51 protein-coding genes, 1 tRNA gene and 3 pseudogenes are annotated in these 54895 nt (G+C 60.8%); 32 read left to right on the plus strand and 23 right to left on the minus strand.

The genetic code is table 11. The annotated features are described in order from the left end of the window. From M9890_04885 to M9890_04920, 8 genes are all read left to right on the plus strand, one after another. Positions 1 to 728, plus strand: a 728-nt coding sequence (locus M9890_04885; protein MCO5176298.1) for a type I glyceraldehyde-3-phosphate dehydrogenase, incomplete at its 5' end; no start/stop codon positions are given. An 88-nt stretch (positions 729 to 816) separates the two neighbouring features. Then, on the plus strand, positions 817 to 1989 hold the full coding sequence (locus M9890_04890; GenBank protein ID MCO5176299.1) for a phosphoglycerate kinase: 1173 nt from the start codon (positions 817 to 819) through the stop codon (positions 1987 to 1989). A gap of 2 nt (positions 1990 to 1991) precedes the next feature. Beyond that, on the plus strand, positions 1992 to 2750 hold the full coding sequence (gene tpiA / locus M9890_04895; protein MCO5176300.1) for a triose-phosphate isomerase: 759 nt from the start codon (positions 1992 to 1994) through the stop codon (positions 2748 to 2750). Positions 2751 to 2795: 45 nt separating this feature from the next. Continuing rightward, entirely contained in the window at positions 2796 to 3017 is a 222-nt protein-coding gene (gene secG, locus M9890_04900; protein MCO5176301.1) for a preprotein translocase subunit SecG, read from the plus strand. Between the two features lie 89 nt (positions 3018 to 3106). Further along, entirely contained in the window at positions 3107 to 3316 is a 210-nt protein-coding gene (gene tatA, locus M9890_04905) for a twin-arginine translocase TatA/TatE family subunit (GenBank protein MCO5176302.1), read from the plus strand. 153 nt (positions 3317 to 3469) lie between these two features. Continuing rightward, positions 3470 to 4198: a signal peptidase I gene (lepB, locus tag M9890_04910; GenBank protein MCO5176303.1), complete on the plus strand. Its 729-nt coding sequence runs from the start codon at positions 3470 to 3472 to the stop codon at positions 4196 to 4198. Between the two features lie 71 nt (positions 4199 to 4269). Beyond that, on the plus strand, positions 4270 to 4806 hold the full coding sequence (locus M9890_04915; GenBank protein MCO5176304.1) for a bifunctional nuclease family protein: 537 nt from the start codon (positions 4270 to 4272) through the stop codon (positions 4804 to 4806). A gap of 45 nt (positions 4807 to 4851) precedes the next feature. Then, positions 4852 to 5505: a sigma-70 family RNA polymerase sigma factor gene (locus M9890_04920; protein MCO5176305.1), complete on the plus strand. Its 654-nt coding sequence runs from the start codon at positions 4852 to 4854 to the stop codon at positions 5503 to 5505. A 210-nt stretch (positions 5506 to 5715) separates the two neighbouring features. Here M9890_04920 and M9890_04925 read toward each other — a convergent pair whose 3' ends face one another. Next, positions 5716 to 6714 carry a DUF1992 domain-containing protein gene (locus M9890_04925; protein ID MCO5176306.1) on the minus strand — a complete coding sequence of 333 codons (999 nt, stop codon included), beginning with the start codon at positions 6712 to 6714 and terminating at the stop codon, positions 5716 to 5718. Positions 6715 to 6796: 82 nt separating this feature from the next. Between M9890_04925 and M9890_04930 the strand changes: the two genes are divergently transcribed. Then, positions 6797 to 8524: an NADH-quinone oxidoreductase subunit F gene (locus M9890_04930; GenBank protein ID MCO5176307.1), complete on the plus strand. Its 1728-nt coding sequence runs from the start codon at positions 6797 to 6799 to the stop codon at positions 8522 to 8524. On the opposite strand, the gene M9890_04935 is transcribed toward M9890_04930, so the two are convergent. Both M9890_04935 and M9890_04940 read right to left on the minus strand, forming a co-directional pair. Continuing rightward, the gene (locus tag M9890_04935) at positions 8521 to 9447 is read right to left on the minus strand and encodes a DMT family transporter (GenBank protein MCO5176308.1); all 927 of its coding nucleotides are present in this window, start codon (positions 9445 to 9447) and stop codon (positions 8521 to 8523) included. The two genes, M9890_04930 and M9890_04935, sit on opposite strands and share 4 nt — an antisense overlap. After that, complete coding sequence (locus M9890_04940) at positions 9422 to 10360, minus strand: ornithine cyclodeaminase (protein MCO5176309.1); 939 nt, start codon at positions 10358 to 10360, stop codon at positions 9422 to 9424. Before M9890_04940 ends, M9890_04935 begins: the two co-directional genes overlap by 26 nt. Before the next feature lie 242 nt (positions 10361 to 10602). Between M9890_04940 and recQ the strand changes: the two genes are divergently transcribed. After that, positions 10603 to 12744: a DNA helicase RecQ gene (recQ, locus tag M9890_04945; GenBank protein MCO5176310.1), complete on the plus strand. Its 2142-nt coding sequence runs from the start codon at positions 10603 to 10605 to the stop codon at positions 12742 to 12744. Between the two features lie 54 nt (positions 12745 to 12798). Here the strand turns inward: recQ and M9890_04950 are convergent. After that, a tRNA-Asn gene (locus M9890_04950) sits at positions 12799 to 12870 on the minus strand. Between the two features lie 153 nt (positions 12871 to 13023). On the opposite strand from M9890_04950, the gene M9890_04955 reads away from it, so the two are divergent. The 6 genes from M9890_04955 to M9890_04980 all read left to right on the plus strand — a co-directional run bounded on the left by M9890_04955 (position 13024) and on the right by M9890_04980 (position 19452). Beyond that, positions 13024 to 14004 (plus strand): ROK family protein, encoded by a 981-nt coding sequence (locus tag M9890_04955; GenBank protein MCO5176311.1) that lies wholly within the window; start codon positions 13024 to 13026, stop codon positions 14002 to 14004. A gap of 244 nt (positions 14005 to 14248) precedes the next feature. Beyond that, positions 14249 to 15889, plus strand: coding sequence for a hypothetical protein (locus tag M9890_04960; GenBank protein MCO5176312.1), 1641 nt, complete (start codon positions 14249 to 14251; stop codon positions 15887 to 15889). A 112-nt stretch (positions 15890 to 16001) separates the two neighbouring features. Then, positions 16002 to 16802, plus strand: a complete 801-nt coding sequence (locus M9890_04965; protein MCO5176313.1) for a HEAT repeat domain-containing protein — start codon at positions 16002 to 16004, stop codon at positions 16800 to 16802. A 30-nt stretch (positions 16803 to 16832) separates the two neighbouring features. After that, complete coding sequence (locus tag M9890_04970) at positions 16833 to 18425, plus strand: UDP-N-acetylmuramoyl-L-alanyl-D-glutamate--2,6-diaminopimelate ligase (GenBank protein ID MCO5176314.1); 1593 nt, start codon at positions 16833 to 16835, stop codon at positions 18423 to 18425. Next, positions 18422 to 19261, plus strand: a complete 840-nt coding sequence (locus tag M9890_04975; GenBank protein ID MCO5176315.1) for a hypothetical protein — start codon at positions 18422 to 18424, stop codon at positions 19259 to 19261. The genes M9890_04970 and M9890_04975 overlap by 4 nt, the downstream gene beginning before the upstream one ends. 38 nt (positions 19262 to 19299) lie before the next feature. Continuing rightward, positions 19300 to 19452, plus strand: coding sequence for a hypothetical protein (locus tag M9890_04980; protein ID MCO5176316.1), 153 nt, complete (start codon positions 19300 to 19302; stop codon positions 19450 to 19452). A 56-nt stretch (positions 19453 to 19508) separates the two neighbouring features. On the opposite strand, the gene aspS is transcribed toward M9890_04980, so the two are convergent. From aspS to lepA, 3 genes are read right to left on the minus strand one after another with little or no spacing between them, the layout of a single operon-like run. After that, positions 19509 to 21323 carry an aspartate--tRNA ligase gene (gene aspS, locus M9890_04985; protein ID MCO5176317.1) on the minus strand — a complete coding sequence of 605 codons (1815 nt, stop codon included), beginning with the start codon at positions 21321 to 21323 and terminating at the stop codon, positions 19509 to 19511. Beyond that, positions 21320 to 22300, minus strand: a complete 981-nt coding sequence (locus tag M9890_04990) for a hypothetical protein (GenBank protein ID MCO5176318.1) — start codon at positions 22298 to 22300, stop codon at positions 21320 to 21322. The genes aspS and M9890_04990 overlap by 4 nt, the downstream gene beginning before the upstream one ends. Then, positions 22297 to 24123, minus strand: coding sequence for a translation elongation factor 4 (lepA, locus tag M9890_04995; GenBank protein ID MCO5176319.1), 1827 nt, complete (start codon positions 24121 to 24123; stop codon positions 22297 to 22299). The genes M9890_04990 and lepA overlap by 4 nt, the downstream gene beginning before the upstream one ends. Before the next feature lie 216 nt (positions 24124 to 24339). On the opposite strand from lepA, the gene rpsT reads away from it, so the two are divergent. Then, positions 24340 to 24612, plus strand: a complete 273-nt coding sequence (gene rpsT, locus M9890_05000) for a 30S ribosomal protein S20 (GenBank protein MCO5176320.1) — start codon at positions 24340 to 24342, stop codon at positions 24610 to 24612. Here the strand turns inward: rpsT and M9890_05005 are convergent. Then, positions 24609 to 25658 carry a hypothetical protein gene (locus M9890_05005; protein ID MCO5176321.1) on the minus strand — a complete coding sequence of 350 codons (1050 nt, stop codon included), beginning with the start codon at positions 25656 to 25658 and terminating at the stop codon, positions 24609 to 24611. The genes rpsT and M9890_05005 overlap by 4 nt on opposite strands. A 293-nt stretch (positions 25659 to 25951) precedes the next feature. Between M9890_05005 and M9890_05010 the strand changes: the two genes are divergently transcribed. Further along, the gene (locus M9890_05010; protein ID MCO5176322.1) at positions 25952 to 26911 is read left to right on the plus strand and encodes a D-glycerate dehydrogenase; all 960 of its coding nucleotides are present in this window, start codon (positions 25952 to 25954) and stop codon (positions 26909 to 26911) included. Beyond that, the gene (gene fabF, locus M9890_05015; GenBank protein ID MCO5176323.1) at positions 26904 to 28160 is read left to right on the plus strand and encodes a beta-ketoacyl-ACP synthase II; all 1257 of its coding nucleotides are present in this window, start codon (positions 26904 to 26906) and stop codon (positions 28158 to 28160) included. Before M9890_05010 ends, fabF begins: the two co-directional genes overlap by 8 nt. 67 nt (positions 28161 to 28227) lie before the next feature. On the opposite strand, the pseudogene rpoD reads toward fabF, so the two are convergent. Together rpoD and M9890_05025 are read right to left on the minus strand one after the other, a co-directional pair. After that, positions 28228 to 29127: pseudogene (gene rpoD / locus M9890_05020) on the minus strand (RNA polymerase sigma factor RpoD). A gap of 198 nt (positions 29128 to 29325) precedes the next feature. Next, positions 29326 to 29424 (minus strand): annotated as a pseudogene (locus M9890_05025) (hypothetical protein). Positions 29425 to 29697: 273 nt separating this feature from the next. Here M9890_05025 and ruvC point away from each other — a divergent pair. From ruvC to larB, 3 genes are read left to right on the plus strand one after another with little or no spacing between them, the layout of a single operon-like run. Next, entirely contained in the window at positions 29698 to 30195 is a 498-nt protein-coding gene (ruvC, locus tag M9890_05030; protein MCO5176324.1) for a crossover junction endodeoxyribonuclease RuvC, read from the plus strand. Further along, positions 30192 to 30986, plus strand: coding sequence for a TlyA family RNA methyltransferase (locus tag M9890_05035; GenBank protein MCO5176325.1), 795 nt, complete (start codon positions 30192 to 30194; stop codon positions 30984 to 30986). Before ruvC ends, M9890_05035 begins: the two co-directional genes overlap by 4 nt. Then, positions 30983 to 31726: a nickel pincer cofactor biosynthesis protein LarB gene (gene larB / locus M9890_05040; GenBank protein ID MCO5176326.1), complete on the plus strand. Its 744-nt coding sequence runs from the start codon at positions 30983 to 30985 to the stop codon at positions 31724 to 31726. Before M9890_05035 ends, larB begins: the two co-directional genes overlap by 4 nt. Before the next feature lie 202 nt (positions 31727 to 31928). Here the strand turns inward: larB and meaB are convergent. The 5 genes and pseudogenes from meaB to pth form a co-directional block, all read right to left on the minus strand. Then, positions 31929 to 32791 (minus strand): annotated as a pseudogene (meaB, locus tag M9890_05045) (methylmalonyl Co-A mutase-associated GTPase MeaB). 101 nt (positions 32792 to 32892) lie between these two features. Further along, positions 32893 to 33321, minus strand: coding sequence for a cobalamin B12-binding domain-containing protein (locus M9890_05050; GenBank protein ID MCO5176327.1), 429 nt, complete (start codon positions 33319 to 33321; stop codon positions 32893 to 32895). Between the two features lie 10 nt (positions 33322 to 33331). Then, on the minus strand, positions 33332 to 34981 hold the full coding sequence (locus tag M9890_05055) for a methylmalonyl-CoA mutase family protein (GenBank protein ID MCO5176328.1): 1650 nt from the start codon (positions 34979 to 34981) through the stop codon (positions 33332 to 33334). A gap of 168 nt (positions 34982 to 35149) precedes the next feature. Beyond that, positions 35150 to 36007: a 3-hydroxybutyryl-CoA dehydrogenase gene (locus M9890_05060; GenBank protein MCO5176329.1), complete on the minus strand. Its 858-nt coding sequence runs from the start codon at positions 36005 to 36007 to the stop codon at positions 35150 to 35152. 79 nt (positions 36008 to 36086) lie between these two features. Next, a complete protein-coding gene (pth, locus tag M9890_05065) occupies positions 36087 to 36698 on the minus strand; it encodes an aminoacyl-tRNA hydrolase (GenBank protein ID MCO5176330.1) in 612 nt (203 codons plus the stop codon). Positions 36699 to 36863: 165 nt separating this feature from the next. On the opposite strand from pth, the gene tatA (M9890_05070) reads away from it, so the two are divergent. Beyond that, the gene (tatA, locus tag M9890_05070; protein ID MCO5176331.1) at positions 36864 to 37259 is read left to right on the plus strand and encodes a twin-arginine translocase TatA/TatE family subunit; all 396 of its coding nucleotides are present in this window, start codon (positions 36864 to 36866) and stop codon (positions 37257 to 37259) included. Here the strand turns inward: tatA (M9890_05070) and M9890_05075 are convergent. Beyond that, entirely contained in the window at positions 37256 to 37867 is a 612-nt protein-coding gene (locus tag M9890_05075) for a class I SAM-dependent methyltransferase (GenBank protein ID MCO5176332.1), read from the minus strand. The genes tatA (M9890_05070) and M9890_05075 overlap by 4 nt on opposite strands. A 38-nt stretch (positions 37868 to 37905) precedes the next feature. Here M9890_05075 and tgt point away from each other — a divergent pair, with 38 nt between their 5' ends. From tgt to alr, 7 genes are read left to right on the plus strand one after another with little or no spacing between them, the layout of a single operon-like run. Continuing rightward, complete coding sequence (tgt, locus tag M9890_05080) at positions 37906 to 39102, plus strand: tRNA guanosine(34) transglycosylase Tgt (protein MCO5176333.1); 1197 nt, start codon at positions 37906 to 37908, stop codon at positions 39100 to 39102. 3 nt (positions 39103 to 39105) lie between these two features. Next, entirely contained in the window at positions 39106 to 40476 is a 1371-nt protein-coding gene (locus M9890_05085) for a hypothetical protein (protein ID MCO5176334.1), read from the plus strand. A 42-nt stretch (positions 40477 to 40518) separates the two neighbouring features. Next, positions 40519 to 41811 carry a UDP-glucose/GDP-mannose dehydrogenase family protein gene (locus tag M9890_05090; GenBank protein ID MCO5176335.1) on the plus strand — a complete coding sequence of 431 codons (1293 nt, stop codon included), beginning with the start codon at positions 40519 to 40521 and terminating at the stop codon, positions 41809 to 41811. Next, a complete protein-coding gene (gene acpS / locus M9890_05095) occupies positions 41792 to 42226 on the plus strand; it encodes a holo-ACP synthase (protein MCO5176336.1) in 435 nt (144 codons plus the stop codon). Before M9890_05090 ends, acpS begins: the two co-directional genes overlap by 20 nt. Continuing rightward, positions 42223 to 43761, plus strand: coding sequence for an NAD(P)H-hydrate dehydratase (locus M9890_05100; GenBank protein MCO5176337.1), 1539 nt, complete (start codon positions 42223 to 42225; stop codon positions 43759 to 43761). The genes acpS and M9890_05100 overlap by 4 nt, the downstream gene beginning before the upstream one ends. A gap of 22 nt (positions 43762 to 43783) precedes the next feature. Then, the gene (locus M9890_05105) at positions 43784 to 44278 is read left to right on the plus strand and encodes a CBS domain-containing protein (GenBank protein MCO5176338.1); all 495 of its coding nucleotides are present in this window, start codon (positions 43784 to 43786) and stop codon (positions 44276 to 44278) included. Then, the gene (alr, locus tag M9890_05110) at positions 44271 to 45494 is read left to right on the plus strand and encodes an alanine racemase (GenBank protein MCO5176339.1); all 1224 of its coding nucleotides are present in this window, start codon (positions 44271 to 44273) and stop codon (positions 45492 to 45494) included. Before M9890_05105 ends, alr begins: the two co-directional genes overlap by 8 nt. 47 nt (positions 45495 to 45541) lie before the next feature. On the opposite strand, the gene M9890_05115 is transcribed toward alr, so the two are convergent. Beyond that, positions 45542 to 46069: an excisionase family DNA-binding protein gene (locus M9890_05115; GenBank protein ID MCO5176340.1), complete on the minus strand. Its 528-nt coding sequence runs from the start codon at positions 46067 to 46069 to the stop codon at positions 45542 to 45544. Between the two features lie 238 nt (positions 46070 to 46307). On the opposite strand from M9890_05115, the gene M9890_05120 reads away from it, so the two are divergent. After that, complete coding sequence (locus M9890_05120) at positions 46308 to 48059, plus strand: ABC transporter ATP-binding protein/permease (GenBank protein ID MCO5176341.1); 1752 nt, start codon at positions 46308 to 46310, stop codon at positions 48057 to 48059. A gap of 18 nt (positions 48060 to 48077) precedes the next feature. Continuing rightward, positions 48078 to 49898, plus strand: coding sequence for an ABC transporter ATP-binding protein/permease (locus tag M9890_05125; GenBank protein MCO5176342.1), 1821 nt, complete (start codon positions 48078 to 48080; stop codon positions 49896 to 49898). 10 nt (positions 49899 to 49908) lie between these two features. Here the strand turns inward: M9890_05125 and M9890_05130 are convergent, their stop codons facing one another. From M9890_05130 to M9890_05155, 6 genes are all read right to left on the minus strand, one after another. Next, positions 49909 to 50391: a GNAT family N-acetyltransferase gene (locus M9890_05130; protein MCO5176343.1), complete on the minus strand. Its 483-nt coding sequence runs from the start codon at positions 50389 to 50391 to the stop codon at positions 49909 to 49911. Between the two features lie 16 nt (positions 50392 to 50407). Further along, complete coding sequence (locus M9890_05135) at positions 50408 to 51196, minus strand: MBL fold metallo-hydrolase (GenBank protein MCO5176344.1); 789 nt, start codon at positions 51194 to 51196, stop codon at positions 50408 to 50410. After that, the gene (locus M9890_05140) at positions 51193 to 51897 is read right to left on the minus strand and encodes a YggS family pyridoxal phosphate-dependent enzyme (protein ID MCO5176345.1); all 705 of its coding nucleotides are present in this window, start codon (positions 51895 to 51897) and stop codon (positions 51193 to 51195) included. Before M9890_05140 ends, M9890_05135 begins: the two co-directional genes overlap by 4 nt. Further along, the gene (gene pgeF, locus M9890_05145; GenBank protein MCO5176346.1) at positions 51894 to 52706 is read right to left on the minus strand and encodes a peptidoglycan editing factor PgeF; all 813 of its coding nucleotides are present in this window, start codon (positions 52704 to 52706) and stop codon (positions 51894 to 51896) included. The genes M9890_05140 and pgeF overlap by 4 nt, the downstream gene beginning before the upstream one ends. Next, positions 52703 to 54292: a fused MFS/spermidine synthase gene (locus M9890_05150; GenBank protein ID MCO5176347.1), complete on the minus strand. Its 1590-nt coding sequence runs from the start codon at positions 54290 to 54292 to the stop codon at positions 52703 to 52705. Before M9890_05150 ends, pgeF begins: the two co-directional genes overlap by 4 nt. 3 nt (positions 54293 to 54295) lie before the next feature. Then, the coding region (locus M9890_05155; GenBank protein ID MCO5176348.1) for a thiamine pyrophosphate-dependent enzyme at positions 54296 to 54895 on the minus strand (600 nt) is incomplete at its 5' end.

The following is a 54895-nucleotide window of genomic DNA, read 5'->3' on the forward strand; positions in this document are numbered from 1 at the left end:
TTGAGTCGACGGGCTTCTTCACCGATGCCACCAAGGCTCAGGGCCATCGCGACGCCGGGGCAAAGAAGGTCATCATCACCGCACCAGCCAACAATGAGGACATCACGATCGTCCTCGGCGTGAACGAAGACCAGTACGATCCGGATTCGCACCACATCATTTCCAACGCATCGTGCACGACGAACTGCCTCGCGCCGGTCGCGAAGGTGATTCACGAGCGCTTCGGCATCGCCCACGCGCTGATGACCACCGTGCATGCCTACACGAACGACCAGAACATCCTCGACGCGCCGCACAAGGACTTGCGTCGTGCTCGCAGCGCTGCGCTCAGCATCATCCCAACCACAACCGGCGCTGCGCGCGCCGTTGCGCTCGTCATGCCGGAGCTCAAGGGCAAGTTCGACGGCTTCTCGCTGCGCGTCCCGACGCCGACGGTTTCAATCGTCGATCTCACAGTCGAGCTGGAGAACGATGCCACTGCAGAGTCGCTGAACGCTGCGTTCCAGGAGGAAGCCGACGGCGCACTGGAGGGCATTCTCAGCTTTAGCGATGAGCCGCTCGTGTCAGCCGACTATCGCGGCGACAGCCACTCCTCGATCGTTGACGGCCTTTCAACAATGGTCACCGGAAAGCGGCTGGCCAAGGTCGTTGCCTGGTACGACAACGAGTGGGGCTATTCCTGCCGCGTCGCCGATTTGACTGACATGATCGCGTCGCAGGGCTTCTAGATTCGCTATCGCTGTCCATCTCATTGGCGGGCGGGCGGCAAGTGCCGCCCGCTCACTTCATCTCGTCAGAAGTGAAAGGAGCGACGGCGTGGCGTTTCGCACACTCGATGCGCTCGATGTTTCCGGCAAACGGGTACTGGTTCGCGTCGATTTCAATGTGCCGCTCGACGGACCAACAATCACCGACGACACACGCATTCAGGCTGCGTTGCCAACGATCAGGGCTCTGCTCGATCACAATGCAGCGGTCATTCTCGTCTCGCACCTCGGACGACCAAAAGGAAAGGTCGCCCCTGAGTTTTCGCTCGCACCCATTGCAAAGCGTCTGAGCGAGCTGTTGGGCATGGATGTCTCGTTCGCCTCCGACGTCGTCGGACCGTCCGCGCAGGAGATCTCACGAACGATTCGGCCAGGTGAAGTCGCGCTGTTGGAGAACGTGCGCTTTGAGCCGGGCGAGGAGCGCAACGACGACGATCTGGCGACGGCGCTCGCCGGACTGGCCGATGCCTACGTCAACGACGCGTTCGGCGCAGCGCATAGAGCCCATGCATCGACCGAAGGGGTTGCGCACAAGCTGCCGCACGCCGCCGGACTATTGATGGAACGCGAGCTGTCGTCGCTGTCACGTGCGCTAGATGATCCGGGTCGACCGCTAGTTGTTATTCTTGGCGGTGCGAAGATCTCGGACAAGATCGGCGTGATCCGCAAGTATCTCGAAACCGCAGACGCGATCCTCGTCGGGGGCGGCATCGCCAACACACTGGCCGCAGCGCAGGGCCGCCAGATGGGCACCTCGCTCGTAGAAACCGGCAGCCTGGATGTCGCCCGCCAGATCCTCAGCGACGCTGAGACAGCCACGTGCGATCTGGTGATTCCGAGCGACTTCGTTGTTGCAGCCAGCCCCAAAGACACAGCCCATGCCACGACAGTGACCGAGGTTCCATCGGATCAGGCAGCGCTCGATATTGGACCCGCCAGCATCGCGGCGTTCAGCGAATGGATCGCCCGGGCGAAGACCATTGTCTGGAACGGCCCGATGGGGTTGTTTGAAGTATCCCCGTTTGACGCCGGTACGCGCGCCGTTGCTGCCGCAGTCGCGGCGTCGGACGGTTACTCGATTGTCGGCGGCGGCGACTCGGTTGCGGCTGTCCAGCAGGCGGGACTGGCCGACAAGATGGATCACGTTTCGACCGGTGGCGGCGCGTCACTGGAGTTCCTTGAAGGGAAGACGCTTCCCGGCGTCGCAGCACTGGAGGAGTGACCGTGTCACGCAAGCCGATCGTTGCCGGCAACTGGAAGATGAACACGACGCTTGATGAAGCGCGAGCACTGGCTGAGGGTATTGCGTCCAACGCCGGCAGTATCAGCGGCGTCGAGTTAGCTGTGTTTCCGCCATTCCCGTGGCTCGTCCCTGTTCGCGACGCGCTCCAGGACAGCGGCGTCGCGCTGGGCGCACAGAACTGCTACATCAAAGAATCCGGCGCATTCACCGGCGAGGTGTCGCCGTGGGCGCTTGCAGGCGTCTGCCAGATGATCCTGGCGGGGCACAGCGAACGTCGCCACGTCTTTGGCGAGTCCGACGGGCTTGTCGGGCAAAAGGTCGACGCAACGTTGGCGGCCGGACTGACGAGCGTTCTGTGTGTCGGTGAGTTGTTGGACGAGCGACAAGCGGGCGACGCTGAGGCTGTAGTTGAGCGTCAGCTCGCAGCCGGTCTGGCCAACGTGAGCACCGACTTGCTGCCGCGGCTCGTCGTGGCCTACGAGCCGGTCTGGGCGATCGGTACCGGCGTCGCGGCGACACCCGCCGACGCGCAGGAGATGTGCGCAACGATCCGGCGCTGGATGGCGAGCAAGTTTGGCGACGAAGGCGCAGCGGTGCGCGTGCTGTACGGCGGCTCGGTCTCGCCCGACAACGCGACCGAGCTGTTCAGCCAGACGGATGTCGATGGTGGTCTTGTCGGAGGTGCAAGCCTCAAGGCAGAATCATTCATCGCAATCGCTGTCGCAGCCGTGGGTGTGTAGTATCCTTTCACGGTTGTTTGACTCGTCGTTCGAAAGGTTCGTCGGTTGGATTTCGCACTCGATCTTGCGATCATCGTCGTATCGATCATGCTGATGGCTGTGATCCTGATGCAATCAAAGGGATCAGGGTTCAGCGGCGCGTTCGGTGGCGATACATCGTCGATCTATCGAACACGGCGCGGCTTTGAGCGCACGTTGTACAACTTCACGATCGGCGTCGGTGTCATCTTCGTCGTACTGTCGATTATCGCCGCAGTCGCTCGATAGCACCGAAACTGTCTTGGTTGACGTATACAAGGCTGCGGTATACTCGCCGCGCAAGCGCGATATCAGCGGTCGAATAGGAGGCTCCACCAATGCCGTCTCTGGGGTGGCAGGAACTCGTCATCATCCTGGTAATTGTCGTCATCATTTTCGGAGTGGGCAAGCTCCCCGAGATTGGCGGCGCTCTGGGTAAGGGCATCAAAGAGTTCAAGACCAATGTCGAAGAGGGCGATGAAGTCGATGTGGTAGAGACCAAGGAAGTCACCACAACGACCAAGACGCCGGCGAAGGAAGAGCTCTAGGCTCATCTTTCACATCATCACGGATCGTGAGCAATGCCCGGGTCTTTTGCCCCGGGCATTTGCGTGCGCGGCTGAGCGCCGATCTCGTGGCCTTCCGGCCCGGCGGTATACTCGGTGCGGGCCGCTGAATGGCATCTTGAAGGACGATACAGCATGCATGACGGCTCTCAGGCAGACAAGCGGCCTGGAGACGAAATCCACACCATAACCCCACCTTCGACCGACGCGCAGTCTACGCAGGATCTTCCCGCCGTGCAGCCGCAACGCACTCAGCAGCGCGGGGTGCTCTGGGACGTCGTCGAAACATTGATCCTTGCACTCGTGATCTTCGTCGCTGTTCGGATGGTCGTCCTGAATTTTCGAGTCGATGGCGAATCGATGCATCCAAATCTTGATGACCGCCAGATGCTCCTCGTCATTCGACCGGTGTACTGGCATTTTGATCTGAACGCCGTGCTCAACGTTCTGCCATTTATCGATCGGGAAGGCGAGAACGTCGTGTTCCCATTTCACCCACCACAGCGAGGCGACATCATCGTCCTGCACCCACCTGTTGACGGCGGGAAGCCGTACATCAAACGCATCATCGGCCTGCCGGGCGAACGAATTGCGATCCATGATGGTGCCGTGTACATCAACGGCAATCGGCTGGACGAGTCGTACTTGAATGGTGTTGAGACAGCCTGGGCCGGGACACTCAGCCAGAACGAGCTGACGATTCCGGATGGCCAGTATTACGTTCTCGGCGATAATCGGGCAAACTCATCTGATTCCCGGGCGTTTGGGCCAATTGGAATCGATCAGATTATCGGACGGGCGTGGATATCGTACTGGCCGAAAAGTGATATAGGTATTCTGTCCACACCGTCGTATCCCCAATAGGGGATGGTGTCTTTCATCCGGGGCGTGTCCTACCTCGGTGCGAGACTTCCACTGTGAAGGGGCATCGAATCATGATAGAGACTGTCGTCGACAGCATCCGTGTGAGCCTTGTTACGCAGGCACGGGTAGTCATCCTCAAAGAGGTAGAGGGTGACCGGCATCTTCCGATCTGGATCGGCGCGTTCGAGGCCGAAGCCATTGCAATGGAGCTGCAGGGCATCTCGTCGCCACGTCCGCTGCCGTACGATCTGTTGCGCTCGGTCATCGGTGAACTGGGTGGGGATATCAATCGCATTGTCATCACCGAGATCAATAATGATGTCTACTACGCACGCATCATCATTCAGCAAAACGGTATGGGCGTCGAGATCGACTCGCGGCCATCGGATGCGATCGCACTGGCTGTCCGCGCGAAGGTGCCAATCTTCGTCGACGATTCGGTGATGGCGCGCGCTGGGGTCCAGCTTGATGACAACGCCGATGATGAGTCTACGGCTGAAGGCGAAGGCACCGGCGAGCCGACGGTGAGCGAAGAGAAGCTGTCGGCATTCCGCGACTTCATTGACACGCTCGATCTCGATGACTTTGGCCAGAAGCGTGACAATTAGACCTGAACCGGGCAGTTGACAGGTAGTTGGTTGGAATATTGCGCAATGACCACGTGTTCATCATCTCAAGTCGACATGTGCGCTGACGGCGTGATCTGCACTCGCAATGATGACGCCTCACGCCGTGATCGGCTGGAGCAACAAGCGCTTGAGCATATCGACGCGCTGTATCGAACGGCGTTGCGGATGACGCGAAATGCGGCAGATGCTGAAGACCTCGTTCAGGAGACGTATTTGCGAGCGTTCCGCTCGTTGCACCAGTTCGCCGAAGGTACGAACTTGCGAGCCTGGCTGTTTCGCATCATGACGAACACGTACATCAATGAGTATCGCAAGCGGCAGCGCCGACCATCGAAAGCATCGCTCGACGATCTTGAAGAGTTCTATCTCTACGACCACCTGATCGATTCGGGGGTCCAGCCGGGCGTTGAGCGACCGGAAGACATTGTGCTGAGCCAACTGTCGGTCGACAGCGTGGTCAGCGCGATTGAGGATCTCCCAGAAGAATTTCGCCAGGTCGTGCTACTGGCTGATGTCGAAGGCTTCAGCTATCGAGATATCGCCTCAATCGTCGACATACCAATAGGAACCGTCATGTCCCGACTCTATCGCGCCCGTCGCCGACTCCAGCGTACGCTGTATGACGCGGCAATCGAGACCGGAATCATCGAAAGAGCGGCGCTCGATGGGAACGTGTAAGCAGACGATCGAACACCTGTACCAGTATCTGGATCGCGAGCTGTCAGCCGAGGAACGTCGTGAGGTGCAACGGCATCTCGATGAGTGCCCGCCGTGTCGCGACCATTTCAGGTTCGAAGAAAATGTGCTGAGCATCATCGGGCATCGTTGTCGCCAGACGAGCGCACCGACTGAATTGCGAGACCGCGTGCGGAAGATGTGTCGCGAGGGCTAGACAGGCATGTCAGGCGGCAGAGCATCTTCCCTGAATCGGCCCAGCTCGAATGAGATGCCTGGGCAGCGGATGTTATGCAGGTCGATCTTGGCATTGATCGCAGTCGCCAGCTTTCGGTAATTCTCCCCTGCGCGTACCGACAACGCGTGCCGCGTTCCATACTGACGAATAAGATCGCGCCACTCTGCGACTGCTTCAAGTACATGCGGTCGCTCGTAGTAGATCTGTTTGCGGAGCTCAAGCCACTCCGGGAGGAACCCGGCATTGTGCAGGATGTGGTTGCCCATCCAGTCGTCGCCAGTGTAGTCATCGTCCTGAGCGGCGAGACGTTTGCCGGAAGACCGCAGGTTCTCAAAATCACCGCGATCAATGGCCTCGCGAATCTTCTCCTCGGCTATCCGCTCAAACATTCGTCGCTCCTCTGGCACGGCACCGCTGTTGTGAGGCAAATCGGCAATGTTATACTCGCCGTAGTGCGCGTGAAGCATCTCACGCGCCCATTGCAGCGACAACGTACGTCCAACGACACCCCAAAGCGGAAGGGCGCAGACTTGGCTCAAGAGGTTCTCGTCAGCGAGTCGGATCTGGACGACATTCGCACGCTGCTTCGAGCGAAGTACCAACCACGAGATTTCGAAGAAGCACAGGAGATGATTCTCGGTGCTTGCCAGGACGTACAGCATCTCATTGGCTGGGTGTCGCCGGAAGCGGCCCGCGTTGTTGGCGAACATCTCGGCGTTACCGAGAATCGCATCTTCGGACTCCTGACTTTCTATGCTGATTTTCGGACGCAACCACCCGGCAATCACTTCATGCTTCTCTGTCATGGCACAGCCTGTTACGTTGCCGGCAGCCAGAAGCTGATTGATGAGTTGCAGTCGCGCTACGGTATTAGCGGCGACGAAACGACTGCAGACGGTGAGTTGACCGTTCAGATTGTGAACGGCTGCCTGGGTGTCTGCGAGCTTGCACCGGCCGTGCAGGTCGATCACCACGACTATTTCGGCCACCTGAACGTGAACAGTTTCAACGAGGCGATTGCCGAGGTCATTCGGCGAGGGCCGGCTGGGGGTCACCATGAAGCTCACTGATCAGCAGGGATTCGAGCAATACGCCGCTCAGCTCGCAGCTGATTGGGCAAAGCTTCACGACGGCAGCCAGTGGGTTGTTCGCGTTCCCATCGGTGAGTGGTCGAAATCCAAGGGTGCGCTCGCGACGTTCGATCATCTGCGTCTGCTCCTGGAAGAGTCCGGTCTGCCATACACGCTGAAGCGCGTTGGATCCGGCGGTTGGAACTGGGCTGATCCGTCCGTGGTCGTCGAAGGACCAAACCATCCGTCGATCCTCTATGCCAACGTCACCGCAGAGCGCGTCCCGGAGCTGGTCGAATCACTGAAGGCCGGCACGCCGAACGAGACAATGGCCGTCGGTACATTTGGATCTGCGCCGGTTGGCTCGATCCGTCCGTTGGCTGAGCATCCGTTCTTTTCCGATCAGAAGCGCTACCTGACGGCTGACTGGGGCGTCATCGACCCGGAGTCGATCGAGGACTATATCGCCAGGGGCGGCTACTCGGCGTTAAAGAAGGCGCTCTTCGAGATGACCCCGGAAGAAGTCATCGAAGAGATGAAGACCGCCGAAGTCCGCGGGCGTGGCGGCGCTGGGTTCCCGGCCGGCATCAAGTGGGAGAGTGCTCGGCGCTCGCGCGGCGAGCCGAAGTTTGTTGCCGTCAACTCCCACGAAGGCGAGCCGAACGTCTACAAGGACCGCCAGCTCATTGAGAGCAATCCGCACCTCGTGCTGGAAGGCATTCTCATCGCCTGCTACGCCGTCGGCTCCAACCGCGGCTACAACTACGTCGGCGGTGAGCACGTGCTCGCGCTGGAGCGTTTTCGCAAGGCAGTCGAGCAGGCCGAAGAGTGGGGACTCATCGGCGACAACGTCCTCAACTCCGGTTTCAACGTCGAAGTCCGCGCCCGCGCTGGTGGCGGCGCGTACATCTGCGGCGAAGGTTCGGCCCTGATGTACTCGGTCATGGGTGAGCGCGGCCAGCCGCGCACCAAGCCACCGCGCAGTGTCGACGAGGGCCTGTGGCGGCGACCGACGATGCTCAACAACACTGAGTCAATCGCTAACGCTCCGCTCGTCATCAAGAACGGCGGCGACTGGTATGCCAGCCTCGGCACTGAGAAGAGCAAGGGCACAAAGCTCTTTACGTTCCAGGGGCCGCTGAAGCGCCTCGGCGTCGTCGAGATGGAGATGGGCGTCAACCTCAAGCACCTCATCTTCGACGTCTATGGCGGCATGAAGGACGGCTACACGTTCAAGGGCGTTCAGACCGGCGGTGTCTCGGCGGGTGCTCTGCGAGAAGATCAGCTGGATCATCCAGTTGATTTCGATTCGCTCACCTCGCTGGGCGCGATGCTCGGTTCGGGCGGCTTCGTCGTCTTCGACCAGAGCGTCTGCGTCGTTTCCTTCGCGCGCTACCTGATGGCGTTCAATCGGTACGAGTCGTGCAGCAAGTGCACGCCATGCCGCTTGGGTAATCCGGCGCTGACAGAGATCATCGATCGCATTCGCAACGGCAGCGGGCGTCCGTCCGATCTCAAGTTGATCGAGCAGACGAGCAAGCACGTGATCGAGCTATCGCTCTGCGGGCTTGGCCAGGTCGCACCGATGCCGGTACTCGGCATGATGCGTGCGTTCCCGGAAGAGTGGCGACAGCACATCGAAGACGGTGTTTGCGCTGCGGGAGACTGCCCGATGCACGCCCGAGAGCTCGTTGCGGCTGCCGCCGACGACTAGCGGCGAGACCGGCCCAGACTACCAAGAACGACACCGGCGGCGATCGCAAGACCGCCGCCGATTTGTATCCACGCCAGCCGCTCGCCAAGCACCATGTAGGCGAGCAGCACCGCTATTGCCGGCTCCGTGGTCGCAATCAAGCTGGCTCGGCTCGGGCCAAGGTGTGAGAGCCCCCACGTGTAAAGCACCATCGGCGCAACCGTCGTGCCGATCCCATTCACGACTGCGATGACAGCGATGCTCGTCAGCGACGGCAGGCTACCGCCATCGACGATGAGCTTGACTGGCCAGAGCGCGAGTGCACCGATGGCGATCGTCAGTGTGACCACTGCAAGCGATGTCATGTGGTCGAGAGCATGGCGCGCCAGCAGGCTGTACGAAGCGTAGGTCATCGCTGAGAGCAGGCCGAGCGCGATGCCAAGCCAGCTCGCGTTGCCATCCATGCTGCCAGCTACCCCGAGAACGCCGACAAAAGCAAGCACAAGCGCAATTCGATGCGTCGTGGGCACGGGTATGCGGTACATGAGCCACGACCCGATGGCGACCAGCGCTGGCGCAACATACAGCAACACCGTCGCAACAGCGACGCCCGCCTCGCGATAGGCGAACATCAGCAAGACATAAAACATTGCCGTGCTGACCAGACCCATTGTCACCACTGCCAGGGCAAGTCGTGGATTTCGCAGTGCAGCAAGATCGCGCTTAGCGGCAGTATGCCGCGAGAATGCCGCCAGCAGCACGACCGCTGCGGCCGACGCTCGCAGTGTGACGAGCGTCACCGGCTCGATGTCAACGTGCCGACCGATCAGGTCGTAGGTGACACCGAGCGCGCCCCAGCAAGCTGCCGCGGCAACAACTGCCGCGACAGCGAGAACAGTGGAGCGGGGTATAGCGGCGTCAGCCGAGGTCGATCGTTTGGCCAATGCCCTGCGCTGCAGCAGCCTCCAGTGCGGCACCGCACACGATCATGTCCTGTATGGCGTTACCGACCGACTTGAAGAAGGTGATCTGGTCATCGGTTTCGCGACCGGCGATCTCGCCAGTAGCCACCTGGCCCAGCTCAATGCTGATGGAATCGCGCGTCACGACGCCGCGATCTATCGATTGAATGAGGTCTCCAGCTTCGTGGAGCGCCGCTTCGACGGCGTCGACGACGATGCGTGCACGCGCGATCGTTGCGTCGGGGATTTCCTGCATCTCCGGCGTGTAAGCGCCGATGCCATTGATGTGCGTTCCGGGCGCGAGCCACGTATCCTCAAACACTGGGCTTGTCGCCGTGGTGGCAGTGCAAATGATGTCGGCACCTGACACAGCAGCCTGTGCGTCATCGGCGACGACGACCTTCGGCATGCCCTCCGGGATCCAGGCCGAGAGCCGCTCGGCAAACGACTCGCGCGATGCAGCAAAGAGATCGTAGACCCGAATCTCCTCGATGTTCCGCACGCTGCAGACTGCGGCGGCCTGGGTGACTCCCTGTGCCCCTGCGCCGATCACCGCCAGCGTCTTCGCATCCGGGCGAGCCAGCAGGTCGGTTGCCGCGCCCGATACAGCGCCGGTGCGCAACGCAGTTACGGCTGCGCCTTCGAGTAACCCGATCGGCACGCCAGTCTCTGGATCGACGACGACGACGATCGCGTTGATCGTGGGCAGCCCACGTTCCCGATTTCCGCCGAACACTGACACGACCTTCACACCAGTCGCCGACGGCGCGTCGTCACCCGCCGGAACGAATGCGGGCATGAAGAGGACGACGCCACTGCCGTCCGGCATGTTCACCGGTGTCCGAAGCGGACTGATTGTCTCACCGCGGCTGTAGGCGGAGAACACCTGCTTCATCAGTTCGACTGCATCTCGCATCGGGACGAGACGCCTGAATTCATCCGCCGTCAACGCTCGCACAATCATCTCCCTTTACGCCTGCTCGATACCTGGTAGTCGCAGTCTAGCATGCCCCGGTTGGGCGACCTGACCTCACTGATGGCGTATCCTTGAGGGTAATGACGACACAACGACCAGCCGGCACAACACAGGGACAGCACCCTGCACCCTCCCGTCCCGGGCGCTACGGCGATCCAGTCATGTCGACGCTCCAGTCTGTCTGGGGCTACGACGAGTTTCGCCCGCTGCAGGAAGACATCGTCCGCACGATCCTGGACGGCCGCGACGCGTTCGTGCTGCTACCGACTGGCGGTGGCAAATCCCTCTGCTATCAGCTACCGGCACTCTTGCTTGACGGTCTGACGATCGTCATATCGCCGCTCATCGCGCTGATGAAGGATCAGGTTGATGCGCTCACAGAGCTGAACGTGCCAGCGACCTACATCAATAGCTCGCTTGATTCAGCAGAGATTCGCGACCGCATGCGCCAGATCGCGAGCGGCGAAATCAAGCTGCTCTACGTCGCCCCGGAGCGCTTTTCGACGCCCGGATTCACGCAGCGTATTCAGCAGCGCGGAGTGTCGCTCGTGGCGATTGACGAGGCGCACTGCGTGTCAGAGTGGGGCCACGACTTCCGACCGGAGTACCGCGACCTGTTGCGGTTGCGCGATGCGTTTCCTGGCGCGGTGTTCGCAGCGTTCACGGCGACGGCGACACGGCAGGTCCAGAACGACATTCGCCAGCAACTCGGCCTCGCGGACGCGGAGCAGTTTCAGGGTAGCTTCAATCGCCCGAACCTGTACTACGAGGTCCGCCCCAAGCGCAAGACTTACGATCAGATCCTGGCCTACATCCGCAGCAAGCCCGGCGCAAGCGGCATCATCTACTGCCTGTCGCGCGCCGGTGTCGAATCGACTGCTGAACGCCTGCAACGTGACGGCATATCTACTGCCGCGTACCACGGCGGGATGGATTCCGAACAGCGTCGCACGGCGCAGGAAGCGTTCGTGCGCGACAACGTGCAGGTCGTCGTGGCGACCATCGCGTTCGGCATGGGGATCGACAAGCCGGACGTCCGCTTCGTCATCCACCAGGACCTGCCGCGCAATCTCGAAAGCTACTATCAGGAAAGTGGGCGAGCCGGGCGTGACGGCGAACCGAGCGACTGCATCCTCTTTTACAGCTACGGTGATGTCACCCGGCAAATGGTGTTTGTCGACGAGAAGCCAACCCGACGCCTCCGCGAGATTGCGCAGAGCCAGCTCCAGCAAATGTCGGGGTGGGCCGAAAGTAGCAAGTGTCGGCGCGCAGCCTTGTTGGAGTATTTCGAGGAATCGTTCGACGGCCAGGCACCTCCGTGCTGCGATATCTGCGGAAATCCTCCGGATGTCGAAGACATGACCATTCCAGCGCAGATGCTGATGTCGTGCGTGAAGCGAACCGGTGAGCGCTTCGGTCTGGGCTACGTTGTCGATGTCCTACGCGGTTCGCGGGATCAGCGAATTCTCCGTGCGGGCCATGACAGGTTGTCCACCTGGGGCATTGGTAAGGATCGGCCGAAGTCCGACTGGCAGTTTCTGGGGCGATCGCTCATTCGCGACGGCTACCTCCATCAGGACTCTGCGAACTTCAATATCATCTCGATCACGCCACGCGGCGCAGAGGTCCTGTTTCGGGGCGCGCGCGTGAGCTACGCGATGCCGCCGAAGACACAGTCCGGTGGTGCGGACGCGGTTGATGTCGCGTACCCGCAGCTGTTTGAACAGCTCCGGCGACTCCGCAAGCAACTCGCAGATGAGCGTGGTGTCCCGCCCTACGTTGTGTTCCCGGATTCGACACTGCGGCAGATGTCCTCGCGGCTGCCAATGACGCCGAACGCCCTGCTGCGCATTGTCGGAGTTGGTGAACGCAAAGCCGCAGCCTATGGTCCGGCATTTCTCGATGCCATTTCGACATTCGTCAATTCGACCGGCGCAACGCCACAACAAGCGCCAGCGAGCCCGCCTTCGGTCGCGCGGCGGTCGTCATTGACCGGCACCGCGAAGACGACACTGGATCTGTTCAACCGGGGGTTGTCGATCGAGGACGTCGCCAAGGAACGCGGCCTCGCTGTCTCGACTGTCGAAGCGCATCTCGTTGAGGCAATTGAGAGTGGCGCGAACGTTGACGTCGGCCACGTCGTCACGCCGACGATGATTGCACAGGTCGAGGCGGCGATCCGCAAGGTCGGTGACGAGCTCCTGCGTCCGATCATGGACGAGGTAGGTGAAGATGCCGGCTATTCCTGGGGGCAGTTGCGACTGATCCGCGCCTGGATGCGACGGCGAAACGCGCAACAGTAGTCCCGTCAATGCGACGTGCATCAGCGGGAGTGGACGTAGACCTGTTGCTGGAGGCTCCCCGACTTGGACTCGAACCAAGAACCTTACGGTTAACAGCCGTCTGCTCTACCATTGAGCTATCGGGGAATAGTGGCCCTGTTGAGCCGTCGGAATGCTAACACGCAGCCGATGTTGCTGCAACCAGTTCCATAGATTGTGAACTCCTGTACAATGCCAGTATCGCCGTTGATCATGCCTGAGCAGGCGGGTAGGTAACGGGCGATCCCTGGAGGTAACAAGATGCGTCAGTCTCGTGGCCAGAGCCACGCGGACGATCGGCTGCCCGTCATTGGCGTCGAGATCGGTGGGCGCGGATTGCGCGTCGTCCTCGCCGATGCGAGCGACGACATCCGCGATACGGAACGCGCGATAGATTCGGCGATGACCGCGCACGCGACGGTTGATACTGCCTGCACGCTCATCGACCAGATCCTCTCACGTCGCAATCTGACCTACGCCGATATCTCCGGGATCGGGATCGCGTTTGGTGGGCCGGTTGATGTCCGTCGTGGCATCACGCTGCGCTCACATCGCATCGAAGGTTTCGAACAGTTTCCACTGGTCGGCGTGATGGAAGAGCACTTCGGCGTGCCCGTCGTGCTGGAGAACGACGCCCGCGCTGCGGCATTCGGTGAGTACACGCACGGTGCCGGGCGCGGCGCACGCGACATGGTCTACGTGCATCTCGGTCGCGGCGTCGGCGGCGCGGTGATCATTCGTGGCACCTTGCTCCACGGTTCGGCGATGACGGCCGGCGAGATTGGTCATATGGTCGTCACGACCGACGGCCCGCGCTGCTCATGCGGCAAACCGGGACACCTCGAAGCGTATGCATCCGAACCTGCGATCATCTCGCGTATCACGTCGCGAGTGAATCAGGCTGACCCGGAGGAACGCGCTACCTGGCTATCCAGCCCTGGGGTGACGCTGCAGCGCGTCTTCGAGCGCTACGACGAAGATGATATCGCTCGTGAGGTGATTGACGAGACGATTCAGGTGATCGGCCTGGCGGGAGCGAATCTCGTCACGGCGCTGAACCCGGACGCGTTTGTGATAGGCGGGTATGTCGCGCTTGCCGGGCCGCGGCTGACGGCCGGGATCAGAGCGAAGATCAGGCAGTATGCCGTCGACCCTGCCGCCCAACGGGTGCTGGTTGCGCCGGGACAGCTCGGAGCGGATGCCGGCGTTGTCGGTGCGGTCGTCCTTGCGCACCAAAGCTAACCGCAGCGTTACGTCGCGCTGGTGTAGAATTGTTGGCTGCAATACGCGCAGGAACTCGTGGGGGTGACATGCTAACACTGAGCGAACCGGACCTGACTTATCTACTGACACTGTTGCGATCTCGCGACGAGCCATTTACGACTGAAGAGCTGATCGCAGCGCTCCGCGAGCGCGCCAACGCGTAATGCCCTGCCAGTACGCACGGGGCAGCACCATCTGACCAGCAGGAGAGGGACAACAGACGATGCAGGCAGAGCAGACGCTGGAAGCACCGGCCTACAGCGGCACCGACGAGCAGAAAGCGCTCGCCGCCGAGATTTTCCAGATCTTTCGAATTCAGGGGCGATTCTTCAGCGATACTGCTCCGATCCGTCTGTCACTGACACAGCTCACCCAGTTCATGGAGCAAGCCAAGCCGAAAGAGTCGAAGTGGTCGGCACGCATCGATGATGCACTGTCTGCCAACTCGGATGTCTTTGCGCGCGAAGGCGATGGCGATGACGTCGCCTTCGTGACGACGCGCGTCGGGAATCTCCCTCACGGCACGCCGGGCAAGCGAGGGCAGGTATTGACCACCAGGTTCGCGACGCCCGAGCCGCGACGCGCGGCACCTGCTCGCAAGTCGGCAGTTGCTCCCGCATCGTCGCTCCTGGGAGTGGTTGAGTCGGAGACCCTTGATGCGCCCACCGAGGAAACCGACGCACCGGCAGCGGCTGCCACGCCAGTCGCGCAGAGTGCTCTTGAGGTCGAACCAGCGAGTGCATCCGACGACGATCTCGCTACGGCGATCCGTCACGCGCTCGATGGCGAACTCAGCGTTGCGCGCTGGGGCGACAAGTGGATCGCTGAGGATCGCGTGCATCGCTTCTCGCGCGGCGACTTCCGCCGGATCGAGGATCTGATCCGCGAGCATCCGAATGGAACCGTCACCGACGCTGAGATTGCCGACGATATCGTCGGTGTGCGCTCCAACTCCGACAACTACGCACAGACGCTCTTTGCCATCAACTACCGTCTGTCGCACGAGCAGCGCGAGTTTGAGTTCCTCGGATCTGCCGAGCATGGAATCTGGGCGCTGGCGAATCCGGCAGCGATCGGTACGTCCAAGCGCAAGGCAAGTGAGCTTGGGCAGGACTATCGCGTGCTGCTGGAGTTCGGCACTGCTGCCGAACCGGCTGAAGAGGGACTCGTCGAGCATATCCTGAGCTTCTACGAGTACACCTACGGAGTTCTGCCGTACGACTCGAACCTGCGCACGATCATGCCGTCGCCAGGATTCAAGGATCAGCGCGCTGCGCGGATCACCTTCGAGTCGCCCCAGACCTCGGACATCGTTCAGGCTGAGCTGCGCTTTCCAACTGGCAATCGCGGCGGATTCATCGCCGGCCTCGAGAACTTCTTCGCCGAAAACCTCATCCCGGGTGCGGTGCTGACGATCGAGAAGACCGACACGCCACTGCACTTCCTGCTGGAGTACTTCCAGGTTTCCGGCGAGGACCGCAAGCTCCTGCACCTTGACGACAAGAAGAACGTTTTCGCCTATCGCCCAACAACGTTCTACTGCGCGACGCAGGACGAGTTTGTTCTCAGTGACAATCGCTTCCCACGGCTGGTCGATCTCGCGCCGCTTGACGAGCGCACCAAGCGCCATCCTGAGCAGGTCGTCGTGGCTGCATTCGAGCGTGCGGGCGAGAACCTGGAATCGGCCGAGAATCCCAGGTTCTTCGCCATGTTCAGCGATCTGTTGACAGTCGCGAACATCGAGCGACCAATGCCGGCCGATCTGCTACGCAATATCCTGACGAGTGGTGAATACGCGATGTTCAGCGCTGATGAAACGACCGAGGATGCATACTTCTACACCCCCGTCTCCGGAGCCGAATAACACCGACGGCACCATCGACGGGGTCGAGCAGGTTCGCCGACGCCGTCATCGCTGATCCGTCCGGCAGCCACTCACCGGCGGCACTCTCCGACCTGGAGCGACCGGCGCCGCTGTGTTCCACGATCGATGGCTCGACCTGCCGGCTGAGGCTCGTCTGATGCTGGCGCGGACGATGGTCGACGACGCAGCAACCGCCATTGAGCATCAGTACAGCCGAGCTCTGCTCGCTGTCCTGGATGATCCCGATCCGGACGTGCGGCTAGCAGTTCTCGAAGGTCTGTCCGAGACAACTGCGCCGGAATTACTTGACTATTTACTTGAGCACATAGAGACCGAAGACGATGCCCGCGTTCGTCAGCTCATGGCGCTGGAGCTCGGACGGCTGGCCTTTGAGTCGGTTGATGACGACCGGCTTGATGTCATCCGCGATGTGCTCTTTCGCGTATTCGAAAACGACGTGGCTCTGGACGTCCGGCGTCGGGCGCTGGAGTCGCTTGGGTACCTCGAAGGCGAAGACATCCAGGAAGCGATCGAGGACGGCTATGCCGATTTTTCGATCGAGATGCGCTCAAGCGCGCTGCATGCAATGGGGTTGCAAGCAACGCAGCGCTGGGTCGATATCTGCCTCGAAGAGTTACGCTCTGACGAGGCTGAGCTGAGATTTGAAGCGTTGTTTGCGCTTGGCTCAATCGGTGATCTCCGCACGGCGTCAGACGTCATCGATGCCATTGAGGACGAAGACGCTGAAGTAGCATTAGCCGCGATACACGCGCTGGGCGAAATCGGCGGGCAAATGGCGATCAACCGCTTGCGCCAACTTGTGGACGTTGAGAACCCGGCGATCGCAGAAGCTGCGGAAGACGCGCTCCAGGAAGCTCAGCTGACGGCGAACCCGCTGCGCCCATTGCTGTAACCTCTTCGCCGTCTCGGGCTTCCAGGATACGTGACTCGTCCGCATCAGGGGAGAGACGACATTAGCACGCGCTACGCACGAGCCATCACTGAGATCGTCGCCGATGTTCCCAATGCCATCATTCACGGCGATACAGAAACGGTCATCCAGTCAGTTGAATTCGACAGTCGCCTCGTAGAATCCGGGGGACTCTTTGTCGCACTGCGCGGCGGCTATACCGACGGACACGTGTACCTCGATCAGGCCCGCAAGCGAGGCGCAGTGGCTGCGCTGGTCGAGCGCGGCGAGGCTGACAAGATTCGATCCGAGTGGCCGACAATCATTGAGGTCGACGATACTCGCGCCGCTCTTGCGATCGTCGCGGCTGAGTTCTATTACCATCCGTCGCAGGACCTGTGCATCGTCGGCGTCACCGGCACCGACGGCAAGACGACGACAAGCCATCTCATTGAGGCGATGCTGCGGCACGTCGGGCGACGGACCGGGCTGATCGGTACCGTCGAGGTTCGCATTGCCGGCGAAGTCGATCTGCATGAATCGCGACAGACGACGCCCGAATCGCTGGTGATCCAGCGGATTCTGGCAACGATGCGGGATCGCTCGGTTGATACAGCCATCCTCGAAGCAACTTCACACGGCCTGGTGATGCATCGTCTGGACTCGTGTGCCTTCGACATCGGCGTCGTCACCAACATCACGCATGAGCATCTTGACTTTCACGGGTCGGTCGAAGCGTATCGGGAAGCGAAGGCGATGCTGCTCGATAACGTCGCGCGCGACAAAGCTCGTGGGCGACGTGGCGCGCTCGTACTGAACCGCGACGACGAGGGCGCGCGATCCGTCGCTGCCCACGGGCGCGGCTGCGACATTCTCTGGTACTCAATGGACCCTGAATCGGACGCCGAATTTCGTGCTTCGGCGATCGAGTTCCAGACTGCCGGGCAGCGATTCACCCTGCATACGCCAATGGGCGACGCCTGCATCTCGTTGGCCCTGCCGGGCCGCTACAACGTCGCCAACGCGCTGGCAGCAGCAGCGGTCGGGCATGCGCTCAGCCTGTCGCTTTCGCAGATTGCGGAAGGACTTGAATCGCTGGACGCAGTGCCGGGGCGCATGCAATCAGTCGACGAGGGTCAGCCGTACTCGGTCATCGTCGACTACGCGCATACGCCGGACGCCATCAAGTCTGTCCTCACAGTCCTGCGCGACGTCACACCGGGACGATTAATGGTGCTGTTCGGTTCAGCCGGAGAGCGCGACATCGACAAGCGGGCGATTCAGGGACAGGTTGCGATTGAGTATTCGGACTTCGCGGTCTTCGCCAGCGAGGATCCGCGATTCGAGGACCCGATGGTAATCATCGACGCCATTGCCGATGGCGCCATGCAGGCGGGCGGACGGCGCGGTGTAGACTTCGACTGCATCGAAGACCGCCGCACCGCTATTGCAACGATTCTCCAGAATGCACGCGCCGGAGATGTGGTCGTCCTGGCCGGAAAAGGACACGAGAAGAGCATGATCTACGGCTCCGAGAAGCGTCCGTGGGACGAGGCGGCCGTCGCCGCCGAGGTACTCCGCAAGCTGGGCTATTCGGCTTCAAACCAGAATGTCTCCTCACAATGAAGCGACGCTCTGCACTCTGGCTGATCGCGTTGTCTGTCTGGATGATCGTTGCCGGATGCGGCACGGTTGATCCGGAGCTGGCTTCGCCTGAGCCCGACACGCCATCACGCGCTGCAGCAAGCCCGTCCGGGCGAATTCTCTTTGTCTCAGACAACCACGTGAGCGTTTGGGACGGATCCACGCGCACGCTGATTGATGATGTCAACGGCGCTTCGCCGACCTGGGCTCCGGCGGGGGATCGGTTTGCCTACGTTGAGATGCACGATGGCTATTCGGACATTGTCGTCGCTAGCGCCGACGGCACGACGCTGAAGCGCATCACAACGAACGAACCGGATGCGCCGCTCTTCAGCCTGGAATACGCTTGCGAAGCCTATTGGGCTCTGGATGCAACATGGTCGCCAGTCGGTGAGCAGCTCATCTGGGTGAGCGATCGCGGAACAGGTTCTTCAGACTGTGAGTCGCGATTTTCCGACCCATTGACACTGTGGTATTCGGAGAACCTCGACGGCGACCAGTCGATCTTCAGCTATTACCTGCCGGCAGCCGCGAGCGTCGATGCCCCACAGGAGAACCCGACGTTCTCTCATGACGGCAAGACTGTCGCGTTCACTGCGCGCATCGGTATCGAATCGCCACGCAACACGGAAATCTGGACTCTGAACCTCGATACTGCTGACGTCGACGAGCTGGTAATTGCACCAGATGGCGTGTTCGATCCTGACTGGTCACCAACGTCGAACAATATTGCGTACGTCCAGCGAACCGGAACGGCCAGCGATGTCTGGATCGCACCACCAACGGCGCACCAAAGCGTATCAACTCACGCATCGTAGGCAGCGCCGTCTCGCCTGCATGGTCGCCGGACGGTGAGATGATCGTTTTCTTTCGCGAGCGCGACAGCACATTCGAAGCCTGGTACGTGGAAGTGACCGAAGAGGGTGGCAAGCTCGTGGCGTCCGAACCGCAGAGGCTGTTTACCGCATCGAACATCGACGCTGCCTCAGGAATGTCCTGGATACAGTAATTCTGATTGCAAAACGGGGCTGCGCCAATTGGCGCAGCCCCCTTCGCGTTGCGCTGCTACTTCGCAGGTGACTCGTTCTTTGGCCAGACGACAGCAATATGGAGATCATCGAGCTGTGCCTGATCGACGTCACCCGGTGCGTCGAACATCAAGTCGCGTGCCGACTGATTCTTCGGGAACGCCATGACCTCACGGAGTGTCGGCTCGGCAGCCAGAATCATGGCAATGCGATCGATGCCCGGAGCGATGCCACCGTGCGGTGGTGCGCCGTATTCAAACGCCCGCAGCAAGTGGCCGAAGCGCTCTTCGATCTGCGCATCTTCGTAGCCCATCAGCGCAAAGACCTGGCGCTGCAGTTCGCGCTGGTGAATACGAATTGAGCCGCCGCCGACTTCAAAGCCGTTGAGGACGATGTCGTACGCTTTGGCTCTGACTGCGCCCGGGTCACTCTCCAATAGCGGAATGTCCTCATCGAGCGGTGCGGTGAACGGGTGGTGCATGGCATCCCACCGCTGGCCGTCTTCGTCCCAACCCATGAGTGGGAAGTCGATGACCCAGCAGAACGCGGCGACTGTCGGATCGGTCAGCCCGAGCTCCTCACCAAATCGCTCACGCAGACGACCGAGCACGTTGGCCGCCACCTCAGCTCGATCGGCAACGAAGAGGATCAAGTCGCCGGCGCCGGCACCTGTTGCCGCTGCAATCGCATCCAGCTCTTCTGTCGAGAGGAACTTGGCAATTGGCGAGCGGACCGAACGGTCGCCATCAGCACCGGCTTCAAAAGCGAGCCAGGCGAGTCCCTTCGCTCCGAACTTCCGCGAGAACTCTGTCAGCTCATCGACCTGCTTACGCGTGACATCGGCCTTGCCCGGCACGGCGATGGCGCGCACCACACCACCGGACTCGACCGCGCCACGGAAGACGCCAAACTCGGACGCCGCTACAACGTCAGAGACGTCGGCAATCTCCAGACCGTAGCGCAGGTCCGGCTTGTCCGTGCCGAAGCGGCGCATCGCATCGTCGTAGGTCAGGCGCGGGAACGTCGATTCCTGCAAATTCATCTCAGTCAACCCAACGAGGTCGATGAACAGCCCCTCAGTGAGTTGCATGATCTGCTCCATGTCGACAAACGACATCTCCAGATCGAGCTGCGTGAACTCCGGTTGCCGATCGGCGCGCTGATCCTCGTCGCGGAAGCAGCGAGCGATCTGGTAATACCGATCCATGCCCGAGACCATCAGCAACTGCTTCATTTGTTGCGGCGACTGCGGCAGAGCATAGAACTGGCCAGTATACAGGCGGCTCGGCACGAGGTAATCCCGCGCGCCTTCCGGCGTGCTCTTGATCAGGATCGGCGTCTCGATCTCGACGAAGTCGCGATCATCCAGGTACTCACGGATCTTCTTGATGATCCGGTGTCGCAGGATGAGATTGTGCTGCATCTTCGGTCGGCGAAGGTCGAGGTAGCGGTACTCGAGTCGCAGCGATTCATCGACATCCGAATGATCATTGATCTCAAATGGCGTCGTCTTCGCCGCATTGAGAATCACGAGCTCGGAAACGACGACCTCGATGTCACCCGTGGCCATGTTCGGATTGCGCGTGCCCTCCGGCCGCAATTGCACCGTGCCTGTCACAGCAAGCACGAACTCGGATCGCACCTGCTCAGCGATGCGGTGCGCGTTGGGCGAGTCTTCCGGGTTGCAGACAACCTGGGTCAGCCCGTAGCGATCCCGAATGTCGAGGAAGATCAATCCGCCATGATCTCGGCGGCGATTGACCCAGCCTTTGACGGTCACAGTCCTGCCTGCGTCTTCGGCACGCAGCTCGCCACAGGTGCAATACGGTCGCAATTTGTCGATCGTCGTCATGCCTTCGTAGACCCTCCCCCAGTGGTTGATTGATGCTCCAGCTGTTTCACACGATTCCAGATAGTGAGGACCTCGTCGGGCGATGTCGCCCGTTCGTCGCCGAATACATGCGGATGGCGTCGCACGAGCTTTTCGCTCAGCGCCAGCACCGCGTCCTCAAAGGTGAAAAACCCGTGCTCTTCCGCGATCTGCGCCACCATCAGGACGTTCCCCAGGATGTCGCCAAGCTCTTCGGCGGCATTCGGCGCGTCACTGTTTGTCAGCGCCTGACGAAGCTCCTCGACTTCCTCACTGATGTAGTCGAGTGTCGTAGCTTCAGTCTGCTCACGATCCCACGGGCAACCATCCGGTCGGCGCAGGCGCGCGTAGATCTGGCGCAGGCCCGAGATTGATGTCGCGGCCTCTTCGTGCCGCGTACTGGGCACAAGAACGTAGTCGTCGCCGTTTGGCGTTGGCGGCTCGGCCAGGCCAAGTCGCGCTGTCAGGACAGCCGTTGAACCGGCGATTACGCCGTCGCCGCACCAGTTGGTGACGATGGTCGTCGCGCCGCTATCCAGCGCCAACAATCCAGCATCAAACGGGACTGCAGCGCGTGCCTGAGCGAGCGCCAGGGCATCGACAAATATCACTGGTCCGGCAATGTTCGGATACGGCCGACCCGTGGTAGTGATCGTTGCAGATTCGGCGAGGTGTTCGATGATGACGTCGGCGATACCGCCGAATGGGCCGGCCAGATAGATAACCCGGTCAACTCCGCGCTCGCGAGCCGCAGCAACGATGTTGTCGGCGATGCGTGTCGCTGTCTCACCGTCGATTTCGCCATCGAGCCAGTCATCATAGGTTCGCGTAGCGATGCCGAGTGCGCTGACCGATTCAGGAATCAATCGCGCAACGCGAGCAACGACTAGCACGGAATCAGGCGCTATGGCCGACAACTCGCCGTAATCACCTGCAAGCACTGCTATCGACAGCGTCATCCTGCCCGCTCCGAGCCGCGGTCATCGCCAAGGCTCAGCACTGCCATGAAGGCCTCTTGCGGGATTTCGACATTCCCAACCATCTTCATGCGTGCTTTGCCTTCCTTCTGCTTCTCCAGCAGCTTGCGCTTGCGCGTAATGTCGCCGCCGTAGCATTTGGAAAGGACGTTCTTGCGCATCGCCTTGATCGTCTCGCGCGAAATCACCCGACTGCCGATCGCCGCCTGAATCGGCACCTCGAACATCTGCCGCGGGATGAGCTGCTTGAGCTGTGCAACGAGCGCGCGACCGCGGGTGTAGGCGTCCTCGCGGTGCGTGATGAGCGACAGCGCATCGACTGGCACGCCATTCACCAACACATCGAGCTTGACCAGATCAGCGGCGCGCATGCTGTTGAACTGGTAGTCGAGCGACGCGTATCCCTGCGTGCGCGACTTGAGCTGATCGTAGAAGTCGACGATGAGTTCGCCGAGCGGCATGCCGAACTTGATCGATACGCGTTCCTCGTCGAGGTAATCCATCGCGTCGAACGCTCCGTGGCGCGTTGTCACGAGCTCCATGATGGTGCCGATATAGCGGGACGGCGCGATGATCGTGAGATCCATCCACGGCTCGCGGATCTCGGCGAGCTCACCAGATGGCGGCATGTCAGACGGGTTGTCGACGTGCAGGGTCTCGCCGTTGATCTTGCTGACCTCATACTCCACGCTCGGCGCAGTCGCCAGCAAGTCGAGCCCGTACTCGCGTTCAAGTCGCTCCTGCACGATCTCCATGTGGAGCAGGCCGAGAAACCCGCACCGAAAGCCAAACCCGAGGGCATCCGAAGACTCCGGGAGAAAGACCAGCGAGGCGTCGTTCAGCTTCAAACGTTCCAGCGCGTCGCGCAGATCCGGATAGTCTTCGCTGTTGACCGGGTAGAAGCCGGCAAACACCATTGGCTTTGCCGGGCGGTACCCTGCTAAAGGTTCCGTAGCGGGGCGCTGAGCGAGCGTGATTGTGTCGCCGACCTGAACGTCAGCGACTTCCTTTAGCCCGGTTGCAACGTACCCGACTTCGCCGGTTCGCAGTCCATTAACGGCCGTCATACTCGGACGGAAGACGCCGGTCTCAAGGATTTCCGCCTGCTTGCCGGTCGCCATCAGTCGGATGCGTGAGTCCTTGGGCAACACGCCGTCGACGATCTTCACGTACGCAATCACGCCTTTGTAGGCATCGTAATGTGAATCGAAGATCAACGCCCGCAATGGTGCTTCGGCATCGCCGCCCGGTGGCGGAATGTGCGCGACGATCGCCTCAAGGATCTCTGGGATACCAGCACCCGATTTCGCCGATGCTGGAATGATCTCGGAAGGCAGCAGCCCGATCAGATCGCCGACCTCCTGTGACACGCGCTCCGGCTGGGCATTTGGCAGGTCGATCTTGTTGATGACGGCAACCATCGCCAGGTCGTGTTCCAACGCGAGATAGACGTTGGCCAGCGTTTGGGCCTCGATACCCTGCGCAGCGTCGACGACGAGCAGCGCACCCTCGCAGGCCGCGAGTGTTCGGCTTACTTCGTAGGTGAAGTCAACGTGGCCGGGAGTATCGATCAGGTTGAGCTCGTAAGTTTCGCCATCGCTCGCGCGGTAATTCATGCGAACGGCGCGAGCCTTGATCGTAATGCCCTTCTCGCGCTCAAGGTCCATTGAGTCGAGAATCTGCTCGACCATTTCGCGCTGAGTCACCGTGCCGGTTTGCTCCAGCAGTCGGTCGGCGAGCGTCGATTTTCCATGATCGATATGGGCGATGATACCGAAATTGCGAATGCGTTGACGATCGTCCATCAGGTCGTGGGGTTCCTCTCGCCGTGCGGTGTTGGTGGTCGACAATCCAACGATCAAGTATACCGACCGGACGAACTCCGACGTTTGGCGACTTCCGCAGCCATTTGTGGCTTGTACATCCCGAATCGGCTATAATCCACTGGTTCGCTCGCCCAGCTGATGGGCGTGCTTTCTGTGTTCACGAACATGCTGTCATTCAGACAGAGGGGGAAGAGGTTGACGAACAGCAAGTCTGCTGCGAAGCGTGTACGGGTGGCAGAGCGCCGTCGAATTCGGAATCGCGTGTATCGCTCGGCGTCGCGCACACTGGTCCGCAAGGCGGAAGAGGCCATCGCGGCTGCTGAGCAGGAGGCCGCAAACGGAGCGGTGCTCAATGCCCAGGCTATGCTGGATCGTGCGGCCTCGAAGGGCATTATTCACCCGAACAATGCCGCTCGACGCAAGTCCCGCCTGATGGCCAAGTACAACAAGATGACGGCCGCGAGCTAATACGCTCGCCGTCGTGGTCCCGCGCTCATTCTGATAGCCTCGGCGATCTGTGCCACCAGTGCAACAATGATCGTCGAGGCTGTTTCATGCCCGGCCTTGATCGCTGTATCTGCCTCACGGAGCAGGTACGCTACGCGGAGGTTGGCCGAATCTGACAGATCGGGTTTCTTTCCTGTAACCGTCAATCGGCCGGTAGTGGTAGCGCTGGCTGCCGCAACGGCTGGCTGCCCGAATTCTCGAACGTGCCGCACGATTGCTCGCACCACGGCTTCCGACGAGATACTACCCATGATCTTCTCGGCCGGCTCGCCAGCTTCGAGCATGCGCTCCAGCTCCTGCAGAGCCGGACTCACCCGGCCCTCAAACACGAGATCCGTCAACCGGTAAGCGATGAACCCGCCGCGATCCTCCACCAGAAGCGCAACGAGATCTGCGTCAATCACGCCATCCGACGCAGTGACGAGCTTGTCAATCTCGGATGCGATCACGCGGGTGTCGGGTGTCGGGCCACTGTTCTTGCCACCGGCAGATTGCCAGCTGGTCGGATAAAGCAGGGTGAGCAGGTGCTGCGCCGCTTGCGGCTGAATCTCTGCGCCCTGCGCCCGAACGCGGTCGGTTACCCAGGCCAGCAGCTCACCGCCACGTGGAACGATGAAGGCTTCCTCACTCCAGGCAAGCGCTTTCGTCGCCTTCCGCACGTAATGATTTGGCGAAAGCGAACCGATGTGACGAAGGATGATGAACGTCGTTGGCGGACTCGACTTCAGTAGCGCATGCAGCTCGCCCCACGGGATGCGTCCGGCAGACTCTTCATCTGCGGCAGTGTCGCCCCCGCGCCGTGGTATCGCGAGCGGTTGTTGCAGGATGACGACGCGCTGACCGCCAAAGAATGGCGCGGCCTGCAGCGCGCTGGCTATCTCTGTAATCGTTGAGGATTGCACGTCGATCGAGATCGCGCTGAGTCCCTGCGGATCGAGCGATTGACGTAATTGAACTACGCGCTCGTCAATCAGCAACTCGTTGTCGCCATAGAGTAGTGTGCTCACTGCTGATCCCGGTCATTGCGGATGGACTTCACATGAAAGGAGTGGGCGAAGCGCGCTGCACCAGTTGGGCTAGTTTCAAGCCTGCATCTGCAGGTGGGAGTCCGGAGGAGCGGTTCCTGGGAATCGACCAACGACGCCCGAAAACTAGTGATGTTGGCTCGAAACGTTGTTTCCATCTGGCCGCGGTAATCGCCTCGCCCACAGGTGAGTATACCAACGGGGGCATATGCCGGGAATTGGCGCAGGCACTGCCACCCTGACTACAATGCAACGACGGAAGAGGAGTGGAGAACGTGACACGAATTGCGGTTACCCGCCGTATCGACCCCGGTGCGCGGTCGGTGCTGGAGAGCGCCGGTGAAGTGACGATGTGGGATAGTGATCTCCCGCCGGACCCGAGCCAGCTCGCTGAATTACTCGCCGATGCCGACGCCGGACTCACGCTGCTCACCGATCGGATCGATGGCTCGCTGCTTGATCAATGCTCGAAGCTGCGCGTGGTCAGCAACCTGGCGGTCGGTTACGACAACATCGATGTTCCGGCTTGCACGGCGCGAGGTGTCGCTGCCTGCACGACGCCGAACGTACTGACGCAAACGACCGCCGAGCTCGCTTTCACCCTGCTGCTGACGGTCGCCCGCCAGGTCATCCCGGCCGCCGACGCTGCCCGCAACGGGGACTGGAAGACGTGGTATCCGTTTCGATTTCTCGGTCGCGACCTTGCAGGCCTGACGCTCGGAATCGTTGGCCTCGGTCGCATTGGACTGGCAGTTGCCAAGATGGGCGAGGCGTTCGGAATGAACGTCATCTACGCTGGCGGGCGATCGAGTGACGAATTCCGCAAGGTCTCGCTCGACGAGCTGCTTCGTACTTCGGATATCGTCTCGCTGCACGTCCCCGCGACGCCAGCAACGCACCATCTCATTGGCCACGATGCGCTGGCGAGGATGAAACGAGACGCCATGCTCATCAACACCGCTCGCGGTTCAGTCATCGACACCGACGCACTGGTTGCGGCACTCAATGACGGTCGGCTCTTTGGGGTCGGACTCGATGTCACCGATCCGGAGCCGCTGCCGGCTGACCATCCGCTGTATGAGTTCGAGCGTGTCACGATCCTGCCGCACATCGCCAGCGCCAGCGAAGCGACGCGGCTCAAGATGTCGGACCTCGCGGCGAAGAACATCGTCGCGGTTCTCGAAAGAACCGAACCACCGCATTGCCTGAACCCGGAGGTGCTGACCGATGCCTGATTGCGGCGATGAGAACGCAGTTGTCATAACCGGCGTCGGATGTGTGTCGCCGGTCGGCATCGGCGCTACGAAATCGTGGGAAGCGATCCTCGCCGGCAAGGGTGGTGTCGTCCCCATCGATCGATTCGACGCCGACGGGTTCCCGGTCCAGATCGCTGCTCAGGTCCCAGACTTCAACGGCGGCGACTGGTTGTCTGCCAAAGAGGCACGCCGCACGGATCGCTTTATCCAATTCGCAGTGGCGGCGACGGATGAGGCAGTGGCACATGCCGGTCTGGACATCGCTGCCGAGATAGGCGACCGAGTCGGCGTCGTCATCGGATCGGCCATGGGTGGCATGGAGACAATCGATTCCGGGTTCGCCACCCTCGCCACAAAGGGACCAAATCGAGTCAGCCCGTTCTTCGTCCCGATGATGCTGGCCGATATGGCATCCGGAATCGTCTCAATCCGCCTCGGCGCACGCGGTGCCAACCTCGCAACGGTGAGCGCCTGCGCCAGTGGAGCGCACGCAATCGGTGAGGCAGCCGCGATGATCGCGCGCGGCGATGTTGATGTTGTCATTGCCGGTGGTTCCGAAGCTGCCATCACCCCTGCCGGTGTGGCTGGGTTCGCCGCTGCCGGGGCGCTTTCGACGCGGAACGACGATCCGGCTCGCGCCAGCCGTCCATTCGACCGCGAGCGCGACGGCTTCGTCCTTGGCGAAGGGGCGGGGATCGTCGTTCTTGAGTCGCTGCGGTTCGCTCGCCAGCGCGGCGCAACGATCCTGGCGAACGTCAGTGGGTACGGCGCGACAGCCGACGCGTCACACATCGTTCAGCCGGGGCCCGATGGCGAGGGTGCTGCGCGCGCCATGAGTCTCGCGATCGCCCGCGCTGGACTCACCTCGGCCGACATTTCCTACATCAAGGCCCACGGCACGTCGACGAAACTGAATGACGCGTTCGAAACGCGCTCTATCCGAACTGTATTCGGAGCCGACGCCCCACCTGTATCATCGACCAAAGGCGCAACTGGCCACCTGCTTGGTGCAGCCGGGGCAGTTGAGGCCGTCTTCTCCGTCCTCGCGTTGCAGTCGAAGACAATGCCGCCGACGATTAACTATGAAGTGCCAGACCCGGAATGTGACCTGGACTGCGTGCCGAACAAACCTCGCACGGCAGCGCTCAAGCACATCGTCAGCAACTCACTTGGCTTCGGTGGGCATAACGTCTCGCTTGTGTTCAGCGCTCCGAGCGCGACCGAATAACATTTCACAACAAAGCAAACAGGTGGCGGAGTTCCGCCTCCTGTTTGCGTTCTATCTCTGACTGAACTTAGTCGAGGTAGCCGCGCAACGTTCGGCTATAGGACGGATGGCGCAGCTTGCGCAGCGCCTTGGCCTCTATCTGCCGAATCCGTTCGCGGGTGATGCTGAATTCGCGGCCGACTTCTTCGAGCGTGCGGAACTTGCCGTCCTCAAGCCCGAACCGGAGGATGATGATCCGTCGCTCACGCTCGGTCAGCTTATCAAGCGCGTCTCCGATCTGACCTCGCAGAAGCTGCTGCGAGGCGAGTTCCAACGGCTGCGGCATCGACTCATCTTCGATGAAATCGCCGAGGAAGGCATCGCCTTCCTGACCAACCGGTGCTTCGAGCGACACAGGCAGGCGCGAGACGTCAAGCACCTGACGCACCTTCGCGATCGGCACATCCATCGCCCTGGCGATTTCCTCATGTGTCGCTTCGCGCTCGAAGATCTGCTGCAGACGGTGGCCCGTCTTCTTGACGCGGTTGATCGTCTCGCCGACGTGGACCGGCAGCCGAATCGTCCGACTCTGGTCAGAGATCGCGCGAGTGATGGCCTGGCGAATCCACCAGGTCGCGTAGGTCGAGAACTTGAATCCACGCCGGTAGTCGAACTTGTCGGTCGCCTTCATCAGACCGATGTTGCCCTCCTGGATCAGATCCAGGAATGACAGGCCACGTCCGACATACTTCTTCGCAACTGAGACAACGAGGCGCAGGTTTGCCTGGATCAGGTGAGCGCGCGCGCGCTCGCCATCCTCGCGATCGGACTCCAACTCTCGGCGTTCGGAATCTGTGGCGAAGTCGCCATTGGCAAGCCGGTCGGCGGCAAACAGCCCGCGCTCCATGCGCTTGGCCAGCCAGACTTCCTCCTGCATTGTGAGGAGATCCGTCTCACCAATTTCCTGAAGATACAGGCGCACAGAGTCAGTTGCACCTGGCGTAACGTACGTTTCAGGATCGTCGCGAGCCGGTTTCGCAAGTGCGTCGATATCAATCGTGCCGTTTGTTTGCTCGATGGACTTTGTGCGCGAAAACTGGAACCTGGATGCAGCAGGGCCTGGTGCAGGAGGCTGATCGATTATCTCAACATTGTACTCAAGAAGTGCAGACCAAAATTCGTCAATTGCAGCAATGTCTTCTTCCATCCGGGGAAACGCGGCAATGACCTCATCCGATAGCAGGAACCCCTGATCCTTGCCCTTGGATAGCAGGCTCGATACCATGCTCGAATGCCCCTCCCGCCCATGTTGTGCCAACTGCTACTGTGGCGATGAGGACGCGTCGGCCGTGTTCGCGAGGTGCCGCCGGCTGGCGTTGTGAGAGGTTCCCCAGAATGCCGGTCAATGTGAGAACACGAGTATCCTTATCGTCCAATGTGGATTCGCCTGTAGCTTGCCTTTTGCGGAGTATACGGCAGGTTTACCCATATTTCAATACACTGCCATGACGTCGCTCGGCACAGATGTTGCCGAATCGGCTTGTAACGGAGGAATCAGGTGATCACCCTTGGTGTCGATCCAGGATCAGCATTGCTCGGCTACGGACTGGTTCACGGTGAAGACGAGCCTCAGCTCATAACCTACGGAGTGGTCGCAACGACGACGGCTGAGACAACGGCAGAGCGACTGGTTCGGGTCTACGACGCCGTCTGGCAGCTGATCCGCGACCACGCGCCCGATGTCCTTGCGATCGAACAGCTCTTCTTTGCCCGCAACGTCACGACCGCACTCGGAGTAGGGCAGGCACGCGGAGTCGTGCTCCTGGCAGCGGCGCAGCACGGTATGCCGGTATTCGAGTACAAACCATCCGAGGTCAAGGAAGCGATATCCGGATACGGAAAGGCGACCAAGCAGCAGATGCAATACATGGTGCAGATGCTGCTGGGGATGACCGAGATTCCCACGCCGGACGACGCCGCCGACGCGCTGGCGGTCGCGATCTGTCATGTCCAGCGAAGTCGCTTCAGCCGCCAGTATGGGATTGCCAATCGATGACCGAGAAGCCCCGAAGAGTTCGCGCTGACGAGCTCATTGTCCAACTCGGATTGGCCGACTCACGATCGCAAGCCAAGGCGCTGATTCTTGCTGGAGACGTGCGTGCAGGTGATCGAGTGATCAACCGTCCAGCCGAAATGCTGGACGACAGTCTGGCGCTGACCCTGAAGGCGAAGCTGCCGTACGTCAGCCGCGGCGGACTGAAGCTCGAGCACGCGCTGGAAACCTTCGGCATCAGCGTCGAGGGCAGCGTGGCAGCCGACCTCGGCGCATCAACCGGCGGGTTCACGGACTGCATGCTTCAGCGTGGCGTGCGTCGTGTCTACGCGATCGACGTCGGCTACGGCCAGCTCGATTACCGGTTGCGTTCGGATGACCGCGTTGTCGTGATGGAGCGTGTCAACGCAAGGCACCTGGAAGCGCTGCCGGAGCCGGTTGAGCTGGTGTCCATTGATGTGTCGTTCATATCGCTCGCACTGATCCTGCCGGTCGCCTATCGGCTGTTGACGGATTCCGGCTCGTGCATCGCGCTTATCAAGCCGCAGTTTGAGGCTGGCAAACAGCATGTTGGCAAAGGCGGCGTCGTCCGCGATCTGAAGATCCGTCGACAGGTGATTGCTCAAACGATCGACACTGCCAGAACGATTGGATTCGGGGCGCGCGGACTGGTGCGCTCACCGATCACCGGGCCAGCCGGAAACGTTGAGTTTCTCGTCTGGCTCGACAAGCGTGCCGAGCTCGATGTCGGCCCGTCTTTCGACGCTCTCATCACACGAGAGGTGGGCGAATGAGCGATCCGTTCGTGGACATGATCCGGGCGCTGAATGCGGCCAGATCCGACATGATTGACGAAACGCTGGACGTTCGATCTGACACCAATCGTCGGCAGCGTACCGGCGCACCGGAAATCGTGTTCGGCGAAGGCAAGTCGGACGAGCAGATCGTCACGGCCTGCCGCAGTCTCCTGTCTGTCAATCCTCGTGTGATCGTCAGTCGGATCAATCGTGAGCGGGCTGAGGGCGTCGCCGCGGCAATCGGCGCGGTTGAGATCCAGCAGCCATTCGCCGGGCGGACGTGTGTTGTCGTGCGGGACGCTGCCGAGCGCGCTGAGGCGCTGGGTCGGATCGCCGTCATCACTGCCGGTACGTCTGACCTTGCCGTTGCCGGCGAGGCTGCGACGGTCGCAAGCGAGCTTGGTTGCGATGTCACGTTGATCGCTGACGTTGGGGTTGCTGGGCTTCATCGCCTTGTCCAGCCGCTGCGCTCTCTCGTCGCGAGCGGCGTCAGCGCGCTCATCGTCGCAGCCGGAATGGACGGAGCGTTGCCAACAGTCGTCGCTGGGCTCGTGGATGTCCCAGTGATCGGGCTCCCGACATCCGTTGGCTATGGCGTCGCGACCGGCGGCAATGCCGCACTCGGCACGATGCTCGCTTCCTGTGTGCCTGGTCTGGCCGTCGTCAATATCGACAATGGCGTTGGTGCCGGCGTGTTTGCGGCGAGGATTGTCAACGCAGGCGTGAAGTCGACGTAATGAGTTGTTTGCGTCTGACTGTCGGGCGGGTGGGAGATCTCTCACTGCGGTTCGAGATGACAAGAAGCGAGGATGACTGTCGGGTCGAACTGCTCGACATTGATAACGCTGTGGGTAGTTTGATGCTGTTTGGCGACCACGCAACATGTCTGAATAGCGCATGGCTGCTGACCTGGCGATTCAGGCTGGATGCTGCTTTCAGTCAGTCATCCTGCCGATACCGCGCCACTGTAAGGCGTGCCACCGCAGTGGCAACGGATATGGGGTCGATGTCGCGAGTTGCCAGTGATTCGAGCAGGCCGCCAATTTCCGCATCGTCCGCTGCCGCCTCGATCTCGCGCGTGAGCTGCCGCCGCGCGAGGCGAATCACTTCGCGCCGATCGCGGCGTGCGCGGCGCTTGCGACCTTCGCCGCTTGCCTCCAGGAACTGTCGGTGTTGGTCGATTCCGTCGACAAGAGCTTCAGTGTTGCGGTGTTCGCTGGCGACTGCCTCAATGATCGGCGGCGTCCACGGTCGAGCATCACTCAAGCGCAGCATCATCCGAGATCGCGGACCAGGTCGTGCGCTCCGGGGAGGTCAGCCTTGTTCACCACCAGAACGTCGGCGATCTCCAGCACACCGGCCTTGATCGCCTGAATGGCGTCGCCCGTGCCGGGGACCTGAATGAGCAACGTGGTGTCCGCCAGGTCGCCGACATCGACCTCGTCCTGACCGACGCCGACGGTCTCGATCAGGATCAGGTCAAACCCGTAGGCGTCCAGCAAATGGACGACTGCGCCAACGCCGATCGACAAGCCGCCCATCTCGCCTCGCGTCGCCATCGACCGGATGTAGACACCCGGGTCGTCATAGTTGTCGAGCATGCGGATGCGGTCGCCAAGGGTCGCCCCACCTGTCAGCGCACTCGATGGGTCAACGGCCACAACCGCGACGGACTGCCCACGACTCCGGTAGGCGCGAATCAGCGCGTTCGTGAGCGTGCTCTTGCCGGCACCCGGGGGGCCAGTGATGCCAACGACGTAAGCAGTGCCGGTCGAGCCGTAGAGGTCAGCCATAGCACGCATGCCGGTTGGGTTGCCGTTTTCGACCAGCGATATCAAGCGAGCGAGCGCGGCCCGATCGCCAGTGCGAAAGCGCTCGACCAGATCGCGGGGGGCAGTCGCCGTCACGAACCGCTCCGATCCGGCGCGTGCTCGCGGATGAATCGCACGGCCTCGTCCATCGGGGTGCCGGGACCGAATACGGCGGCAACGCCCAGCTCTCTCACGCGCGGGACATCCTCATTCGGGATCGTCCCACCTGCGACGACGAGCACATCGTCAACACCTGCCTTTTCGAGCTCGGCAAAGATTTTGGGAAAGAGGGCAAGGTGCGCGCCCGACAGGATCGAGAGACCGATGACATCGGCGTCCTCATCAATCGCAGCGCGCGCGATCATTTCGGGAGTCTGGAACAAGCCGGTGTAGATGACTTCCATACCGGCATCGCGCAGTGCGCGAACCATGACCTTAGCGCCGCGATCGTGTCCGTCCAGCCCCGGCTTCGCAACCAGCACCCGGATCGGTGTTGTGCGTGAACTCGCTTGACTGACCATGATGCTCCCCCTAGACGACGACTGTCTGCCTATATTCACCGTACACGTGTCGCAAGCAGTTCGTGATCTCACCGAGTGTGGCATACGCGTTCGCTGCGTCAATCAGGTACGGCATGACGTTTACACCATCGCTCGCGGCATTGCTGAGTCGCTCGAGTGCCGCGCGGTGCGCTCCCTCGTCGCGGTCGGCGCGCGTCTGACGCAGCCGCTCGATCTGCCGCGCTTCGCCGTGCGGGTCCATCTTCAGAATTGGGATGCCCGGCTCCTCGTCAGAACGGAATGCGTTCACGCCGATAACGATCTTGCGCTGCTCGACCAGCGCCTGCTCATAGCTGTACGAGCTGTCCGCGATCCTGCGCAGGAAATAGCCGTTTTCAATCGCCGGAATGACGCCGCCATACGAGTCAATTTCGTCAAAGATCGCTTGCACGCGCCACTCCATGTCGCTCGTCATCGCTTCGACTGCGTACGAGCCTCCGAGCGGATCGGCGATGTTCGTGACGCCGCTTTCGTGGGCGATGATCTGCTGGGTTCGGAGTGCGATCCTGGCTGCCCACTCACTCGGCAAAGCGATTGCCTCATCAAGCGAGTTCGTGTGCAAGCTCTGGGTGCCGCCGAGCGCTGCCGCCAACGCCTGGATCGTCGTCCGGATCGCGTTGTTCTCCGGCTCCTGCGCACTCAGCGAGCAACCGGCTGTCTGAGTGTGAAAGCGCATCCACAGCGAGCGCTCATTCTTCGCGCCGTAGCGTTCAAGCATCAGGCGCGCCCACATGCGTCGTGCTGCGCGGAATTTGCTGATCTCCTCGAAGAAATCGTTGTGGCAGTTAAAGAAGAACGATAGTCGCGGTGCAAACTCGTCGATGTCCAGTCCGCGGTCTATCGCAGCTTCAACGTAAGCCAGCCCGTCCGCCAGCGTAAATGCAAGCTCTTCGGCGGCTGTCGCGCCTGCCTCACGGATGTGATAGCCGGATATCGAAATCGAATTCCAGAGCGGCATCTCGCGAGTTGAAAACTCGATAGTGTCGGTAACGAGATTCATCGACGGGCGCGGCGGAAAGATGAACTCATTCTGCGAGGTGAACTCCTTCAGAATGTCGTTCTGGAGTGTTCCCCGGAGCTTACTGCGCGGCACGCCACGCTTCTCGGCTGCTGCGATGTACATTGCCCAGATAACCGCTGCTGGGCCATTGACTGTCATTGACGTTGTGACCTGATCGAGCGGGATCTGGTCGAGCAGTACTTCCATGTCAGCCAGAGACGACACCGCGACTCCGCACTTACCAAACTCACCCTCGGCAAGCGGATCGTCTGTGTCGCGTCCATAGAGTGTTGGGAGATCGAACGCGATCGACAACCCCGTTTCGCCATGGTCAAGCAGGTAGCGAAAGCGAGCATTGGTTTCCTCTGCTGAACCAAACCCGGCGAACATGCGGATCGTCCACAGCTTGCCGCGGTACATCGACCGGTGAATACCTCGGGTGAACGGGTAGGTGCCCGGATCGCCCAGGTCGCGATCGTAATCGAAGCCAGCAGCTTCCAGGTCTGCGGGCGTGTAGACCGCCTTCACCGGCGCGCCAGAGACAGTGGTGAACTCGCGATCCTCGGGCGGTGGGCCGACGTAGCGATCGTCGCCCGATATGCTGCTCAATGGTCCGACCATGGAACCCTCCTCACAGTACCGGTCTGTAGTCGGCGCCGTTGCCGACCGGAGGTGCAGATGGGCCGAGCGGGAATGCCCGCCCGACCCATACTCACGAGACCGAGATGTGTGCGGGAGGGCCGACACGCAGCGGCTCCTACCGCAGATTATCGCAGGTCGTTGACCACGCTAGGCTATTCGGTAGTCGTAGAAGCCCTCGCCGGATTTTCGCCCGAGTTTGCCGGCCACGACCATCTTGCGCAGCAACGGGCAGGGCCGATACTTCGGATCACCGAGATCGCGATGCAGAACCACGAGGATGTCCAGACAGACGTCGAGGCCGATCAGGTCGGCAAGTGCGAGCGGTCCCATGGGATGGTTCATGCCGAGCTTCATGACGGCATCAATGTTGTCGCGCGTCGCCACGCCCTCCATCAGGCAGAAGACCGCCTCGTTGATCATGGGCAGCAGAACCCGGTTTGAGACGAAGCCCGGGAAGTCGTTGACCTCGACTGGAGTTTTGCCGACGCGCTCAGCAAGCGCGACGACCGACGCCACGGTGTCGTCATCCGTCTCAAGCCCACGAATGATCTCGACAAGCTGCATGACCGGGACGGGATTGAAGAAGTGCATGCCGATGACCTGCTGCGGTCGACCCGTGGCGGCGCCAAGCATGGTGATTGGAATCGACGATGTGTTTGATGCGAGGATAGCCCGCTCGGGCGCAATCTCGTCCGCACGCTCGAAGATATTGCGCTTCACCTCGGCGACTTCGGGCACAGCCTCGATCACCAGATCGACGTCGGCGATCGGATCGAAGGAAAGTGACGTTTCGATCAGACCCAGCGCCAGATCCTTATCGCTCTCGCTGATACGTTCCTTGTCGACGCTGCGCTGGAGGTTGGCTCGAATCGTCGATATCCCGCGATCGAGACTCTCCTGGGCCACGTCAATCATCGTCACGGGAACGCCAGCTTGCGCGACGACCTGCGTGATGCCATTGCCCATCGTTCCACCGCCGACGACAGCAACCCGGCTCAGATCCATGCACCCATCCCTTCGTATCTCAGCATTCAGTTCACGCGCTTGATGAGCATTGTCAAACCCAGAGCACCGCTCGGTTGTATCACGCTTTCTCTGGCTTCGTCCCGGCAGCCGCTTTCTGGTTGAACTGGTTCATCGCCGGGGTCATCCCCTCGCGCATCCAGACGAGGACAGCGTCAACAGTCCGCTCGAGAACGGCATCGAGCTCGCGTCGCTCGGCATCGCTGAATCGGGCCAGCACGTAGGGGACGGTTGGGCCAGTTGCCGGTCGGGAAATGCCAATGCGAAGTCGCGGGAATGTATTCGTATGCACGCTGCGGATGATTGACGCGATCCCGTTGTGCCCGCCGTCGCTCCCTTCGGCGCGCAGCCGGATCGTTCCAAGCGGCAGATCCAGATCGTCGTAGACAATGAGGAGTCGATCGAGCGCTACCTTGTACCAGCGCACGAGCTGGTCGACCGCGATACCACTCTCGTTCATGAACGTCTGCGGCTGCGCAAGGACAACCCGCATGCCATCGAGGCGGGTTTCGACGATGTGTGCCTGGAATCTGGCTCGCGACGTACCCTCGGGAAGTCGCCGCTGCAGACGCTCAATGGCCATGAACCCGGCGTTGTGACGCGTGCCTTCGTAGCGGCGGCCCGGGTTGCCGAGCCCAACGATGAGCCAGACCTCTCCATCCCCTTGATTCAATGTTCTCCCATTCTCCTGACGACGACGGAATAGTCGCACCTGCTTGCCCCAATTCAGAATCAGGGGCGATTTCCCCCGATGGTATACTGCTGAGTCGTTGACACCCGACGTTGCCGGCGCTAATAGCACTGCGGACCCCGGAGTATTGCAATGAATCTTTTCGGCATGGGCACCCCGGAGATCCTGGTGATCATGGTCGTCGCCCTGATCATCTTCGGTCCAGGTAAGCTCCCTGAGATCGGCGCACAGGTCGGCAAGGCCGTGCGCGACTTCCGCCGTATGACCAAGGAAATGACGTCCGAATTCGAGGACTCCATTGGTGACGTTCAGTCTTCCGTCAACGAAGTGAAGCAGACCGTCTCTAACGTCCAGAAGGAGACCTCGGCAATCGCCGAGTCTATCCCGTCGTCGATCAGCGGGACAACCTCCAAGGCGGCCACAAAGCCACAGGCTGTAGCCGCTTCGAGCGAGGCGACGCGCGACGACCCGTTTGCCGATCTCGCTGCCTTGGACGAAATCGAAGTGGCCGAAGAGACACCGGCAACTTCTTCAAGCACCTAATCGGTCCTGGTCGCAACCCAGAGATACGCCGTGCCCCAGCGATCGTTACGGACGACAAGTTCGCCATGCAAGTGGAGCATCTGCGGTAGTTCAGGTGGGTTGGCGTGGCCTGACCCATAGGCCAATCGTGCCAGCCAGCCGCGGAAACGCGCGAACGGGCCACGTCGATACGCCCCGCCGAGCAGAACGTGCAACTGCCCACCTGTCGTGAGCACGCGCTGGATTTCCTGAAGTACCTGCTCAGAGTAGATCCATGGCCCTGGATACGTTGCCGTAACCACCTGGACGCTCGCGTCCAGCAGGGGCACTGCTTCTGCAGATGCGCGGATGACCGTGACTCCTCGCCCGTGCGCTCGCTTCGCCATCGCGCGCGATGGGTCGATCCCAATTGCGAGACGATCGCAGCGCCGTGCCGCGTTCAGGAGCCTTCCATCACCGCATCCGATGTCAAGCAACCGGCCATCCGGCACGGATTCCAGCAGATCGCGTCGTCGGCCATCCCAGGCCGCGCCCATCAACAGTCGTCCTGCTGGCTCATGCAGCAGGGCTAAACGGCCATACAGCAGGGCGAAGGCGCGTGCCAACAGCGTTCTGCGCAAATCAGACACGACCCATACCGCCTGCTGGCATACTAGCGACCATGATGATGCAGTCTCACAATTCGTTCGTTCTCGAAGCTACCGACGGACGGGCGCGTGTTGGCCGCCTCAGCCTGCCGCGCGGAGAAGTTCGCACCCCCGCATTCATGCCGGTTGGCACTCAGGCGTCGGTGAAATCGCTCGACCCGGATGATATCCGCAGCACGGGAAGCCAGATCATTCTGGCAAACACCTATCACCTCATGCTGCGCCCGGGCGCGGACGCTTTGCAAAAACTCGGCGGAGTCAGCCGCTTCATGCGCTGGGGTGGACCTGTTCTCACCGACTCAGGCGGATTTCAGGTGTTCAGTCTGGCCGGCAGCCGAAAGCTGACTGACGAGGGCGTCGTGTTCCGATCGCACCTCGACGGCAGCCAGCACCTGCTGACCCCTGAAATCGCCATGGAGCTGCAGTTCAAGTTCGGTTCCGACATTACGATGGCCCTCGATGTGTTGGCCGGATTCGATGATTCGGAGTCCGCGCAAGTGGACGCGATGCGCCGCACCCACGCCTGGCTGCCGCGGAACAGCAAGCGCTTCCGCGAGCTCCACGAAAGCGACTCGCCGCGTGTCTTGCTCTTCGGCATCGCCCAGGGTGGCTTCGATGCCAACCGGAGACAGGAGTCGGCTGCATTTGTCGCCGCGTCGGATATCGACGGATGCGCGATCGGCGGCCTCAGCGTCGGCGAGCCGAAGGAGACGATGGCTGAGATGCTTGACGCGTCCATCAGCGGTCTCCCTGACGATCGCCCTCGCTACCTGATGGGCGTCGGTTCACCAGAAGACCTGTGGAATGGCGTCGCGGCCGGCGTGGATATGTTCGATTGCGTCCTACCAACGCGCGTTGCCCGTCGCGGCGCGCTGTTCACTCGCGAGGGGCGTATTGACATAACAGCAGCACGCTACAAGGTGCTGGACGAACCGATCGAGGCGGATTGCGACTGCTATGCCTGTCAGACGTTCAGCGCCGCCTATATCCATCACCTGTTTCGCGCGCGGGAACTGTTGGCCTACCGACTGGCATCGATTCACAATGTCCGCTTTCTCGTCAGGCAGATGGAGCAGATGGAGGATGCTATTCGGCGCGGTGCGTTCGCCGCAGAGCGCCGCGCATTCATCGACACCTATCAGCCGGCCAATCAGCGCATCGCCGCCGAGCAGCGCGCCAAGCACCGTGCGGCGCGAGCGCGCGATTTCGCACGCTGATCCATGGCCGCAGATGACACAACCCACGTCGGTGTCTCAGAGGGTTTCCTGAACGGCGAGATCATGCTTCGGACTCCTGCGTCTCAAATGCGGCGTGCCTGGATCGTGCTGGGCGCAGCATCGCTCGCGACGTTGCTTCTGCTTGTCGCGCTGATTACCGCGTCCATCTGGGTCAGTCGTCACGCTACCGAGCCGCGCAATGCGCACATAACCTTTGTCAGTGGGACGGGAGCGCTGGTGCGCTCGCCTGGCGATTCAGGCTGGCGGTTGATTGGGTCTGATGAACGCGTTGAGGAAGGGGACAGTATCTCGACGACACTGGGCACGGTCGTGACACTGGAGGCATTCGACGGCACGACGTTCGAGATTTCAGAAGACTCGGTCGTGACCATCCGGCGCATGCGATCGTCGAGATTCATCCAGCGAACCAAGTTGATTGAGCTCGAGCCCGAGCGCGGCGCTATCTACGTCAACATGCAGCCGGCCGCCGAGTATGGGTACAGCGAGGTTGTCGTTGAGGCAGCTGGTGCGCGCGTCGTGATGGCATCTGAAAGAGCTCGCCAGCAAGCAGGCTCGTTCCTCTTCGAAGTCATCTCGCAACTGACGAGACTCGCGGGCGATCACCAGCGTTCGCACGGCGGTTCTGCGCGGACGGCGACGGTGACGCATTCCGGAAACGAGCTGGTTCTGACTGATGACCAGCAAACGGTCATCTCACCAACGGGCGAGTTTGGAGACATCACCCGGCCTGTGCGTGAGCTTATCGTCAACGGTGCGTTCCAAAGCGGCATGGATGGTTGGATCGACTTCCGCCAGCAAAACCCGGAACACGCGGGCGTCGTGCCGCTGAATGCGTCCGTGGAGCTGGTCCCGGACAAGACACCCAACGGTGACGTGATCGCGCTGGAGATCAGCCGACCATCGTCGGCGGGCGGCGGAGTAGTGCAGGCCGGCGTCCGCCAGCACATCGGCAAGACACTCCGCGTCGTCACGTCGTTGCGACTGCAACTGGATGTCCAGATAACCGACCAGGTACCGGCCGGCGGCGGGAATGACCTCAATCAGTTCCCCCTGATCGTGACCATGAACTACATTGACCTGGAAGGCAAAGAACGAATCTGGTCGCACGGCTATTATGCGATCGACGATCCAGCTCATCCGGTTGATGAGTTTCGGGCGTCGCGGATCGAGCGCGATGAATGGCGGCGAGTGTCGTTCGACTTGAGCAATCTATCGCCGTTACCAAGCCAGATAACGTCGATCGTGGTGTACGCTTCTGGCGAGAGCTTTCAGACACGGATTGCAAACGTGTCACTCACCACAGGCGAATTGCTCCGAAATTCGGGGGCAGCGGCTGCAGTAGATGCGCCGTAGGTCGCCCCTCTGACTGCGTCCCACAGGAGGAAGTGACGTTTCATGGCGCGGATCAGCATTATCGGTAGTGGCTACGTCGGACTCGTCTATGCCGCTGCGTTTGCAGACCTTGGGAACGACGTCGTCGGCATCGACATTAATGCCGAGAAAGTCGAACTCCTGCAGCAGGGCGAGTGCCCGATTTATGAACCGGGACTCCCGGAGATCCTCGCGCGCAACCTTCAGGCTGGCCGGCTGCGATTTACTACATCGTACGCAGATGCAGTGCCCAGCTCGCAGTTCGTCTTCATTTGCGTGGACACACCGCAATCATTCAACGGCGAAGCCGATATGCGCGCCGTCCGGCGGGCCGCCACCACGACGGCTGAGCACCTCACGGGCCACACGGTCATCGTCAACAAGAGCACGATGCCGATCGGCTCGGGCGACCTGGTCGCGAAGATTCTTGAAGAGCACATCAGCGGTGATGCGACATTCGCTGTTGTCAGTAACCCTGAGTTTCTCCGAGAAGGCTCGGCTGTGCACGATGTCATGCACCCGGAGCGAGTTGTCCTCGGCTCGGACCGCAAAGAAGCCGCCGAGAAGGTGGCCAGCCTGTACAGCGTGCTGAACGCCCCGATAGTCGTTACCGACCTGCGGTCGGCAGAGATGATCAAGTATGCGTCGAATGCGTTCTTGGCGACGAAGATCTCGTTCATTAATGAGATCGCGCGAATTTGCGAGCGCGTCGGCGCAGACGTGACCGTCGTCTCGAAGGGCATGGGCCATGACCCACGGATCGGCTCGCTCTTCCTGGAGGCAGGTATCGGATATGGCGGCTCCTGTTTCCCGAAGGACGTCAGCGCGCTCGCCTATATGGCCGAAGAAGCCAACACGCACCCGCAACTGCTGCGCGCCGTCATCGAGATCAACAACGATCAGCGCCGCCGGTTCGTTCAGAAGCTGCAAACACACCTCGGGGACCTGAACGAGCGCAAGATCGGCATCTGGGGGCTGGCATTCAAGCAGAACACCGACGACATGCGCGAATCTCCGGCAGTGGACATCATCCGGATGATCGAGCAGCGTGGCGGGCAAGTGCGCGCGTACGACCCTGCTGCGGCTGAGACGGCTCGACCGCTGCTCCCAAACATCGACATTTGCGACAACCCATATGACGTGGTCGATGGCGCTGACGCGCTGTGCGTTGTCACTCCGTGGAACGAATTCAAGCAGGCCAACCTTGGACGAGTTGCCGAAATGATGCGCACACCGCTGCTCCTTGATGGCCGCAACATTTACGAACCCGAAGAAGTCAGAGCGCATGGATTGACCTATGTCGGCGTCGGAAGGTAAGTACCAGCCGGTCTGGGACAGTGAGGCCGCCGGACCGGTTGAAGTCGGCATCGACATCATCGAGATCGAACGCATTGCACACACGTTGGAACGCTTTGGCGATCGATTCCTGAACCGCGTCTACTCTCCGCGAGAGCGCGAACGCTACGGCAAGCGCGTGCAGGAACTCGCGGCACGGTTCGCGGCCAAGGAGGCGACAATGAAGGCGCTAGGCACTGGCGTACGCGGTGTTCGATGGCGCGACATTGAGGTGTTGCCCAATCGGCGGGGCAAGCCAATCCTCGTCCTGCACGAGACTGCACAACGGCGCGCGGATCTACTCGGATTCCAGCACTTCGCAGTGTCGCTGACTCATTCACGGGGCGAGGCGATGGCGATTGTCATCGCGACGAAACAGGCCAACGATTTGCTATGACGGTCCTGGTCACAGGCGACGAGATGGCCGAAGCTGAGCGCCGCACGATGGATTCGGGCATTAGTGGCCCCGAACTCATGCGCCGCGCCGCGATCGCTATTGCCGACTGGGTCGAAGCGCACTGCGTGTCAGCAGGCTCTGTGGTCGGACTTGTCGGCCCGGGAAACAATGGCGGCGACACGCTGGTTGCGCTCGGCATCCTCGGCGCACGTGGATGGCGAAGCAGAGCTGTCTTTGTCAGTCGAGACGAATTCGGCGATTTGCCGCTGGGTACCGACGAGCAGGCAACTATCGAGGTCGTTGATTTCACTTCGGCAAATGATGCAGACGTGATCCTCGACGGCATCTACGGCTTTCGCAGCCGACCGACTCTGCCAGCACACGTCGCGTCACTCTGCAACGCCGTATCGCGCGCCAGGGCAGCGTCCGGCGCACGCGTCATCGCCATTGACACGCCGTCTGGAATTGACGTAACGACTGGCGAAGCGACGAACGCAACGCTCCATGCAGATGTCACGCTGTGTTTGGCGTTACCCAAGGTCGGTCTGACGCGTGAGCCGGCTGCAAACTTCGTTGGCGAACTTGAGCTGATTGACATCGGCATCCTGCCGCCGGACATCCCTGGCCGCGAACAGCTGATGGATCGAGCATCGATTGCCGAACTCCTCCCGGAGCGCCGAGCCAACGCGCATAAGAGCAACGTCGGTGCTGTCCTGATCGTCGGTGGGGCACCCACCTATTTCGGCGCACCGCGGCTGTCGGCGGAGGCTGCCCTGCGAATCGGAGCAGGGCTGGTCGCCGCCGCAATTCCTTCCCCGATCGTGCCGGTGCTGGCGACCCAGGTGCCGGAGGCAGTCGTCGTCCCGTGCGACGGTGACGACAGCATTCCGGCCATCGCCCGCTTCGTGCACGAGCGCGACTCGATGCTGCGCGCGATGGTCATTGGCCCGGGGCTAGGGCGCAGCGACCATGCGTCAGACATGCTCACCGCGCTACTCGGAGACCAAGCGCCCGACGACATCCGTCGCCGCCTGAAAGTGATCGACGCAGACGCGCTCAACTGGATGTCCGAGCAGCCTGCGCCGCCTGCCGGTCTGACTGCTGGGACGGCAGTGCTCACGCCACACCCCGGTGAGATGAGCCGCCTGCTGCACTGCAGCACAAGCGAGGTGCTTACCGACCCGGCAGAGACCGCGCGTCGAGCGGCAGCGAAATTCGAGCAGGTGGTTATTCTCAAATCCGGCCATTCGCCGGTCGCTCATCCGGACGGGCGGGTCTGGCTAGCGCAGCGCACCACGCCCGAATTGGCCACGGCCGGAACCGGCGATGTGCTCGCCGGCATCATTGGCGGTCTGCTTGCGCAAGGGCTGTCGCCATGGGATGCAGCTCGCGCAGGCGTCTTTGTCGGCGCGCAGGCCGGTAAGCGTGCGACGAGCCTTCAGGGTACAGTAGGCGTGGTTGCTCGCGATGTGATCAACGAGTTGGGCCGCGCATATCTGGATGTCCAAAGTCCAGGTTGGCAAAGGTGGAGATGAGGAGGGGAGGGGAGTCCAGGTGTTGAGCACTGATTCACAGGTTGCGACGATCATGACTCGCGATGTCATCACCGTGTCGCCGGATACGAGCGTCACCGATGTTGCGCGATTGATGACCGACCACGACATTTCCGGCATCCCCGTCGTTGCAAACGGGTTTCTCGTTGGTCTCGTGACTGAAGTCGACGTCGTCTCACGCGAGATCGATGTCGATCCGCCAGCCTACGGGACATTCCTCGACGCGGTCTTTCGCTTTCCGTGGGACCGCTCTGACGAGGAGCTTCGCCGTGTGCTCGCCACTACGGCCGGGGATCTGATGACCCGCGAGGTCCGAACCATTCGAGCGGAGGACCTGATTCGCGACGCGGCAAACATGATGTTCAAGCAGAGCGTGAATCCATTGCCGGTAGTTGATGCAGATGGTCGAGTGATCGGGATCGTGTCCCGATCTGACATCGTCCGCCTTGTTGCGGACGCCGCTGATATCGCTGAAGGGAGCGCCGAAGGGCGTGGCTGACCCAAAGACCTCATCGCTGGCGTCGAGCCTGGAATCAGTTGGTGAGACGCGCGCGATTGTTGATCTCGACGCATATGCGCACAACATCGCGGTCTTGCGTGCTGCTGCGCCGGAAGACGCGGCATTCATGGCGGTCGTCAAGGCGGACGCGTATGGGCACGGCCTCGTTGAATGTGGCCGCATGGCTCAAGAAGTCGGCTGCGAGTGGCTCGGAGTCGCGCGCATCGTTGAGGCGCTCCGCCTCCGTGATGCCGGCATCGATCTGCCGATCCTGGTGCTTGGCCCCCCGGTATCGACGGAGCTCGCAACCGCGATCCAGCGCGGTGTAACGCTGGCTGCCGGAAGCTGGTCGATGGTCGGGCGCATCCGGGAGACGGCAGCTGACGTCGGCGCGACCGCACGCGTTCACGTGAAAGTCGACATCGGCATGCGTCGCTACGGGTTCCTTCCGGACGATGTCGGCGATGCCGTAACACAGATCAGCGCGATGCCGGAGATCGAGATCGACGGTGTGTTCAGCCACTTCTCCAGCGCAGACGAGCCGGGAGCGGAGCCGACTGGCCAGCAAATAGAGATCTTCAGTTCTGCGGTCGAAGCAGTCCGGGCGGCAGGTGTCGACCCGCGCTGGGTCCATCTCTCCAACAGTGCCGGAATCATCACCGGACGAACCGGCCCGACCAACATGGTGCGTTCGGGCGCGGCGACTTATGGGCTTTCGCCTTCCCCCGAAGTGCCGTGCGACGATCGATTCCGACCGGTCATGTCGATTCGCAGTGTCGTGGCCCGCGTCAGCGAGGCAACTCTCGATTGCGGCGTGTCATACAACTACCTCTACCGCACGACGACCGAAGAGAAGCTGGCAACGATCCCGATCGGTTACGCCGACGGCATGCCTCGCCCGTTGGCGAATCAGGGTTGGTTCGTCATCGGCGGCCAACGTCGCCCGATTCGCGGGCGCGTCTGCATGGATCAAACGATTGTCGGAGATGCCGATGGCGTCAGCGAAGGCGATGAGGTGATCATCGTCGGGTCGCCTGACGACGGTGCCATGTCGTTCGAGGACATCGGCCCGATGGCTGCGACAAACAACTATGAGGTCGCCACTCGGCTGATGGCGCGAGTGCCGCGCCTCTACATTCGCAACGGCGAGCCGGTCGCGGTTGAGCACCTGCTCAGCGACGCGACGGTTCGCGCTGCTGAATCGGCCCGCGCATAGCAAAAGCGGCCGGTAACGTGTTACCGGCCGCTTTCAGATTCAATTGACTAGCCTTGCTGGAGTCCTCCAGCATCGTGCAACAACGACTCAACATCGCGCTGAACCACAAACGTACGCCCGGACATCTCGTCGCGAACGTAGCCGAGGTGCCGTTCATCCATCCAGCGATAGATGGTCGGACGGGTCACACCCAGACGCTGTGCGGCAGCGCCGATCGACACCAGCTCGGATGGTTCGTACGCACGATACTTCGCCATCGACAGCATCCCGCCCAGCGGTGTCTCCCAGAACGACCGCGGCACTGTGTAGTCCTCGGCCATCGGTGGCCAGAACAGCAACTGCAAGACGCTATCAATCGCTTCAAGCACACGATCTTTTGGCTCGCGAACCTCGCCGCGGGCAAGCTGCGCGAGGCGAAGGAGATCCTGTCCCAGAGGACCACTTCGCAAAGTCGCCATGTTGAGCGGGCGCTCAGCATCGGGGAAAAGCTGGCTCACCAAGCGATGATGGTGGCTGTAGACAATCCGGAGCGCATCATCGATCACTCCTTGATAGTCAGTACGTTCGCCCTCCACGCCTGCTCCTTTCGCGCGGCGTACCGTGTATGTCCTCCCTGTACGTACCCATTGTATCTGCATTCCTGTAATCTCGTCAATCAGGTTACAGGGCAAAATTCATCGTTTGTACGCGGAAAGACCCAGTCAGATTGAATTATGCGCAAACATCGATAGATATCTGTCGTGCGCTTCTTGAGAAGCCTGTTATAGTAGTTCTTCTGACCGGGGCATCGATGTCTCTTTCGAGGAGTCGCGCGTGCGTGTCATCTGGCGTATCCTGCTGTATTTGAAACCCTATCGCGGACGACTCGTTTTCGCGTACCTGGCGCTGTTTATCGGAACAGGTGCCCAACTGCTGGTGCCGCGCCTCGTGCAGCGCGTCATCGACGAGGGCATCGTGAAAAGCGATCAGTCAGCCATCCTCACCGGCGCTGGCATGATCATCGGCGTCGTTGCGATTCAGGCGGTCTTCACCTATGTCCGCTCGTATCTCTTTCAGGCAATGGCCGAGACTGTCTCGACAGACATACGCCATCAGCTCTACGGGCATCTATTGAAGCTGCCGTTCCAGTATTTCGATGTCGCGCAGTCCGGGCAGCTGATGTCGCGTGCGACCGAAGACGTGAACGCGATTCGGCGCTTCCTGATGTTCTCACTCCGCATGGTGATCTACGCCGTAACGATGTTCGTCATCGTCAGCTTCCTGCTGCTCCGTGAGCACTTCACGCTCGGCATTATCTCGCTCGCAGTTATGCCGATCCTCGCATTCACTGCGGTCTACTTCTCCATAAACATCCGACCGATGTTCGCGCGAATCCAGCAGGAATTTGGCGAGATGTCGAGCGTCATGCAGGAGAATCTCGCCGGCACACGGGTCGTCCGCGTCTTCGCGCGGGAAGATTCCGAGATCAGGAAGTTCGATCACTCGCTCGACGTTCTCTATGATCGACAGATTGACGCGATCAGGTACTACTCATTCTTCTTTCCCTTCATGCAGTTTCTCTCCGGCCTGTCGCTCGGCCTGATTCTCTGGTATGGCGGTCGCCAGGTGCTGAACGGGTCGCTCTCAATTGGTACCTTCGTCGCCTTCAATCTCTACCTGACGTTGCTGGCGAACCCGCTCCGTCAACTTGGCTGGATCATGAACTCGGTCGCGCGCGCCATCGCATCCGGCGACCGCATCTTCGAGGTCATCGACACGCGGCCAGCCATTCGCAACAAGGACGGCGCTGCGCCACTGGAGTCGCCGCGCGGCGATGTCGCGTTCGCGGACGTTTCCTTCACCTATCCGCATACGGCGCGGCCTGCTATTCGCGACGTGACGTTCTCAGCATCTTCCGGTGCAGTCATCGGCCTGATCGGCTCGACCGGCAGCGGCAAGAGTACGGTGACGAACCTCCTGGCAAGGTTCTACGAAATCTCACGCGGGTCGATCACATTCGATGGCATTGATGTGCGCGACATTGAGCTTGCCAGCTTGCGCCGCAACATCGGCTTCGTGTTGCAGGAGACGTTCCTGTTCTCGTCAACGATTCGTGACAACATCGCGTTCGGAAATCCGAACGCCACGATTGAGGAAGTCGAGCAGGCTGCCCGCATCGCTCAAGCGTATGACTTCATCTCGGCGATGCCGGATGGGTTCGACTCACAGCTCGGGGAGCGCGGCGTCTCGCTCTCGGGCGGCCAGCGCCAGCGCGTTGCGATCGCGCGGGCGATCTGCTCCGATCCTCGAATTCTGGTGTTTGACGACGCCACATCCAGCGTCGACACAGAAACTGAGTTCCAGATCCAGCAGGCGCTCAATAACGCAATGGCCGGTCGCACGACCTTCATCATCGCGCAGCGCGTATCAAGCCTGAAAGACGCCGACGAGATTCTAGTTTTCGATGAAGGTGCCATCGTCGAGCGCGGGAAGCACCAGCACCTCATCACGCAAGGTGGCCACTACGCCAGACTGTACGAGCTGCAGCTGAAAGATCAGGAGGAGTTCGTCACGGCGGCGGATTAGTCGGTCCGGACAACGAACATGCGCAACATAGCGAATCCAGACGATCTCCTCGGAAAAGCCTACGATAGCCGGATTGCGCGGCGTCTCGTCGCGCAAGTGCGCCCATACACTCGGCCAGCCGGTATTGCCGTCATTCTCATTTTGCTCGTCACCGTCTTCGAGCTTGCGATCCCGTTCCTGTTTGGCTTGTCCGTCGACATCGTACGTGACGCCATCGAAGGAACAACCGGCCGCAGCTTCTTTGGACGCCATGGAAACGACGCGCTCAATTTGCTGGGGATCGCGTTTCTAAGCGTTCTCCTGCTTCGATTTGTGGCGCGCTATTTCGAGATGTTCCTGATGGGCCAGGTCGGCCAGCGCATCGTCTACGACCTGCGCTCGTCGATGTTCAGCCACATCCAGCGACTCGACATTCGCTATATCGATCGGCGCGGTGTTGGGTCGATCATGTCGCGTTTGCAAAATGACGTGTCCGTTATCGATCAACTGTTTGCTGATGGATTGGTCGACATCCTGTCGCAGATGGCGCTGCTGGTCGGCATCATCGTCCTGATGTGGGTGACCAACTGGAAGCTGGCTCTGGTCGCGTTCGCATTGCTCCCGATCATGGTTGTGATGATGCGATTCTGGCGCTCGCGCGCGATCCTGACCTATCGACAGACACGCATCACGATTGCACGCGTAAACGGGTTCCTGGCAGAGAACATTGCCGGTATGCGTGTGATTCAGTCGTTCACACGCGAACCGCGCAACCTGCGGACATTCACCGGTATCAACGACGAGAATCTGGACGCCAACCTCGACGCGGCGCGGCTCTCAGCGTTCCTCTTTCCGTTCGTCACATTCGTTGAATACGTCACGATCGCGCTCGTCCTCTATGTCGGCGGACGGATGGTTGGCGGCGTTGCCTTCACGGTTGGTGAGCTGGTGACGTTCGTTGCCTACGTTGCCCGCTTCTACGAGCCGATCAACCAGCTTTCGCAGGCGTACAACACGTTGCAGGCTGCGACAGCCGCCGGCGAGCGCATCTACTCGATTCAGGACGCGGTGCCCGAGATCAACGACGCACCAAACGCAATCGTGCTCCCGCGGATCGAAGGACACGTCGAGTTCGACCATGTTCGGTTCGGCTACGATGAAGTTGAAGTGCTGCACGACATCGTGCTTGACGTTCAACCCGGCGAGTCGATTGCATTCGTCGGTGAGACCGGTGCAGGCAAGTCGTCAATGATCAACTTGCTGACGCGCTTCTATGATGTCCGCGACGGTGCGATCCGCGTTGATGGCTACGACGTCCGCGACGTGACCCAGCAGTCTCTGCGCTCACAGCTGGGAGTCGTACCGCAGGACACGTTCCTCTTTGCGGGCACTATTCGCGACAACATCAAGTTCGCGCGTCCAGATGCAACCGACGACGAGATGATCGCAGCCGCCACTGCCGTTGGTGCTCACGACTTCATCATGGCGCTGAGCGGCGGCTATGACTCCGAAGTGCATGAGCGCGGCGCAACGCTCTCAGTCGGCCAGCGCCAGCTGCTCTCGTTCGCGCGCGCGCTCATCGCAGATCCGCGCGTCATCGTGCTGGATGAAGCTACGTCGAGCGTCGACACCGAGACCGAGCAGGTCATCCAGGCGGCGCTCCGCACGCTGCTCGCCGGACGTACGTCGTTCATCATCGCTCATCGACTCTCAACCATTCGCGAGTCGACGCGTGTTGTCGTGCTGGATCACGGACGGATCGTCGAAGCTGGATCACACGATGAGCTGCTGGAACGCCGCGGTACTTACCACAAGCTCTATACGATGCAGTTCCGCGCGGCAGATGCAGCAGCGGACTGAGCATGACGATCTATCCTTGTGAATGAGTCTGCGGATCGAGGCGCAACTTCATGCCGACGTGCGTGGCCTCGAAACCGAGCGATCTGTACCAGCGGTGCGCGTCAGTTCGGCGTTGATCGGTTGTCAGTTGGACGATCCGGACACCACGTTGTCGCGCACGATCAATCGTCCATTCGAACATCTGACGACCAACTCCGCCACCGCGAAGAGTAGATGCTACGCGCACCGATTCGATCTGCGCGCGCACTGCACCCATGTGCGAGAGACCGGGGATGTAGGTCACCTGGAGCACGGACACGACTTGATCGCCTTGAACTCCGACAATCAGTTCGTTGCGGGGATCGTCCAGAATTTCCTGGAATGCAGTCGCGTACACTTCGCGACCGCCTCGTTCGGCTGATTCGCGCTGGGAACCCAGAACATCGTCGGCAAGCAGGCGAATGATCGAATCGAGATCACCGGCATGTGCGAGGCGAAACGTTACGTCAGCCATGACCCGTCCTCTATCATCACATACCCAGCGTGAGTTGGATGGCTGGCGGAGCGGAGACATCGGTTCGTTCACTTCGGCTGAGTGCGCCAACCGAGGTTGTCGTCCGCCCTGCCAAAACCAGCGCCTCTTGCGCGCTGGCAATCGCGAGTGCCGCCGTGTTGTTCTTGTCGGACAGATGCGCGAGCCAGACCGCTTTCGTGCGCTCCGTTGTCGCTGCGACGAGCGCCGCAGCGCAATCGTCGTTGCTGAGGTGCCCGAGCGGGCTTTCGATCCGGCGCTTGAGCCGAGCGGGGTAGGGGCCGAAGCGCAACATGTGCGGATCGAAATTCGACTCCAGGACGACGACGTCGGCGCTCCCCATCGCTTCAATGACGGTTTCACTGACGTAGCCAAGATCCGTAAATATCGCAGCACGCAGATTACCATCGTCGACGACAAACCCGCACGGTTCAGCGGCGTCGTGCGAAACGGCAACGAACTCGACCTCGACGCCGCTATCCTGCCAGCGTTCCCCGGCAGCACGCCTGGTGAATGCGCGCTCGTAACGGATTGCACGTTGCGTCCCCTGCGTCGTCACAATCTGGCAGCCGGTGCGCTTGGTGATTGAATCGAGTGCGCGAACATGGTCGATGTGCTCGTGGCTAACGACGATGCCTGCCAGGCGATCCTGCACATCGAAGTCGCGTATGGCGGCCTGAACCGTCCGCGATCCGACACCGCAATCAATCAGGAAAGCAATCGTTCCGCTGTCGAACAGAAATGCATTGCCGCTACTACCGGAACCGAGGGAAACGATTCGCGTCATGAAGCCTGGACCGGCGCAAAGATAGCCCGACCGACGCGCACAATCGTCGCGCCCTCCTCGATCGCAACCTCGAAGTCGTTTGTCATGCCCATCGATAGCTCGCTCAGGTCTGATTCTGGATATGCAGTTTGCAGCTTGTCGCGCAACTCGCGCAGACCAACAAAGACCGGTCGCGTCACGTCCGCATCACCAACCAACGGCGCCATCGTCATCAGACCGCGAAGGCGCAGGTTCGGCGATGCGAGTGTCGCCTCAATCAACCCGGCAACTTCATCCGGCGCGCAACCGTGCTTCTGCTCTTCGGCAGCGATGTTCACCTGCAACAAGATTGGCTGGATAACGCCATGTGTGCTGCAGCGCACCTGGAGTGCCTCGATCAAGCCGAGGCGGTCGACCGAGTGGAGCAGGTACACACGCCCCACGATCTGCCGCACCTTGTTCGTCTGCAGGCTACCAATGAGATGCAGATGCGCGTCTGCCGGTGCGCCCTCGAACTTCGGCATCGCATCCTGGACGCGATTCTCACCGAAGTGGCGCAAGCCAAGATCGTAGGCATCATCAACTTCGGAGCGACCGACGGTCTTGCTCACGGCTACGAGGGTCACGTCGGCTGCGGAGCGTCCACTGCGCTCGGCGGCACGTGCCAAACGATCCTGGACATCAACAATTCGAGCAGCGAGGCTACTGGCGGTGGATGTCATTCACCGGTCCTTTCCGCCAACTGAGCTACCAGGAGCATGCGTCCTGCGTGTGCCGCACCCTGACGCGCAGCACGATAGGAGAAGAATCGGTCAATTCGGCACCGAACGCAAACGCCACTTATTTCCACCTGCGACGGATGAACGTCGGCGGCTTGCAGGTTCAGCAGGTTCGCCGTCCAGAGATCAAGGTGCCTGCCACCGTTCGCTACTGCCGCTTCCGTTCGATCAATACAGCGCGCACGCCACGCATCAATAACTTCTGAACCTACCTCATAGCAGCACGGGCCGATCGACGGGCCAATGCCGATCTGCAGGTCGGTCGGTTGCGTGCCAAACGCAGCCTGCATCGTCTCAACTGCGCTGGTTGCGATGCCACTCACCGTGCCGCGCCAGCCTGCGTGCACGACACCGACAGCGTGATGTACCGGGTCAAAAAGCAGGAGCGGTACACAGTCAGCCACGATGACGCCGAGTGCAATCGTTGGGTCGTCAGTGACGAGCGCGTCGGTAGTGGGGAAGCCGTCGAACTTCGGAAATCGTCCCCGGCCCCGGTCCCTTGCCGTTACGACTTCAACGCTATTGCCGTGCGTCTGGCGTCCGAGCGTCAGGACTCCTGGATCAATACCCACATCAGCAAGGAATGCGTTGCGATTACGCTCTATGATCTCGCTGTCGGTGTCGCGGCCATGCCCTACGTCGCCTTGATGCCCGGCAGACGGAACGCGTCCACTCATACCGTGGATGAGCGGCGCATCACTCAGCGACGAGAATCGATATGCGACGTGACCAGCAGTTGCGGGTTGGCTCACTGCTCCTCCGTCGCGGCGCGCAGAATGATTTGATCGACCACGAGCTCGACAGGTGCCAGATCGTCGGTAAAGACGCGGTCCTCGCCTGACCACTCGCGGATGTTGCCAGTGTTCAGCGCGATGTCCCCGACCTGCCGAATCAACGAATCCTCAGGGATACCGGCGATATTCGCTGCAAAGTTCTCGATGTCGGTCGGCTGCATCGTGGCGATCACCATACTATTGGTGAAGCGATCAACATCAATGATGTAAACGTTCGGGAAGACAGCGGCCATTGTCGATGCCATCACATCGACCAAACGGAAGTCGGTCGATGTTCGGCCGGCGTTCAGCACAACCACGCCATCATCCGTGAGATGATCGCGCGCCGACTCGAAGAACTCTTTAGTCGTGAGATGGAATGGAATGTACGGCTGGCGATAGGCATCAATACCGATGACGTCGTACTTCTTGCCGCTCCGACTGAGATAGTAGCGACCGTCGTCAACGATGACATTGAGGTTCGGCTCATTCATGTTGAAGTACTCGCGCCCTATGTCAACGATTTCGCCGTCGATCTCGACGCCGTCAATCGGGATCGGCCCGTATGCCTCGGTGAACTGCTGCGCGACCGTGCCTGCAGCCAGCCCGATGAGCAAGAGACTCTGCACATCCTCCGGCGACTGATCGACGTTGAAGTATGGGCCGACCATAAAGTAATCCCACGGCCCGCCGGTAAGTTGTTGATCCGGCGAATAGATCGAGTGTGTAGCGTGGCCCTCGTTGAGCGCCAGACGGATCTCGTTACGATAGGAGATCACCTGAACGTAGTTGTACGGCGTCTCCGCCTCGTGGATGACCGTGCCATACTCGGGTGGCCGAATGAGTCCGGATGGCTGGAAGATCGGTGCCATTGCCACAACGACAAGCATCGCAATAGCGAGCGACAGCTCACGAACGGCGGGAATGGCAAGCAGTGCCAGCACCGACGGAATCAGAATCGCGAGCGACAGGATGAGGAAATTCGTCCGCGTCCCGAACATGGGAATCAGCACGAACGTCGGCAGAAAGCTGCCGATGATCGAACCGACCGTCGATAGCGCATAGAGCGATCCTGCTGTGTTGCCGGCTGCTGAGACGTCGGCCAGACGCAGCCGCACCGCAAACGGTGAGATGCAGCCGAGCAGCGTAATTGGAACGGCAAAGAGCAGCATTGTGCCGAGCAGAGATCCGTAGAACGCTCCGACCGACACGTTGTCGAACGCCGAGAGCGAAATCTCCAGGATCGGGCGCGACAGCAACGGGATGAACGCGACGCTGAAGCCGGCAATCGCTGTGAGCGCGAACAACAGCTCGGGATCAGGATGGCGGTCTGCGAGCCGTCCGCCGATGAAATACCCCAGCGTCAGATAGAGGAGTGTCAGGCCGATCAGGTTCGCCCAGATGAACGTCGAAGAACCGAAGTATGGGCCGACCAGCCGCGACGCGCTCGTCTCAACCGCGATACTGCAAACGCCACCAAAGAAGACGATGGCCGAGAGTGCCACGCCGCGCGGGTTCAGCCAGGCCGATCGCCCGCGCGACGCTGAAATGGTAGTTGCAACCACTCGTTAGTACGTTTCCAGCTGAATCGGAACGTCGATCAGAACTGGCATTGTCGACGATTTCGCACGCTCAAGCGCCTCGGTCAATTCCGCAGGCGAGTTCACGCGTACGCCTTCGATACCATAAGCGTCAGCCAGCTTGACGTAATCAGGATTTACCAGATCAACCGCAACATAGCGACCTGGGTAGGTGCGCTTCTGCGCGGCCTTAACTGCCGTGTGGGTGGCGTCGTTGAAGATCACCATCGTGATCGGGATACGATGATGGACGGCTGCACCGATCTCCTCCATGGTGAACTGGAAGCCACCGTCTCCAGTCATTGACACGACCTGCGCATCCGGGAGGGCAACCTTCGCACCGATCGCAGTCGGCATCGCAGAGCCGAGCGTGCCGAAGCCGCGCGGGAATGTGTAGGTCCGTGGCTCAAACACCGGGAAGTAGCGCACGCCCTCGTAGGCCATCATCGTCATGTCGTTGCAGAGGACAGCGTCGCGATCCATGCCGGCGCGCAGAGCATCAAGGTACTCGACGTAACCGGCGGTGCGAGCATCTGTCGGCTCCTGAAGACGATCGCGCACGGCAGCAACCGCGCTGGTCTCCCAGCG

It is taken from the genome of Thermomicrobiales bacterium, from assembly GCA_023954495.1.
In the GTDB taxonomy this organism is placed as follows: Bacteria; Chloroflexota; Chloroflexia; order Thermomicrobiales; family CFX8; genus JAMLIA01.

What these genes read in the sequence shown, in the direction of transcription:
- tatA (MCO5176302.1), top strand. Translation starts at nt 3,107, where the DNA reads ATGCCGTCTCTGGGGTGGCAGGAACTCGTCATCATCCTGGTAATTGTC.
- lepB (MCO5176303.1), top strand. Translation starts at nt 3,470, where the DNA reads ATGCATGACGGCTCTCAGGCAGACAAGCGGCCTGGAGACGAAATCCAC.
- M9890_04915 (MCO5176304.1), top strand. Translation starts at nt 4,270, where the DNA reads ATGATAGAGACTGTCGTCGACAGCATCCGTGTGAGCCTTGTTACGCAG.
- M9890_04920 (MCO5176305.1), top strand. Translation starts at nt 4,852, where the DNA reads ATGACCACGTGTTCATCATCTCAAGTCGACATGTGCGCTGACGGCGTG.
- M9890_04930 (MCO5176307.1), top strand. Translation starts at nt 6,797, where the DNA reads ATGAAGCTCACTGATCAGCAGGGATTCGAGCAATACGCCGCTCAGCTC.
- M9890_04940 (MCO5176309.1), bottom strand. Translation starts at nt 10,360, where the DNA reads ATGAAGCAGGTGTTCTCCGCCTACAGCCGCGGTGAGACAATCAGTCCG.
- recQ (MCO5176310.1), top strand. Translation starts at nt 10,603, where the DNA reads ATGTCGACGCTCCAGTCTGTCTGGGGCTACGACGAGTTTCGCCCGCTG.
- M9890_04955 (MCO5176311.1), top strand. Translation starts at nt 13,024, where the DNA reads ATGCGTCAGTCTCGTGGCCAGAGCCACGCGGACGATCGGCTGCCCGTC.
- M9890_04960 (MCO5176312.1), top strand. Translation starts at nt 14,249, where the DNA reads ATGCAGGCAGAGCAGACGCTGGAAGCACCGGCCTACAGCGGCACCGAC.
- M9890_04975 (MCO5176315.1), top strand. Translation starts at nt 18,422, where the DNA reads ATGAAGCGACGCTCTGCACTCTGGCTGATCGCGTTGTCTGTCTGGATG.
- M9890_04980 (MCO5176316.1), top strand. Translation starts at nt 19,300, where the DNA reads ATGATCGTTTTCTTTCGCGAGCGCGACAGCACATTCGAAGCCTGGTAC.
- aspS (MCO5176317.1), bottom strand. Translation starts at nt 21,323, where the DNA reads ATGACGACGATCGACAAATTGCGACCGTATTGCACCTGTGGCGAGCTG.
- M9890_04990 (MCO5176318.1), bottom strand. Translation starts at nt 22,300, where the DNA reads ATGACGCTGTCGATAGCAGTGCTTGCAGGTGATTACGGCGAGTTGTCG.
- lepA (MCO5176319.1), bottom strand. Translation starts at nt 24,123, where the DNA reads ATGGACGATCGTCAACGCATTCGCAATTTCGGTATCATCGCCCATATC.
- fabF (MCO5176323.1), top strand. Translation starts at nt 26,904, where the DNA reads ATGCCTGATTGCGGCGATGAGAACGCAGTTGTCATAACCGGCGTCGGA.
- M9890_05035 (MCO5176325.1), top strand. Translation starts at nt 30,192, where the DNA reads ATGACCGAGAAGCCCCGAAGAGTTCGCGCTGACGAGCTCATTGTCCAA.
- larB (MCO5176326.1), top strand. Translation starts at nt 30,983, where the DNA reads ATGAGCGATCCGTTCGTGGACATGATCCGGGCGCTGAATGCGGCCAGA.
- M9890_05050 (MCO5176327.1), bottom strand. Translation starts at nt 33,321, where the DNA reads ATGGTCAGTCAAGCGAGTTCACGCACAACACCGATCCGGGTGCTGGTT.
- M9890_05055 (MCO5176328.1), bottom strand. Translation starts at nt 34,981, where the DNA reads ATGGTCGGACCATTGAGCAGCATATCGGGCGACGATCGCTACGTCGGC.
- M9890_05060 (MCO5176329.1), bottom strand. Translation starts at nt 36,007, where the DNA reads ATGGATCTGAGCCGGGTTGCTGTCGTCGGCGGTGGAACGATGGGCAAT.
- tatA (MCO5176331.1), top strand. Translation starts at nt 36,864, where the DNA reads ATGGGCACCCCGGAGATCCTGGTGATCATGGTCGTCGCCCTGATCATC.
- tgt (MCO5176333.1), top strand. Translation starts at nt 37,906, where the DNA reads ATGCAGTCTCACAATTCGTTCGTTCTCGAAGCTACCGACGGACGGGCG.
- M9890_05085 (MCO5176334.1), top strand. Translation starts at nt 39,106, where the DNA reads ATGGCCGCAGATGACACAACCCACGTCGGTGTCTCAGAGGGTTTCCTG.
- M9890_05090 (MCO5176335.1), top strand. Translation starts at nt 40,519, where the DNA reads ATGGCGCGGATCAGCATTATCGGTAGTGGCTACGTCGGACTCGTCTAT.
- acpS (MCO5176336.1), top strand. Translation starts at nt 41,792, where the DNA reads ATGTCGGCGTCGGAAGGTAAGTACCAGCCGGTCTGGGACAGTGAGGCC.
- M9890_05100 (MCO5176337.1), top strand. Translation starts at nt 42,223, where the DNA reads ATGACGGTCCTGGTCACAGGCGACGAGATGGCCGAAGCTGAGCGCCGC.
- M9890_05125 (MCO5176342.1), top strand. Translation starts at nt 48,078, where the DNA reads ATGCGCAACATAGCGAATCCAGACGATCTCCTCGGAAAAGCCTACGAT.
- M9890_05130 (MCO5176343.1), bottom strand. Translation starts at nt 50,391, where the DNA reads ATGGCTGACGTAACGTTTCGCCTCGCACATGCCGGTGATCTCGATTCG.
- M9890_05135 (MCO5176344.1), bottom strand. Translation starts at nt 51,196, where the DNA reads ATGACGCGAATCGTTTCCCTCGGTTCCGGTAGTAGCGGCAATGCATTT.
- M9890_05140 (MCO5176345.1), bottom strand. Translation starts at nt 51,897, where the DNA reads ATGACATCCACCGCCAGTAGCCTCGCTGCTCGAATTGTTGATGTCCAG.